This is a genomic window from Burkholderia sp. Ap-955, from assembly GCF_011753045.1.
In the GTDB taxonomy this organism is placed as follows: Bacteria; Pseudomonadota; Gammaproteobacteria; order Burkholderiales; family Burkholderiaceae; genus Burkholderia; species Burkholderia lata_D.
Map to the genome: position 1 here is coordinate 1 of NZ_VWWH01000003.1, position 56,260 is coordinate 56,260.

57 protein-coding genes (1 of these 57 cut by a window edge) are annotated in these 56,260 nt (G+C 68.0%); 41 read left to right on the plus strand and 16 right to left on the minus strand.

Translation table 11 applies throughout. The annotated features are described in order from the left end of the window. The first annotated feature begins 163 nt into the window (after positions 1-163). Entirely contained in the window at positions 164-667 is a 504-nt protein-coding gene (locus tag F3J15_RS02205) for a periplasmic heavy metal sensor (protein WP_089447791.1), read from the plus strand. 147 nt (positions 668-814) lie between these two features. On the opposite strand, the gene F3J15_RS02210 is transcribed toward F3J15_RS02205, so the two are convergent. Continuing rightward, positions 815-1,816: an alpha/beta hydrolase gene (locus F3J15_RS02210; protein WP_240158743.1), complete on the minus strand. Its 1,002-nt coding sequence runs from the start codon at positions 1,814-1,816 to the stop codon at positions 815-817. Here F3J15_RS02210 and F3J15_RS02215 point away from each other — a divergent pair. Further along, positions 1,816-2,124 (plus strand): hypothetical protein, encoded by a 309-nt coding sequence (locus F3J15_RS02215; RefSeq protein ID WP_166887210.1) that lies wholly within the window; start codon positions 1,816-1,818, stop codon positions 2,122-2,124. The two genes, F3J15_RS02210 and F3J15_RS02215, sit on opposite strands and share 1 nt — an antisense overlap. A 256-nt stretch (positions 2,125-2,380) precedes the next feature. On the opposite strand, the gene F3J15_RS02220 is transcribed toward F3J15_RS02215, so the two are convergent. Further along, positions 2,381-2,770, minus strand: a complete 390-nt coding sequence (locus F3J15_RS02220; protein ID WP_235986475.1) for a cupin domain-containing protein — start codon at positions 2,768-2,770, stop codon at positions 2,381-2,383. Positions 2,771-3,415: 645 nt separating this feature from the next. Here F3J15_RS02220 and F3J15_RS02225 point away from each other — a divergent pair. From F3J15_RS02225 to F3J15_RS02240, 4 genes are all read left to right on the plus strand, one after another. Then, positions 3,416-4,810, plus strand: coding sequence for a DUF1800 domain-containing protein (locus F3J15_RS02225; RefSeq protein ID WP_166887213.1), 1,395 nt, complete (start codon positions 3,416-3,418; stop codon positions 4,808-4,810). After that, the gene (locus F3J15_RS02230; protein WP_205190655.1) at positions 4,807-5,970 is read left to right on the plus strand and encodes a DUF1501 domain-containing protein; all 1,164 of its coding nucleotides are present in this window, start codon (positions 4,807-4,809) and stop codon (positions 5,968-5,970) included. Before F3J15_RS02225 ends, F3J15_RS02230 begins: the two co-directional genes overlap by 4 nt. A 59-nt stretch (positions 5,971-6,029) precedes the next feature. Further along, entirely contained in the window at positions 6,030-6,251 is a 222-nt protein-coding gene (locus F3J15_RS02235) for a YXWGXW repeat-containing protein (protein WP_166887219.1), read from the plus strand. A 167-nt stretch (positions 6,252-6,418) separates the two neighbouring features. Next, complete coding sequence (locus tag F3J15_RS02240) at positions 6,419-6,817, plus strand: lysozyme inhibitor LprI family protein (RefSeq protein ID WP_166887222.1); 399 nt, start codon at positions 6,419-6,421, stop codon at positions 6,815-6,817. Positions 6,818-6,864: 47 nt separating this feature from the next. Here the strand turns inward: F3J15_RS02240 and F3J15_RS02245 are convergent, their stop codons facing one another. Then, positions 6,865-8,058, minus strand: coding sequence for a tyrosine-type recombinase/integrase (locus F3J15_RS02245; RefSeq protein ID WP_166887225.1), 1,194 nt, complete (start codon positions 8,056-8,058; stop codon positions 6,865-6,867). A gap of 94 nt (positions 8,059-8,152) precedes the next feature. Further along, a complete protein-coding gene (locus F3J15_RS02250; protein WP_166887228.1) occupies positions 8,153-8,371 on the minus strand; it encodes an SDR family oxidoreductase in 219 nt (72 codons plus the stop codon). On the opposite strand from F3J15_RS02250, the gene F3J15_RS02255 reads away from it, so the two are divergent. After that, positions 8,359-8,739: a DUF4377 domain-containing protein gene (locus tag F3J15_RS02255; RefSeq protein WP_166887231.1), complete on the plus strand. Its 381-nt coding sequence runs from the start codon at positions 8,359-8,361 to the stop codon at positions 8,737-8,739. The genes F3J15_RS02250 and F3J15_RS02255 overlap by 13 nt on opposite strands. A 9-nt stretch (positions 8,740-8,748) precedes the next feature. Here F3J15_RS02255 and F3J15_RS02260 read toward each other — a convergent pair whose 3' ends face one another. Beyond that, positions 8,749-10,137 carry a DHA2 family efflux MFS transporter permease subunit gene (locus F3J15_RS02260; protein WP_166887234.1) on the minus strand — a complete coding sequence of 463 codons (1,389 nt, stop codon included), beginning with the start codon at positions 10,135-10,137 and terminating at the stop codon, positions 8,749-8,751. A gap of 160 nt (positions 10,138-10,297) precedes the next feature. Here F3J15_RS02260 and F3J15_RS02265 point away from each other — a divergent pair, with 160 nt between their 5' ends. Beyond that, positions 10,298-11,158: a LysR family transcriptional regulator gene (locus tag F3J15_RS02265; protein WP_166887237.1), complete on the plus strand. Its 861-nt coding sequence runs from the start codon at positions 10,298-10,300 to the stop codon at positions 11,156-11,158. Between the two features lie 51 nt (positions 11,159-11,209). Here F3J15_RS02265 and F3J15_RS02270 read toward each other — a convergent pair whose 3' ends face one another. Beyond that, entirely contained in the window at positions 11,210-11,560 is a 351-nt protein-coding gene (locus F3J15_RS02270; RefSeq protein WP_011355015.1) for a VOC family protein, read from the minus strand. Positions 11,561-11,819: 259 nt separating this feature from the next. Between F3J15_RS02270 and F3J15_RS02275 the strand changes: the two genes are divergently transcribed. The 7 genes from F3J15_RS02275 (at position 11,820) to F3J15_RS02305 (ending at position 20,099) form a co-directional block, all read left to right on the plus strand. Beyond that, on the plus strand, positions 11,820-12,959 hold the full coding sequence (locus F3J15_RS02275) for an LLM class flavin-dependent oxidoreductase (protein WP_069252948.1): 1,140 nt from the start codon (positions 11,820-11,822) through the stop codon (positions 12,957-12,959). A gap of 163 nt (positions 12,960-13,122) precedes the next feature. Next, the gene (locus F3J15_RS02280) at positions 13,123-14,316 is read left to right on the plus strand and encodes an acyl-CoA dehydrogenase family protein (protein WP_166887240.1); all 1,194 of its coding nucleotides are present in this window, start codon (positions 13,123-13,125) and stop codon (positions 14,314-14,316) included. A 10-nt stretch (positions 14,317-14,326) separates the two neighbouring features. Further along, a complete protein-coding gene (locus F3J15_RS02285) occupies positions 14,327-16,084 on the plus strand; it encodes an FAD-dependent oxidoreductase (protein WP_166887242.1) in 1,758 nt (585 codons plus the stop codon). Continuing rightward, the gene (locus F3J15_RS02290; protein WP_166887244.1) at positions 16,084-16,602 is read left to right on the plus strand and encodes a flavin reductase family protein; all 519 of its coding nucleotides are present in this window, start codon (positions 16,084-16,086) and stop codon (positions 16,600-16,602) included. Before F3J15_RS02285 ends, F3J15_RS02290 begins: the two co-directional genes overlap by 1 nt. A gap of 15 nt (positions 16,603-16,617) precedes the next feature. Then, positions 16,618-17,667 carry a ferredoxin--NADP reductase gene (locus F3J15_RS02295; RefSeq protein ID WP_166887246.1) on the plus strand — a complete coding sequence of 350 codons (1,050 nt, stop codon included), beginning with the start codon at positions 16,618-16,620 and terminating at the stop codon, positions 17,665-17,667. Between the two features lie 45 nt (positions 17,668-17,712). Continuing rightward, entirely contained in the window at positions 17,713-19,293 is a 1,581-nt protein-coding gene (locus F3J15_RS02300) for a FadD3 family acyl-CoA ligase (RefSeq protein ID WP_166887248.1), read from the plus strand. A gap of 32 nt (positions 19,294-19,325) precedes the next feature. Then, complete coding sequence (locus F3J15_RS02305) at positions 19,326-20,099, plus strand: SDR family oxidoreductase (protein ID WP_166887250.1); 774 nt, start codon at positions 19,326-19,328, stop codon at positions 20,097-20,099. Positions 20,100-20,175: 76 nt separating this feature from the next. Here F3J15_RS02305 and F3J15_RS02310 read toward each other — a convergent pair whose 3' ends face one another. Together F3J15_RS02310 and F3J15_RS02315 are read right to left on the minus strand one after the other, a co-directional pair. Continuing rightward, positions 20,176-21,531: an acyltransferase gene (locus tag F3J15_RS02310; RefSeq protein ID WP_166887252.1), complete on the minus strand. Its 1,356-nt coding sequence runs from the start codon at positions 21,529-21,531 to the stop codon at positions 20,176-20,178. Between the two features lie 177 nt (positions 21,532-21,708). After that, complete coding sequence (locus tag F3J15_RS02315) at positions 21,709-22,374, minus strand: methyltransferase domain-containing protein (RefSeq protein WP_166887254.1); 666 nt, start codon at positions 22,372-22,374, stop codon at positions 21,709-21,711. Between the two features lie 732 nt (positions 22,375-23,106). On the opposite strand from F3J15_RS02315, the gene F3J15_RS02320 reads away from it, so the two are divergent. Continuing rightward, entirely contained in the window at positions 23,107-23,790 is a 684-nt protein-coding gene (locus tag F3J15_RS02320) for a hypothetical protein (RefSeq protein ID WP_166887256.1), read from the plus strand. A gap of 12 nt (positions 23,791-23,802) precedes the next feature. Here the strand turns inward: F3J15_RS02320 and F3J15_RS02325 are convergent, their stop codons facing one another. Next, positions 23,803-25,029, minus strand: a complete 1,227-nt coding sequence (locus F3J15_RS02325; RefSeq protein ID WP_166887258.1) for an acyltransferase — start codon at positions 25,027-25,029, stop codon at positions 23,803-23,805. Positions 25,030-25,420: 391 nt separating this feature from the next. Between F3J15_RS02325 and F3J15_RS02330 the strand changes: the two genes are divergently transcribed. From F3J15_RS02330 to infA, 22 genes are all read left to right on the plus strand, one after another. Beyond that, the gene (locus tag F3J15_RS02330) at positions 25,421-25,657 is read left to right on the plus strand and encodes a DNA-binding protein (RefSeq protein WP_039351245.1); all 237 of its coding nucleotides are present in this window, start codon (positions 25,421-25,423) and stop codon (positions 25,655-25,657) included. After that, positions 25,644-26,060: a type II toxin-antitoxin system VapC family toxin gene (locus tag F3J15_RS02335; RefSeq protein WP_345891484.1), complete on the plus strand. Its 417-nt coding sequence runs from the start codon at positions 25,644-25,646 to the stop codon at positions 26,058-26,060. Before F3J15_RS02330 ends, F3J15_RS02335 begins: the two co-directional genes overlap by 14 nt. Before the next feature lie 198 nt (positions 26,061-26,258). Further along, on the plus strand, positions 26,259-27,155 hold the full coding sequence (locus F3J15_RS02340) for a VOC family protein (protein WP_166887263.1): 897 nt from the start codon (positions 26,259-26,261) through the stop codon (positions 27,153-27,155). A gap of 9 nt (positions 27,156-27,164) precedes the next feature. Further along, complete coding sequence (locus F3J15_RS02345) at positions 27,165-28,058, plus strand: CoA transferase subunit A (RefSeq protein WP_166887266.1); 894 nt, start codon at positions 27,165-27,167, stop codon at positions 28,056-28,058. A gap of 10 nt (positions 28,059-28,068) precedes the next feature. After that, positions 28,069-28,866, plus strand: coding sequence for a ketoacid CoA transferase (locus tag F3J15_RS02350; RefSeq protein WP_166887270.1), 798 nt, complete (start codon positions 28,069-28,071; stop codon positions 28,864-28,866). An 8-nt stretch (positions 28,867-28,874) separates the two neighbouring features. Beyond that, on the plus strand, positions 28,875-29,801 hold the full coding sequence (locus F3J15_RS02355) for an enoyl-CoA hydratase (protein WP_011355038.1): 927 nt from the start codon (positions 28,875-28,877) through the stop codon (positions 29,799-29,801). Beyond that, a complete protein-coding gene (locus F3J15_RS02360; RefSeq protein WP_166887273.1) occupies positions 29,798-30,886 on the plus strand; it encodes a nitronate monooxygenase in 1,089 nt (362 codons plus the stop codon). Before F3J15_RS02355 ends, F3J15_RS02360 begins: the two co-directional genes overlap by 4 nt. 24 nt (positions 30,887-30,910) lie before the next feature. Beyond that, positions 30,911-31,720: an enoyl-CoA hydratase family protein gene (locus F3J15_RS02365; protein WP_166887276.1), complete on the plus strand. Its 810-nt coding sequence runs from the start codon at positions 30,911-30,913 to the stop codon at positions 31,718-31,720. Continuing rightward, positions 31,717-32,886: an acyl-CoA dehydrogenase family protein gene (locus F3J15_RS02370; protein WP_166887279.1), complete on the plus strand. Its 1,170-nt coding sequence runs from the start codon at positions 31,717-31,719 to the stop codon at positions 32,884-32,886. The genes F3J15_RS02365 and F3J15_RS02370 overlap by 4 nt, the downstream gene beginning before the upstream one ends. A gap of 35 nt (positions 32,887-32,921) precedes the next feature. Then, a complete protein-coding gene (locus F3J15_RS02375; RefSeq protein ID WP_166887282.1) occupies positions 32,922-33,989 on the plus strand; it encodes an acyl-CoA dehydrogenase family protein in 1,068 nt (355 codons plus the stop codon). Next, positions 33,989-35,140: an acetyl-CoA C-acetyltransferase gene (locus F3J15_RS02380; RefSeq protein ID WP_166887285.1), complete on the plus strand. Its 1,152-nt coding sequence runs from the start codon at positions 33,989-33,991 to the stop codon at positions 35,138-35,140. Before F3J15_RS02375 ends, F3J15_RS02380 begins: the two co-directional genes overlap by 1 nt. 33 nt (positions 35,141-35,173) lie before the next feature. Beyond that, a complete protein-coding gene (locus tag F3J15_RS02385; RefSeq protein ID WP_166887287.1) occupies positions 35,174-36,052 on the plus strand; it encodes an SDR family oxidoreductase in 879 nt (292 codons plus the stop codon). A 3-nt stretch (positions 36,053-36,055) separates the two neighbouring features. Then, positions 36,056-37,294 carry an acyl-CoA dehydrogenase family protein gene (locus F3J15_RS02390; RefSeq protein ID WP_166887290.1) on the plus strand — a complete coding sequence of 413 codons (1,239 nt, stop codon included), beginning with the start codon at positions 36,056-36,058 and terminating at the stop codon, positions 37,292-37,294. Continuing rightward, on the plus strand, positions 37,291-38,493 hold the full coding sequence (locus F3J15_RS02395) for an acyl-CoA dehydrogenase family protein (RefSeq protein ID WP_166887293.1): 1,203 nt from the start codon (positions 37,291-37,293) through the stop codon (positions 38,491-38,493). The genes F3J15_RS02390 and F3J15_RS02395 overlap by 4 nt, the downstream gene beginning before the upstream one ends. Then, positions 38,490-39,290: an SDR family oxidoreductase gene (locus F3J15_RS02400; RefSeq protein WP_166887296.1), complete on the plus strand. Its 801-nt coding sequence runs from the start codon at positions 38,490-38,492 to the stop codon at positions 39,288-39,290. The genes F3J15_RS02395 and F3J15_RS02400 overlap by 4 nt, the downstream gene beginning before the upstream one ends. Next, positions 39,290-39,775, plus strand: coding sequence for a MaoC family dehydratase (locus F3J15_RS02405; protein WP_089485683.1), 486 nt, complete (start codon positions 39,290-39,292; stop codon positions 39,773-39,775). The genes F3J15_RS02400 and F3J15_RS02405 overlap by 1 nt, the downstream gene beginning before the upstream one ends. Positions 39,776-39,786: 11 nt before the next feature. Continuing rightward, positions 39,787-40,992, plus strand: a complete 1,206-nt coding sequence (locus F3J15_RS02410; RefSeq protein WP_166887299.1) for an acetyl-CoA C-acyltransferase — start codon at positions 39,787-39,789, stop codon at positions 40,990-40,992. A gap of 150 nt (positions 40,993-41,142) precedes the next feature. Further along, complete coding sequence (locus F3J15_RS02415) at positions 41,143-42,114, plus strand: sialidase (RefSeq protein ID WP_069251690.1); 972 nt, start codon at positions 41,143-41,145, stop codon at positions 42,112-42,114. Positions 42,115-42,169: 55 nt separating this feature from the next. Next, on the plus strand, positions 42,170-44,629 hold the full coding sequence (locus F3J15_RS02420) for an MMPL family transporter (RefSeq protein ID WP_166887302.1): 2,460 nt from the start codon (positions 42,170-42,172) through the stop codon (positions 44,627-44,629). A 68-nt stretch (positions 44,630-44,697) separates the two neighbouring features. Next, positions 44,698-45,777 (plus strand): Rieske 2Fe-2S domain-containing protein, encoded by a 1,080-nt coding sequence (locus F3J15_RS02425; RefSeq protein ID WP_166887305.1) that lies wholly within the window; start codon positions 44,698-44,700, stop codon positions 45,775-45,777. A gap of 288 nt (positions 45,778-46,065) precedes the next feature. Continuing rightward, entirely contained in the window at positions 46,066-46,269 is a 204-nt protein-coding gene (locus tag F3J15_RS02430; protein ID WP_006483056.1) for a cold-shock protein, read from the plus strand. A gap of 469 nt (positions 46,270-46,738) precedes the next feature. After that, complete coding sequence (gene infA, locus F3J15_RS02435; protein ID WP_006483034.1) at positions 46,739-47,002, plus strand: translation initiation factor IF-1; 264 nt, start codon at positions 46,739-46,741, stop codon at positions 47,000-47,002. 176 nt (positions 47,003-47,178) lie between these two features. Here the strand turns inward: infA and F3J15_RS02440 are convergent, their stop codons facing one another. After that, positions 47,179-47,976 (minus strand): alpha/beta hydrolase, encoded by a 798-nt coding sequence (locus F3J15_RS02440; protein ID WP_166887310.1) that lies wholly within the window; start codon positions 47,974-47,976, stop codon positions 47,179-47,181. A gap of 114 nt (positions 47,977-48,090) precedes the next feature. Then, positions 48,091-48,870 carry an SDR family oxidoreductase gene (locus F3J15_RS02445; RefSeq protein WP_166887313.1) on the minus strand — a complete coding sequence of 260 codons (780 nt, stop codon included), beginning with the start codon at positions 48,868-48,870 and terminating at the stop codon, positions 48,091-48,093. A 166-nt stretch (positions 48,871-49,036) separates the two neighbouring features. On the opposite strand from F3J15_RS02445, the gene F3J15_RS02450 reads away from it, so the two are divergent. From F3J15_RS02450 to F3J15_RS02460, 3 genes are all read left to right on the plus strand, one after another. Beyond that, positions 49,037-49,936, plus strand: a complete 900-nt coding sequence (locus tag F3J15_RS02450) for an AraC family transcriptional regulator (RefSeq protein ID WP_166887316.1) — start codon at positions 49,037-49,039, stop codon at positions 49,934-49,936. 169 nt (positions 49,937-50,105) lie between these two features. Continuing rightward, positions 50,106-51,353 (plus strand): alkaline phosphatase family protein, encoded by a 1,248-nt coding sequence (locus tag F3J15_RS02455; protein WP_166887319.1) that lies wholly within the window; start codon positions 50,106-50,108, stop codon positions 51,351-51,353. Continuing rightward, the gene (locus F3J15_RS02460; protein WP_166887323.1) at positions 51,350-51,598 is read left to right on the plus strand and encodes a hypothetical protein; all 249 of its coding nucleotides are present in this window, start codon (positions 51,350-51,352) and stop codon (positions 51,596-51,598) included. The genes F3J15_RS02455 and F3J15_RS02460 overlap by 4 nt, the downstream gene beginning before the upstream one ends. 223 nt (positions 51,599-51,821) lie before the next feature. On the opposite strand, the gene dmpG is transcribed toward F3J15_RS02460, so the two are convergent. The 5 genes from dmpG to F3J15_RS02485 form a co-directional block, all read right to left on the minus strand. Beyond that, positions 51,822-52,853 carry a 4-hydroxy-2-oxovalerate aldolase gene (gene dmpG / locus F3J15_RS02465; RefSeq protein WP_059240447.1) on the minus strand — a complete coding sequence of 344 codons (1,032 nt, stop codon included), beginning with the start codon at positions 52,851-52,853 and terminating at the stop codon, positions 51,822-51,824. 16 nt (positions 52,854-52,869) lie between these two features. Next, on the minus strand, positions 52,870-53,769 hold the full coding sequence (locus tag F3J15_RS02470) for an acetaldehyde dehydrogenase (acetylating) (protein WP_166887326.1): 900 nt from the start codon (positions 53,767-53,769) through the stop codon (positions 52,870-52,872). A 13-nt stretch (positions 53,770-53,782) separates the two neighbouring features. Further along, positions 53,783-54,565, minus strand: a complete 783-nt coding sequence (gene dmpE, locus F3J15_RS02475) for a 2-oxopent-4-enoate hydratase (protein ID WP_166887329.1) — start codon at positions 54,563-54,565, stop codon at positions 53,783-53,785. Positions 54,566-54,674: 109 nt separating this feature from the next. Beyond that, a complete protein-coding gene (locus F3J15_RS02480; RefSeq protein ID WP_089485695.1) occupies positions 54,675-56,057 on the minus strand; it encodes a DUF1329 domain-containing protein in 1,383 nt (460 codons plus the stop codon). Positions 56,058-56,097: 40 nt separating this feature from the next. Beyond that, positions 56,098-56,260, minus strand: partial view of a DUF1302 family protein gene (locus F3J15_RS02485; RefSeq protein WP_089496850.1) — the 3' end only. Its footprint extends 1,403 nt past the window's final position; only the last 163 of its 1,566 coding nucleotides appear in the window; its start codon lies off the right edge, out of view; it ends in the stop codon at positions 56,098-56,100.

Below are 56,260 nucleotides of genomic sequence, written 5' to 3' on the forward strand. Positions count from 1 at the left end.
CCGTGTGGTGGTCGGGCGCGGCATTCGCGGGCGTGGGCCTGGCCGGCGCGCTCGCGGGTGCGGTGGCCGTGTCGATGCTGATGCTCGGCAGCGTGCCGCCTGCGCATGAGCCGGGCTATCTGACTACGACGTTCGGTGGGCCGAGCGTGGACTGGAGTGATGAATGAGTGAGCGTGGCTGGAAATTCGTCCTCGTCGGTTCGGTCGTGCTGAACGTATTCATGCTCGGCGCGATCGGCGGCGGGGCGTATCAGTGGTTTTCGACGCATCGCGACCTGAGGGCGGCGGGCGCACCTGCTTCGCACACCGCATTGCGTTTCGCCGCGGACGAATTGCCGGACGCGCGCCAGCAGGAATTCGTTGCGGCGCTGAAGGCGGCGCGCAAGGACGGCCGCGATTTCGCGCGGGAAGGGCGCGACGACCGGATCACCGTGCTGGACCTGCTCGCTGCGCCGCAACTCGATCGCACGGCGATCGACGCGGCGCTCGACCGCACGCGTGCGGCCGATACGGCGCTGCGTGCGCAGGTCGAGCGCAGCGTCGTCGATTTCGCGGCGACGCTCACGCCGGACGAGCGCGCGAAGTTCGTCGACGGGTTGCGCCGTAGCGGGAACTGGCGGCTGCCGCCGAAGTGGCAGAAGAAGCAAGGGGACGCGGCGAGCAAGTAAGCCAACGCCGCGCGGGCAACCTGCGGCGGCGTGCCTTTTCAGTGGTGCGCAACGCGTACGCGGAAGGTGGGTCGGCAATGCCTGCAGGCTGAACTTCGGCAACGGATCGCAAGGGGCAACCGCGACTTCGCTGCGCGGCGCGCACGTTCAGCGTGCAAGCATCCACGCGGAGATCGCGTCGACCACGCCGCTCTCCAGACCATTGAAGCCGTGATAGGCAGACGCCTCGCACGGACCGCCCTGGGACCTGCCGCCCGACACGATCATCAGTTCGGCCTTCGGAGACTGCTCCAGCTTCTTCAGCAGCGTATCCGTTTCGGATACCGGACAATGTTTGCAGCCGTCATTCTGGTGGTGAACGACGAGCACCGGAATCGTGAGGCTGGCCAGGTTCATGTCCGTCACCGCGGTACCGCCTTGCTCTTCGCGGAGGATGGTGGACGTCAGCACGAGACCGTCGGGCCCGCCGCCGCCGGCCAGCGCAATCGCAATGGCGGCGGCGGACTGGGTGCCGCGGCTCGTCCCGACCAGCCAGACCGGTACATGGAGTTGCTCCTTCAACCACGCAATCACGGCGCGTGCGTCGTCGGCGTGCTCCTTCGACAGTCGAAAGCCGTCGAGGTAGGGCGCGGATTGCCGGTCGCTCGGCGCATCGATGACCGCGACCGCGATGCCGTCATTCACGAATATCTGCCGGCTGCGGACGAGAAAATTGCCTGCGCCCCATCCGAACCGGCCGGACGATTCCAGTTGCAGCCCGCCATGTCCGCCGGCATAGAGAATGGCCGCGGCCTTCGGCGCGTCCGGCGCGATGAAGAGAAACCGCTGAGTCACGCCGGGGCGCGTCGGAATATCGACGACCTTGGGCGGGTTCTGCGCATGGGCCGCATAGCCGTGCAGTGTCAGCGCGATGGCAAGCAGCCACGCACGGGTCGAGCGCGTGGGCGGACGCATCGAACCGAAGCAAGGAAACCGCGCACGCAAGCTGAAGGGAAGAGGGGGCATCATAGTGGTGGCCGGTGGATTCCGCAGCGGCAGGCCGGAATGCGGCAGCTTCTCCTGGTCAATGAAGTGGCGCCACGTCGACGCGAGGTGTGCCGAGCCATGGTTGCCCGAGCGCTCGTCTTCGTTCCGACGCGCGGCGTTCAATGCGATTCGACGAACTGAATGATTTCTCCGTTGTCGCGCTTGAGATAGCGGTCGTCGCCCTTCACGTGAACGTCGTTGCGCGAGTACGGGATCTTGCGGCCCTTGCTGCAGACCTTGCCAACCTCGGCGTTCCAGTCGCCGTGATCGGCGAACCTCCGGCTCGACGTGAAATCGTAGTCGCTGCCATTGCCGTACCGGACATGCCACTGGGTACCGTCCGCCAGTTCGATGTCGCATGCCTTGCCCGCGGACGTTGCTGGATATCCGATGCAGCAGGCGTGGTGGAACCGTCGGGAAAGGCCGATTGATCGGCGAAAGCGATAGCGGGAGCCGGCAGCGGGATGGCGAGCACCTTGGTCATGATGGGTCTCCGGTGGTACCGATTTTTACTCGCGGGCGAGACGACGAGACTGCCGTGACGCGGGGGCGATACGCTTTCTCGAGTCTGGCGTTGGTTCAGGGAAGCACAAGTGCCCAGCCGGCCCAATGCGGAGGCATGGTGCAGTTCCCGAGATTCCCGTGACGATTGCCCGGGTGTGATTCGGGCCGGCCACGCTCATCCGGTCAGGATGCCGGTTCGATACCGTGGCGTTTCATCACGGACTTCACCTTCTCCGGATCCGGTGGGCCGTCCGCGACCAACACCCCGGCCATCTCGCGGAAATAGTCGGGCCCGATGTTGGCGGGCGTAAACACCACGAGCGCACGAACGGGGACATTGCCCGGATTGGAGAAGTGATGAACGCTGCCGCGGGGCGAGAAGCAATGATCGCCCGCGTTCAGCACGCGTACGCTGTCGTCGACCCGGTAGGTCAGCGAACCCTCCACGATGCGGATCGTTTCGTCGACGTCGACATGGCGATGCGGCGGCGGAACTTTCGAGAACGGCTGGACGATCATTTCCGCCATTGCCATATGGCCGGCGGTGTCCGTGCCATCGACCAGGAACTGCATCGACAGCGAGCCAATGGTGATCAGTTCGTGACGTGTCAAATTCATCGCGAAACTCCGTCGGGTCAGGGCAAATCGTCATTCGGGCCTGCTGTATCGGCACCGGGATGCGGTGTGCATGGGATCATGCTCTACCTCGCCCATGACAAACGCAGGCACGGGTGTGGCGCGTGCCGCAGAAGCCGGGTCACGTTCGTCGACGAGCAACGGCCGGCTGCCGCGATGACGCCGCAGAGCGCAATCGTGGATCAGCGGCATAGCCCTCACGCGTCATTGCATGGCGCACGCAACCCGCGCCCGGGTGCTCTCGGAATTGTGGCAACGCCGAATGGCCATATCAATGCTCCATTTGCCTACCGGCCGTGTTTCCGGACGATCGACGGCCGGAACAACGCAAGCATCCGGTTCTCCTTCGGGGCGTTAAGCACCTCATGAAAACCGGGTTGCTGAGCGTTGATAGGGCCCGACGGTCGAACGTGTCCTTCTCCGCAGTCAACAATTCGACGCATCGCCCGTGAATGGCAGTCTTCTGAAAGCCAGTAGCAAACCGCGCGTTCCCGGACCATCACGGAGAAATATTCATGTTTCCGCCGACGGATTTCCCGCCGACCGACGTTAAACACGGGTACGCATCGCGAGAGCCCCGTCATGGACCACCCGAACGACATCACACCGGCCGCCATCGCGCTGAACCGTTTCGGTCTCGGCGCGCGGGCCGACGAAGCGCCGCCGGCGGACCCGAAGGCAGCGCTCGTCGCGCAATTCGACCGTTATGACGCGCGGCCGGCCGCGTGGGCCGGCGAACCGGACGCTGTCGCGCTTGCCACACGCTTCGCGAACGCGCGCAACGCAATGACGGCCAACGATCCGGCAACGAAGCGCGCGACCGAGCAGTTGATCCGGCGCGACGGCAACGACACGTATCGCAGCGCCGTCGTCGCGCGGCTGAACAGCGCGCTGATCACGCCCGCGCCGTTCGTCGAGCGGCTCGTGCATTTCTGGGCGAACCATTTCGCGGTATCGGTCGACAAGGGGCCGGTGGCGGCCTACGCGGGCGCGTTCGAACGCGACGCGATCCGCCCGCACGTGCTCGGCCGTTTCGAGGACATGCTGGTCGCCGTCGAACAGCATCCCGCGATGCAGCTTTTTCTCGACCAGGCGCGCTCGGTCGGCCCCGACAGCCCGGCCGCGCTGCGTGCCGAAGCGCGCAATCCGTCGGCCAGGCGCGGGCTCAACGAGAATCTCGCGCGCGAAATCATGGAACTGCACGCGCTCGGCGTACGCACGGGATACACGCAGGCCGACGTGACGGAATTCGCGCGCGCGCTGACCGGCTGGAGCATCGCCGGCGGACGCGGCCCGCAGCCCGGCGATGCTGCACCCGGTGCGTTCGTGTTTCGCCCGAAACTGCACGAGCCCGGCGTACGGACCGTGATGGGGCGCAGCTACGACCAACCCGGCGAAGCGCAGGCGCGCGCGATCCTGCACGACCTCGCGCATTCGGAGGCGACCGGCCGGCATATCGCGTTCCAGCTGGCCCGTCATTTCGTCGCCGACAATCCGCCCCCCGCGCTGACCGACCGGCTCGCCCGTGCGTTCGATGCGAGCGGCGGCGATTTGCCGACCGTCTATCGCGCGCTCGTCGATGCGCCCGATGCGTGGTCGCCGGTCAACCGCAAGTTCAAGACGCCGTGGGAGTGGGCCGTGTCGTCGCTGCGCGGGCTCGGCTGGCACGACACGGGCGACCTGAAGGCCGCGCCGATGCTCGCGCAGCTCGGCCAGCCGGTGTGGCGGCCCGGCTCGCCGGCCGGTTACGACGACGTTGCCGCGAGCTGGGCCGCGCCCGACGCGCTCGTGCGCCGGGTCGAGTTCGCGCAGCGGCTGGCCGCGCGCACGGGCGACCGGCTCGACCCGCGCACGCTCGGCAACACGCTGCTCGTCGGATCGTTGAGTGCGCCGACGGCGACCGCGCTGTCGCGCGCCGAAAGCGCGACCACGTCGCTCGCGCTGTTGCTCGTCTCACCCGATTTCCAACGGAGATGACCATGGCACTGTCCCGCCGACAATTCCTGAGCGTGGCCGCCGCCTGCGCAGGCGCGATCCTCGTCGCGCCACGGATCGTGTTCGCGAACGTCGAGACCGATCGGCGCTTCGTGTTCGTGATCCAGCGCGGCGCGGCCGACGGCCTGAACATCGTCGTTCCGTATGCCGAGCCCGCGTATGCGTCGCTGCGCGGCCCGCTGGCGATCGACACGTCGGCCGCGACGCGGCTCGACGGCACGTTCGCGCTGCATCCGTCGCTCGTGCAGACCGCGCAGTTGTACCGCGACGGCCAGGCACTGTTCGTTCATGCGATTGCATCGCCGTATCGCGACCGCTCGCATTTCGACGGCCAGAACGTGCTCGAGACGGGAGGACGCGCGCCGTACCAGGTGAAGGACGGGTGGCTGAACCGGCTCGCCGCGCTGCTGCCGGCCACGCGCGAAAGCGCGATCGCGTTCGCGCCGACCGTGCCGCTCGCGTTGCGCGGCACCGTGCAGGCCGCGTCGTACGCGCCGTCCGGTTTGCCGGCTGCGCCGGACGACCTGCTCGCACGCGTGTCGGCGCTCTACGAAGCCGATGCGCAGCTCGGCCCGTTGTGGCAGTCGGCGATGGACGCGCGCGGCCTCGCCGGCGATGCGCATGCGCGGCAGGATCCGGCGGGCGTCGGCAAGCTCGCCGCGACGTTCCTCGCGCGCGACGACGGCCCGCGCATCGCGATGATCGAGACGGGTGGCTGGGACACGCACAGCGCACAGAACGCACGGCTCGCGAATCAGCTGAAAGCGCTCGACACGATGCTCGCCGCATTGCGCGACGGCCTCGGGCCCGCGTGGCAGCAAACCACGGTGCTGGTCGCAACCGAGTTCGGTCGCACGGCGGCCGCGAACGGCACGGGCGGCACCGATCACGGGCAGGCATCCGTCGCGATGCTGGCGGGCGGCGCGGTCGCGGGCGGCCGCGTGATCGCCGACTGGCCGGGGTTGCGGCCGGGCGACCTGTACGAAGGGCGCGACCTGAAACCGACCGCGTCGCTCGACGCGTTGATCTCGGGCGCCGCCGCCGACAGCCTGCGGCTCGATCCGCGCCGTACCGCGTCCGCGCTGTTTGCGGAAAGCGGTACGACGCGGCCGATGAGCGGGCTGATTCGCGGAACCGCGTGACGCGCGACGTTGCCGCTTCCGCAATGAATCCATTCACGACACAAAAGGGAGAATCCAGGATGAACAAGATCCGATCCGTTTCGCTCGCCATGCTGGTGACGGCCAGTGCGACGCTGGTGTCTGCGTGCGTGGTCGAACCCGTGCGGCCGCCGCAGCCGGCGCCGGTCGTGGAGGTCCCGACGCCGATGCCTGCACCGGGCTATCGCTGGGCGAAAGGGCATTACCGGTGGGCCGGCAATCACTGGGCGTGGGTGCCCGGGCACTGGGTGGCTGTGTACTGATCAGCGTGACGTGCCGGGCCGTGCGGCATGGGTGCCGGGATGCGGGGCCGCGTATTGAAATGCGACGCGCGTTGCCCTAAGCTGCCGGGTCCCGGCGACGGGCATTCCCGTTCGACCGTCACGGCGAGCCGATCCACGGCCGCCGTTTTCACCCTCACGGCACCCACATGAAAGCATGGCTCGTTGCGTTGGCCGTCGCGGCCGGCACGACCGGCGCGCACGCCGCGTCGTTCAACTGCGCAAAGGCATCCACGTTCGTGGAGCGCGAAATCTGCGCCAATCCGACGTTGTCGCGTCTCGACGATGCGCTCAACGCGGATTACCAGCACATGCTCTACGACTTCGGCAACTATCCGGTCGAGGATCCGCCCGAGTACGAGCAGTTCATGGCGACGCAGAGGGCGTGGCTGAAGGCGCGTAACCGCTGCACGACGACGCAGTGCCTGGTCGACAGTTACCGCAAGCGCATCAATGTGCTGTGCGGCCAGATCGACGTGCCGGAGAAAAGCGATCGCGCGAAATGCCGCAGCAATGGCGGCCTGGGCGGGCTCGAACTCGATCACTGAGCGCGGACACGTCGCGCGAGCCGGAATCCGTCAGGCGCGGTGCGCGCCTACCACCCGATCCGGTGTTTCTCCTCCGTCTCGCGATGCCGCCAGTCGTCGTCCGCGTGCAGGTACTGGCTCGTGGTCGTGAGCGACACGTGGCCGAGGTTGTCGCGCACGAGCCGCAGGTCGACGCGGCCGTCGGCCATGTGCGAGCCCGCGCTGTGGCGCAGCCAGTGCGCGGACGCCTGTTCGAGCACGCGCGCCTGCTGCTCGCCGGCTTCGCCGTTCGCACGCAGCCGGTCGGCCGCCTGCCGGAACACCTGCTTCACGATCCGGTGCAGCGCCGCGCGCGTGAGCGGCTTGCGCGCCTGGCCGACCGGCAGCACGAGCGGCGTGGGCTCGCCGTCGGACGGCAACGCGGGCAGGCCGTGCGCGCGCCGGTAGCGTGACAGCTCGGCCATCATCTCGTCGGTGGCCGGCACGAGCCGCTGCCGGCCGCCTTTGCCCGTCACGTCGAGCCACCAGCGGTCGCGCCCGTCCGCGTCGCGACGGCAGAAGAACTGACCCATCGTCGTATCGGCCGCTTCGGTGATGCGCAGCCCGCCGAGATACAGCAGCGTGAACAGCCAGCGCGCGCGATCCGCATGGAAGCCCGCCCGCGCGTCGTCGCGCGGCATCGCGGCGATCGCGTCCTTGACCGACTGCCACAACGGCTGCCCGAGATGGCGCGTGACGCGCGGCGCGGGCCGGCGCTGCCGCTGCCGCGACAACGCGAGCGGATTGCCGGCCAGGTAGCCGGCCTGCACGAGCCACGAGAACATCACGTTCAGGATCACCAGCGCCTGCCGCTGGCTGGCCGCCGACAGCGGCCCGTAGAACGGCCGCCAGCGCGGATCGTCGCGCGGATGCTTGCGCCCGCCGTTCGCACACCACAGCTCGGCGGGTGCGGGTGCGAGCAGGAACTGGCGGTAGACGACCAGATCTTCGTGCGTGAGCGACGACAGCGGCTTGCCGCACGCGATCACGGCCCACAGCAGCAGGCGTTCGGCTTCCTTGCGGTAGTTCTGGAACGTGGTCGGCGTATCGACGAAGCGGGCGAGCCACGCGCGCACCGCATCCAGGTCGTTGGTCGCGGCAATCTGCGGATGAGTGCTGCTCGAGCGATTGGTGCCCGTGCGTCCGTCGAGCGCGGCCGGCACGGTCAGCGCATCGATCGGCAGCGGGCGCAACGCGGTGTCGGACGGAACGGGTGAGGTCATGCGGAGCGGGGTGCGTCGTGCGGATCGTACGTATGTGAAAGGGCGGACGAACGCAGCGCGATCAGGCATATCGGGAAGCGTCGATGGTACACGATCACCACACGGTGAATCCGCCGTCGACGGGGATCGCCTGACCGGTGACGCAACGCGCAGCGCGCGAGCACAGCCACGTCACCGTTTCCGCGATGTCGCGCGGCTCGCCGAGCGTGAAGAGGGGAAGTGATTTCTGTAAGCTATTTGTGAACTTTCCTGCCGTGAGGGCCTCTAATCGGCCCTCCAACGCTTCCAGAGGAACACCCGATGATTCGCCCATCCAGAACGCTGCTCGGCGCGGCCGTCATTGCCGGCAGCACGCTCCTCGCCGGATGCCAGACCGACGCGGTCGCCACGGCGCCGAACGCGGTACGCCCGGCCGACAGCAAGCCGGTGACCAAGACCGTGTATGTCGCGCCGCAATCCGCGCGCTGCACGGGCGTCGCGCCGATGGAGTGCCTGCAGGTGCGCAACGGCCCGAACGAGCCGTGGAGCCTGTGGTACGCCGGTATCGAAGGCTTCGCGTACCAGCCCGGCTACCTGTACACGCTCGAAATCGACGAATACCGCGTCGCGCAGCCGCCGGCCGACGGTTCGTCGATCCGCTGGGTGCTCAAGCGCGTCGTCGAGCGCCGCCAGGTGAACTGACAACCGCGCTCACGCGGACGGGCGCGCGGCCGCGCCGGTCGGCGGCGCGGCCGTATCGATCCGCCGGAACACGACGGACGACAGCAGCGTCACCACGCCCATGCACGTGAACGACAGCATGAACCCGTGCGCCATCGAGCCCCAATAGTCGGCAAACAGGTTGACGAGGCCGCCGCCGATCGACACGCCGAGCCCCATCGCCAGCATCTGCATCATCGTGAACAGGCTGTTGCCGCTGCCGGCGTCGGCATGCGACAGCCCCTTCAACGTCACGCCGTTCATCGCCGCGAACTGCATCGAGTTCGCCGCGCCGAACACGATCAGCAGCGCGCCTTCCAGTAGCGGCGCGGGCCGCGCCGACACCAGCGCGAACCCCGCGATCGCGCACCCGACGATCCCCGTATTCACGACCAGAAACGCCGCATAGCCGAAACGCTTCACGAGCGGCGCGATCCAGCGTTTCGCGATGACGCCCGCGATCGCGGCCGGCAGCATCATCAGCCCCGACTGCAGCGGCGTATAGCCGAGCTGCACCTGCATCAGCAGCGGCAGCATGAACGGCACGGAGCTCGTGCCGATCCGGCACAGCAGGTTGCCGAGCAGGCCCGAGCCGAAGTTCGGCTCGCGGAACAGCCCGAGCCGGAACAGCGGCTGCGCACGGCGCCGCGCGTGCGGCAGGTACGCAAGCGCGCTCGCCAGCCCGACCACGGCGAGCCCGGCCGCCCACGCGGTGCGATGCGCGGGCATCGGCGGGTCGATTGCGAGCGACAGCGCGATCATCGCGACCGACAGCAGCGCACAGCCGACGAAGTCGAACGGCGGCGGCTGTTGCGCCTGGTCGTGCGGCAGGTAACGCTGCACGGCGACGAAGCCGACCACGCCGACCGGCACGTTGACGATGAACACACAGTGCCACGAAATCGCCTGCGTGAGCCAGCCGCCGAGCGTCGGCCCGACGATCGGGCCGAGCTGGCCGGCGATCGACACGAACGCGATCGCCGCGACGTACTGTTCGCCCGGCACGCGGCGCAGCACGGCGAGCCGGCCGATCGGCAGCAGCATCGAGCCGCCGATGCCCTGCAGCGCGCGCGCGGCGACGAGCTGGCCGAGCGTATGCGACGCCGCGCAGCCGATCGATGCCAGCACGAACACGAGAATCGCGAGCGAGAACACGCGGCGCGTGCCGAACCGGTCGGCGAGCCAGCCGGACGCCGGCGTGAGCATCGCCATCGTCAGCGTATAGACGACCACGACGGGTTGCATCGCGAGCGGCGACGCATGCAGGCTTTGTGCGATCGAAGGCAGCGCGGTGTTGACGATCGTCGTGTCGAGCGACTGCATGAAGAATGCAGCGGCGACGATCCAGAGCAGCGCGGCGTGTGTGGGTTCCCGGGACATGGCGAAATCGGTGGTGCAAAGGCCGGCGCGGGTGGCGCCTTCACGCGGTTGCGCGCGGCGCCTGCCGGTCTCCAAGCGCACGATGGTACCGATTCCGATGGTCATCGGGAAGCCGCCTGAAGACATTGACTGTCATCGGTAATACCGATGACAATGCGCCATGCTCAATCCCGTCTGGCTCAACACGTTCGCTACCGTCACGAACTGCCGCAGCTTCACCGAAGCGGGCCGGCAGCTCGGGCTCAACCAGTCGAGCGTCAGCGAACATATCCGTCGTCTCGAAGAGAGCGTCGGCCGGCGGCTGTTCGTGCGCGACACGCATTCGATCGCGATGACGGCCGACGGCGAGGCGCTGCTCGTGCATGCGAACGTGATCCTGCAGGCGCTGAACCGCGCGGAATCGCAATTCCGCAAGCCGAGGCTCAAGGGGCGGGTGCGCCTTGGCGCGCCGGACGACCTCGCGCTCGTCGCGTTGCCGGACGTGCTCGCCGGGTTTCGCGCTGCGCATCCGGACGTCGCGCTGGAGATCACCACCGGGATGACGAGCCGGCTCTACGAAGGGCTGGACGCGGGCGCGCTCGACCTGATGATCGGCAAGCGGCGGCTCGGCGAGCGGCGCGGCACGCCGCTCTTGCGCACGCGGCTCGAATGGGTCGCGCGGCCCGGCACCATCGTCGATCCGGAGCGGCCGCTGCCGCTCGTGCTGGTCGCCGAGCCGAGCGTGACGCGCGCGATCGTCCTGAACGCGCTCGCGGAGAAGGGGATCGGCTGGGAAGTCGTGTGTTCGAGCAGCAGCCAGCCGGGCTGCATCGCGGCCGCGCGCGCGGGGCTCGGCCTGACCGCGACGTCGCACTATCTGTCGACGCGCGGGCTCGCGCCGCTGGTCAACGGCGACGCGCTGCCCGTGCTGCCCGACATCGAATTCATCGCGCTGGCCGCGAAGCGGCTCAGCCAGCCGGCGCGCACGCTGCTCGAATTGCTCGAGGCGAGCGACCTGAGCACGCCGGGCGCGGAGGCCTAGCGGGCACGCCGCGCACGAGGCGCCCGTATCCGGCGCCCGCGCGGCGTGCCGTCATGCGGCCCGTTTCTGCGAAATCACGAGCAATGCGCCGTTCTTGTCCTCCAGCACCGCGCGGTATTCGTGCGGCCCGGCCTGCACGGGCACGCGCACCGACGCGCCGGCCTTTACCACGCGCGCCATTGCCGCATACAGGTCGTCGTCCTCGTCGACGCGCAGCGTGAGCGCCGCGCGCTCGACGATCTGCTCGTCGCCCGCGACCAGCGCGATCGTCAGCGGGCCGCCGTCGAGCGCGCAATAGCGGTCGCCGTCGCGAAACTTCACGTTCAGGCCCAGCCCGTCGACGAACAGCGGCAGCGCCGTGTCGATGTCGTCGACCGGATACAGCAGCATCGATACCTTCATTCCCGCTCTCCCTTGTCGTTGGTCGGTGCGCGCCACGCGCCCACCGTTCGATGCTAGCGCGCCGGTCGCGCGCTCACGCAGTCCGATCGGATGACCGTGAAACCCCTCTGTCGCCGCGGGCGCGCCGGTACTCCGAACAGACGATGCCCGCGCCCGTCCGCGCGCCGACACTCCCATTCGTGGACCGTCGCGCTTCGTCCGTATCGTGCGGGCGGGCTGCACGACTCCGACTCGTCCAACAACCATGGAGACGCACGCAATGAAGTTTTCCCTCATCTACGAAGCCCAGACCACCGACGCATCGCGCGAGGGCGACCACCGGGTATTCAAGGAGACGGTCGAACAGGCGCTGCTCGCCGAGCAGGTCGGCTTCGACACGATCTGGTGCGTGGAGCACACGTCGCTGACCAACTATGCGCACATGAGCGCGCCGGAAACCTTCCTTGCGTACCTGGCCGGCCGCACGACGCGCATCGGCCTCGGCCACGGCGTCGTGTGCCTGCCGCCGGCGATGAACCACCCGATCAAGGTCGCGGAGCGCGTCGCGCTGCTCGACATCCTGTCCGGCGGCCGCGTGCACTTCGGCGTCGGCAAGGGCGGCAGCCAGCAGGAAGCCGGCGCGTTCGGCTACGACCTCAACGAACTGCAGCCGATGATCGACGAATCGATGTACCTCGTGCCGAAGATGTTCGTGCAGGACGAGATCGAGCACGACGGCAAGTACATCAAGATTCCGAAGCGTCCGATCCACCCGAAGCCGTTCCAGGATCCGCATCCGCCGATGTACCTCGCGTGTACCAACACCGACGCGCTGCTGCGCGCCGGCCAGCGCGGGATGGGCGCGCTGGTGCTCGGCTTCGGCGGCCCCGACGAAGTCGCGAAGAAGAATGCCGTGTACCGCGAAGCCTGGGCGAACCGCAAGCCGGAAGACCAGGTCGGCTTCCGCCCGACCCAGCACCTCGCGGCACTGTGCCCGACGGTCGTGATGGCCGACGGCCAGGCCGCCCGCAAGATCGGCATCCGCGGCCAGCGCTACTTCATGGAATCGCTCGCGTACTGGTACACGGGCGGCGAGCGTCCGGACCCGGCGAAGTGGGGCGACGACCTCGTGCAGGCCGATACCGGCGAAATGGTGATCCGCTCGCGCTTCGCGTCGGAGGAGGTCGTCGTGAACTTTGCCGACCCGGCGCTCGCGATGATGAACCCGAACCATGCGTACGGCACGGTAGACGACTGCATCGGCTATGTCGGCCGCCTGCAGGAAGCCGGCGTCGACGAAGTGCTGTTCCTGTGCCAGATGGGCACCGTGCCGCACGACGCGCAGATGGAGACCATCCGCAACATCGGCGAACACGTGATCCCGTTCTTCAACCGCGAGAAGGAGCGCGCCTGCGCGTGATGCACCGGGCCGCGCCCGTCGTCCGGTCGGACGATGCGGTGCGGTCGCGCGAAGCCGACCATCGGTGGTGGCGAGCATCGCCCGCGGCCAGGCCGCGCCGGACAACTTTGAACGAGAGCGGGGCCCGCGCCGCGGCGCATCACCCGCTTCACAGGAGACATTCGTGCATCGCGACAACGATTCGAACGCGCTGGCCGCCACGCTGATCGCCCGGGCCGAGGCACTGGCGCCGACGCTGGCCGGCCGCGCCGCGCAGGCGGACGCGCAGGGCCGCATCCCGGCCGAGACGATCGCCGACATGCAGGCCGCCGGCTTCTTCAAGGTGCTGCAGCCGAAGCGCTACGGCGGCTACGAGCTCGATCCGCAGGCGTTCTTCGACATCCAGATGGCGCTCGCGCGCGGCTGCATGTCGACCGCGTGGGTGTACGGCGTCGTCGGCGTGCACAACTGGCAGCTCGCGCTGTTCGACGCACGCGCGCAGCAGGACGTGTGGGGCGACGACCCGGCGACGCTGATCGCGTCGACCTACATGCCGGTGGGCCGCGTGACGCCGGTCGACGGCGGCTTCCGCCTGTCGGGCCACTGGAAGTTCTCGAGCGGCAGCGAACTGTGCGAATGGGTGTTCCTCGGCGCGCTGGTGCCGCCGGTCGAAGCCGGCCAGCCGCCCGAATACCGCACCTTCCTGCTGCCGAAAGCCGATTACCGGATCCAGCAGGACTGGGACGTGCTCGGCCTGCGCGCGACGGGCAGCCACGACATCGTCGTCGACGACGTGTTCGTGCCCGCGTACCGCACGCACAAGGCGATCGACGGGATGATGGGCACGAGCCCCGGCCTGGCCGTCAACGACGCGCCGCTGTTCAAGCTGCCGTTCGCGCAGATCTTCGTGCGCGCGGTGTGCACGTCGTGCATCGGCGCGCTGCAGGGGGCGCTCGACGATTTCACCGGGTATGCGGCGACGCGCGTGTCGGCCAACAGCGGTGCGAAGACGACCGACGATCCGGGCGCGCAGAACGCGTGTGCGAACGCGGCCGTCGCGATCGACGAGATGCAGGTGCTGCTCAAGCGCAATTTCGCGGAACTGATGGCGTCCGTCACCGGCGGCCCGGCCGTGTCGATCGAGCGCCGCATGCATTTCCGCTACCAGTCCGCACAGGTCGCCGAGCGCTGCGCGCAGGCCGCGAACGCGCTGCTGCGCTACGCGGGCGGCAACGGCATCTATCACCGCAATCCGCTCGTGCGTCGCTTCCTCGACCTGCATGCGGCCCGCGCGCACTACGCGAACAACGTCGACCGCTTCGGCCAGAACCTCGGCGCCGTGATGCTCGGCCGCGAGAACACCGACTTCTTCATCTGACGAGGCCGAGATGAACGACCCGCAAGCACAGCAATACGAGTTCGACGTGGTGGTCGTCGGTTCGGGCGCGGGCGCGCTGCTCGCCGCGTGCCGCGCGGCCGACCGCGGCCTGTCCGTCGTCGTGATCGAGAAGTCGGCGCTGTACGGCGGCACGTCGGCCGTCTCCGGCGGCGGCATCTGGGTGCCGTGCAACCACCATATCGCCGAACTGGGCGCGACCGATTCGCGCGAGGCCGCGCGCGGCTACATCGAAGCGTGCGTAGCCGGTGAATCGACGCCCGAGAAGATCGACACGTATCTCGACCGCGCGCCGGAGATGCTGCGCTACCTGGAATCGAAGACGCCGGTGCGCTACCAGTCGCTGCCGAAATACGCGGACTATTTCCAGAAGGTGCCGGGCGCGATGCCGGGCTACCGCGCGCTCGATCCGATGCCGTTCGACGGCGGGCTGCTCGGCGACGAATTCGACCGGCTGCGGCCGGCGTCGCCCGGCACGCTGATCGGCGGGCGCGTGGCGGTGACGTCGAAGGAGGCGCACACGCTGTTCTCGCGCGGGCCCGGCTTCATGAAGCTCGCGATCGCGCAGTTCGGCCGCTACTGGCTCGATATCGGGATGCGCCGCCGCACGCGGCGCGACCGGCGCCTGACGCTCGGCAACGCGTTGATCGGCGGGCTGCGCCGTGCGCTGCTCGACCGCAACGTACCCGTGTGGCTCGACACGCCGATGCGCGACCTGCTCGACGTCGACGGCCGCGTGACCGGCGTGCGCGCGCAGCGCTTCGGGCAGCTGGTGACGATCGCCGCGCGGCGTGGCGTGATCCTCGGCGCGGGCGGCTTCGAGCGCAACCAGCCGATGCGCGAGCGCTACCTGCCGCAGCCGACGCAGGCGCAGTGGAGCGCGACGCCGCCGGCCAACACCGGTGACGCGATCGCCGAAGGCCACCGGCTCGGCGGCGCGCTCGCGCTGATGGCGCACGTATGGGGCGCGCCGACGGTCGGTGTCGCCGGCGAGGAGAAGCAGCGCGCACTGTTCGTCGAACGCAACCTGCCGGGCTGCGTGATCGTGAACCGCCTCGGCAAGCGCTTCGTCAACGAAGCCGCACCGTATTCCGAATTCGTGCCGGCGATGTACCGCGACCATGCGCGCACTGGCGCAAGCGTGCCGGCCTGGATGGTGTTCGACGCGCGGTTTCGCCGCAAGTATCCGTGCGGGCCGATCATGCCGGCGTCGATGATGCCCGATTCACGGATTCCGGCCGCGTTCCGCGATGTGATCGTGAAGGCCGACACGATCGACGCGCTGGCCGCACGCATCGGCGTCGACGCGGTCGGCCTGCACGACACGCTGCGCGACATGGCGCGCTATGCGGCAACCGGGATCGACGAGGCGTTCGGCAAGGGCGACAACCTGTTCGACACGTACTACGGCGATCCGCGGAACAAGCCGAACCCGTGCCTCGGGCCGGTCGACCAGGCGCCGTTCTACGCGGTGCGGATCGACGCGGGCGACATCGGCACGAAGGGCGGGCTCGTCACCGACGTGCACGCCCGCGTGCTGCGCGCCGACGGCGAGCCGATCGACGGCCTGTACGCGATCGGCAACACCAGCGCATCGATGATGGGCGCGAGCTACCCCGGCGCGGGCTCGACGCTCGGTCCGGCGATGACCTTCGGGTATCTCGCCGCCGACCACCTGGCTGCTCGCGCAGCCGACGCCGGCGGCCGGCCCGCCCGGCCCTCCACGACTGAACTTGACGGAGTCCAATGATGAGCGATTTCACCCCCCATCCGCTGCGCACCGACATGCTGCTCGCGATGCGCCGCCTCGCGCGCTCCGTCACGGTCATCAGCAGTGCGCACGACGGCCGGCGCTACTCGATGTCCGCGACGGCGGTCGATTCGCTGTCGACCGATCCGCCTTCGCTGCTGATCTGCATCAATCGCAGCGCGTCGCTGTATCCGCCGCTCGACGCGGGCGCCGGGTTCTGCGTGAACGTGTTGTCGGCGGCCCACGAAGGCATCGCGATCGACTGCAGCGGCCGCCTGAAGGGCGAGGCGCGCTTCACGACCGGCGACTGGCACACATCGGCGCTCGGCGTGCCGTATCTGCGCGACGCACAGGCGAGCCTCGTGTGCGAGCAGGACGGCCGCTTCGAGTACGGCACGCATACGGTGTTCATCGGGCGCATCCGCGAGGTGCTGATGAGCGGCGACGTCGATCCGCTCGTCTATCTCGACGGCGCCTACACGACGCCCGGCGCGCCGGTGGCCCGTGCGGCCGCGTGACGTGAGGAGCCGGCCATGAGCGATTCGCGCTTCCATCGGCTGACCGTTGCCGACGTGATTGCCGAAAGCGACGACGCGTGCTCGTTCGTGTTCGACGTGCCGGCCGCGTTGCGCGACGCATTCGCGTACCGGCCCGGTCAGTTCCTGACGTTGAACGTGCCGTGCGCGGACGCCACCGTCGCGCGCTGCTATTCGCTGTCGAGTGCGCCCGGCATCGACGCCGCGCCGAAGATCACCGTCAAGCGCGTGCGCGACGGCCGCGCGTCGAACTGGCTGTGCGACCGCGTGAAGGCGGGCGATGCGCTCGACGTGCTGCCGCCGGCCGGCGTGTTCACGCCGCGCACGCTCGACGGCGACCTGCTGCTGTTCGCGGGCGGCAGCGGCATCACGCCGGTGCTGTCGATCCTGAAATCGGCGCTCGTGCACGGACGCGGGATGCTGACGCTGATCTACGCGAACCGCGACGAACGCGCGGTGATTTTCCGCGCCGAGCTGCAGCAGCTCGCGCAGCGCCATCCGGGCCGCGTGCGCGTGATCCACTGGCTCGACAGCGTGCAGGGCATCCCGCAGCAGCGCCATCTCGAGGAACTCGCGCGGCCGTTCAGCCAGCAGGAGACGTTTATCTGCGGGCCCGCGCTGTTCATGGAGAACGCGCTGGCCGCGATGCTCGGCCTCGGGTTGCCGCGTTCGCGGGTCCACGTCGAGCGTTTTGCATCGCTGCCTGATGTACCGGCACCGGCGGATACGACGGCGTCGAGCGTCGCAGCGGCGGCCTCGGCATCCGGCGCCGGCGCGGCGATCGAAACGGTGCTCGACGGCGACGCGTTCGCGTTCGACAGCGCCCCCGGCGAGACGCTGCTCGACGCGATGCTGCGCGCGGGCGTGCCGGCGCCGAATTCCTGCCGGATGGGGCAATGCGGCGCGTGCATGTGCCGGATCGAGCGCGGCGAGGTCGCGCTCGACAGCAACCACGTGCTCGACGACGACGAGATCGCGGCCGGCTGGACGCTCGCCTGTTGCGCACGGCCCGCGAGCGACGCGCTGCGCGTGGTGTTTCCCGACTGAGCCGTCGCGCGCCGGCGGCGCGCACGGCCACCCTGATCTAAGACGATGGACAACGAAATCCTGACCACGCCCGCGCTGATCGCCCGGGCAGCCGCGCGCTACGGCGCGCATCCGGCGATCGAGTCGGAGCATGGCCGGCTGACCTACGCGGAACTCGACGCGGCGCGCGTCGACGCGGCCCGCGCGCTGCTCGCGAGCGGCATCGCGGCGGGCGACCGCATCGCGGTGTGGGCGCCGAACCTGCCGGAATGGATCGTCGCGGCGCTGGCGATCCACACCGTCGGCGCGATTCTCGTGCCGGTCAATACGCGGATGAAGGGAATGGAGGTGGGCGGCATCCTGCACGACGGCGGCGTGCGGCTGCTGTTCTGCTGCGGCACCTTCCTCGGCGAATCCTATCCGGCGATGCTCGCGCCGCACCGGCCCGCGACGCTCGAGCGCGTCGTCGTGTTCGACGGCGAGCCGCCTTCAGGCGCGTGCGACGAGACCTGGAACGCGTTCCTCGCACGCGGTGCCGAGGTGCCGCTGGCCGCGGTGCGCGAACGCGAGGCACAGGTCACGCCCGACACCGTGATGGACCTGATGTTCACGTCCGGCACGACGGGCCGGCCGAAGGGCGTGATGACCGCGCACGGCCAGAACTTGCGCGCCGCGCAGGCGTGGGCGGCGATCGCCGGCGTACGCGCCGACGACCGCTACCTGATCGTCAATCCGTTCTTCCATACGTTCGGCTACAAGGCCGGCTGGCTCGCCGCGCTGTCGAGCGGCGCGACCGTGCTGCCGCATCTCGTGTTCCAGCCGGCCGATGTGCTGCGGCGCGTCGCCGACGACCGCGTCTCGGTGCTGCCCGGGCCGCCGACGCTGTACTACGCGCTGCTCGACGCACCCGATCGCGCGATGCGCGACCTGTCGTCGCTGCGGATCGCGGTGACGGGCGCGGCGGCGATCGCGCCGAGCCTGATCGAGCGGATGCGCGCGGAACTCGGCTTCGAGACGGTGCTGACCGGCTATGGGCTGACCGAATCGTGCGGCTTCGCGACGCTGTGCCGCCAGGGCGACGATGCGCAAACCGTTGCCTGTACGTCGGGGCGCCCGATGCCGGACGTCGAATTGCGTATCGCGGGCCAAGGCGGTGAGCCGCTCGGGCCGGACGAGACCGGCGAAATCTGGGTGCGCGGCTACAACGTGATGCGCGGCTACTTCAACCAGCCGGACGCGACGCGCGAGACGGTCGATGCGGACGGCTGGCTGCATACGGGCGATCTTGGCTGCGTCGATGCGGACGGCAACCTGAAGATCACCGATCGCATCAAGGACATGTTCATCGTCGGCGGCTTCAACTGTTATCCGGCCGAGATCGAGCGGCTGCTCGCCGCGCATCCGGCGATCGCCCAGGTGGCGCTGGTCGGCGTGCCCGATACGCGGCTCGGCGAAGTCGGCCATGCGTATGTCGTGCTGCGGCCGGGCGCGCATGCCGACGCCGACGAACTGAACGACTGGGCGCGTCGCAACATGGCGAACTACAAGGTGCCGCGGTATTTCACGTTCGTCGAGCAACTGCCGACGAGCGCGGCCGGCAAGGTGCTGAAGTACCGCCTGCGGGCGGGGACCGAGGCGGCGGCCTGAGCGCCGCCGCGACACACGAACGGGATGAACGCATGAACGACAACGGGTTTCCGCAGGGCGCGGTGCTGGTGTTCGGCGGCAGCGGCGGGATCGGGCAGGGTGTCGCGCTCGAGTTTGCGCGTGCCGGCGTGCCGGTCGCGGTGGGCTATCGGAGCAAGGCCGACGTGGCCGAGCGCGTGGCGCGCGAGATTCGCGGCGAAGGCGTCGCGGCGACCACGCACTGCGTGGACGTGACCGATCCTGCCCAGGTCGACGCCGTGCTCGCGGCCGCGATCGACGCGCATGGCCGCGTGCATACGGTCGTCTGGGCGGCCGGTCCGTTCGTGAACCAGCGTCATATCGGCGACATGACGCACGACGACTGGCGCCGCGCGATCGACGTCGAGACGGTAGGCTTCTTCGTGACGGCGAAGGCTGCGTTGCCGCACTTCCGTGCGTCGGGCGGCGGATCGTTCGTGACGCTCGGCTCGGCCGGGCACCTGCGCTGGCCGGATCGCGACGGGCTGTCGGTCGCGCCGAAGGCGGCGAACGAGGCGCTGGTCAAGGGCCTGGCACGCGAGGAGGGGCGTTATGACATTCGCGCGAATTCGATCCTGGTCGGCGTGATCGAGGCCGGCATGTTTCCGGTGCTGCTCGAACAGGGGCAGTTCGACCAGGCGTGGATCGACGAGACGCAGAAGATGCTCGCGCTCAAGCGCTGGGGGAAGGCGCACGATGCCGGACGGGCGGCGGTGTTTCTGGCGTCGGACCGGGCTAATTACATTACCGGGCAGCAGTTGAATGTTTCAGGCGGGTATGGGTTGTAGCACGGCCGACCGAACGCGAAGGGCTGGCCGCTCGTTGTGAGCGGCCTTTGCATTTCCGATTCGCCTGGCGGCCCTGCTACCGATGCTCGATGTGTTGCACGTTCGCAAGCACTTCCGGAGAGAGCTTTGCCGGGGTTTCCGGCCGGACTGAGGGAACGCTCACGGCATTGCACCCGCTTCGCTCGTCGCTGTTCCCCATGACCTTGTCGCGAAGCCGGATGTAGGGCTGCTCGACGAACCTGTATGTCAGATGCGCGAATGCGAAATAGAAGCCGGCGAGCGTGACATACAGGATGAGTGTCGTGCGATGACTTTCGATTGACCATCCGTATTTTGCAAACATGCCGAGCACCAGTGTCAGCATGCAGATGTGTCCCAGGTAGAGGGAATACGAAATCCGGCTGGTCCAGTCGATGAAGCGATCGAGCAGACGACTGCCCGACGTGCGAATGGTCATCGCTGCGGGAAGCAACGCGGCGATGACGACGGACAACATCGGGTATGCCATGGTGCGGACGGTGGCGTTGGTGACGAGATAAGGCGCACCGCACGCGAAGTAGAGCGTCAGGGCGACAAATATCGGCAACGCAAATTTCCAGAGCGACGCAAGACGCGCAAACTGTTTCGGTCGTTCGATGCGGATATACGCAACGATTACCCCGATGAACAGGGAATCCAGTCGGCACAATACGATGGATCGAACATGACGATCGACATCCGATAGCGACTGGGCGTTCCAACCAAAAACGATCCTTGCGACAAGCGGGCCAGCGATGAACACGGCGCACGTTGCGAGCATCGCACGTCCGGTCGACTTCAGCATGCCTGCGGCGGCGAGAAATACGCACGGGAGCAACAGGTAGAACCATTCTTCGACGGCCAGGCTCCACGAGTGCTCGAAGAATGGTCCTATCGGCCACGCCAGATTCTGGAGAAAGAGGAAGAATGGCCAGGCGACGTCGAGGGATGCCGGGCCGTGGTAGTCGAAGCGCAGATAGACGAGCAGGAAGAAGGCATAGAGCGGGAGGGTGCGTGCCCAGCGGCGCTTCCAGAAATCAAGAACATCGCCAGGGGCCTTGAGCTTGCCCGCTTTCCGCGACCGGATCAGTACGCTGCCAATCAGGAACCCGCTCAGAACGTAAAAGATCTCTACGCCGATCGTCCCCTGGGCCGAGAAGTACCATCTCATCCATGCAGGCGGCGCCCCGTGCGCCACGGTATGGCTGGCGAGAACGAGGAGAACCGCGAGCGCGCGCAGTATATCCAGCCCGAATACGCGCTGATTATTGGGGGGCGGAGCGGACTTCGTCATCGATAACGTGGGTGGGTTGGACGCCGAAGTGTAAATCAAACCCGGCGGGCTGAAGCGCTGGGTCCCCGGAAGGAACTGCGATGTCATGACGATGCGGGTTCGCACCCGGATCGAACGCATGGCCGCATCCGGAAAACGTTGCCGGATCTGCACGACAGGCGGTAGTAATGTCTGATTGCGGTCGCCATGCCGCGATTCCGGCCGACCGGTTCGGACTGTTGAATTCAGGGGGAATTCGCGAGCGGTGAATCGTTCCGATGGGTGCGACTGAATTGAACAGCCGCACCCGGTCGCCGATCAGAGTTTGCGCATCACGCAACCGATATAGTCAGCGCGATCAGGGGAGAGCGTTTCGATAGTCGCCAGGCCCTCGATTTCGCGGCAGATACTAAACGTTTCGTTTCGATTCGAGATCAGGAAATCGCGCCCGTCGACGTGGAAGTTCCATTGGTGGAAGCCTTCCCAGTTCTCGTTCAGCGCCTCGTTCGCCGCATGCTCGGTCGCAATGAAGCCACCGGGTTTCGTCACGGCGACCATCTGCCGAAACGCTTCGACCGGATTGTAGCTGTGGTCGAGCGTGTTTTTCGCATAGGTCAGGTCGAACGTGTTTGCCGGAAACATCGTGGTCAGGCATTCGCTTTCGCACTGCTGGGTTTTGATGAGGGGAAGCCCTGCAGGGAAATCCAGGCGGCTGTACAGATCGCCCAGCGCATCGACGGCGGTGATGTCCAGCGGCATGCCGTTCATCTTCTTGCCCAGCACCGTCATCGGGCCGGCCCCCACGTCGAGGATCTTCGGATTCGGGATGCCGTTCAGCAGTTCGGCCATCCACGGATGTACTTCGGCGTCGGGGTTGATGCGGAACTGAAAATCTTCCGGCCACGCACCGCCCTTCGTATCCAACCACTTCGACCAGAATTCGATTTCGTTATCGATTCCGCTAGACCACTGCAGTTTTTGCATTGTGCCCGTCCAGAGGGTATGGACGGACGATTCTATCATCCGCGGGCAGGCTGTCATCGGTCGACGAAACTTCGGGCGATGCGGGAATCGGTGGGGTGTACTGATCGGCTGCCGCTTACACGACGGCCCTTTCGCGCGGCACGCGTGAACCGGCATCCGTATTCCCCCTGACTTGCCGGGCGCGCTTGCGTATCGGCCTCGCACGCGCTCTGTGCGAGGTCACACCCTTGCAACGTTTCTTCGATGCATGCGGCCACATTCGATCGACGGTAACGGAGACGGACGTGCGCTAATGGCCGTCCGGCCTTGTTCGGCGTGCATCGCGATATCGATGCGTGCGCACACAATCGCGCGCTGCGGCGTCGCGTGCCGAATATCGATGCGTTCCTGAAACATTTCCCCCGATTTCGCACCGCACGACGGCGAGCGTTTGGCTGCGACGCTTGCTGCGCGTGGATTTGCGAGGCATGGCACGTGCCTTGCGGTGGACCCGGTGCCGCCGGTGCAGACGAATCTCGCCAGAACGATCAGGGCATCGGCGGCATGTAACGACATCGAAACAAACGGGGAATCGGATCGGGCCGCGGCGCCGCGCATGTCGTATCGGTCATGCGCATGGGGCAACGCGTTCCCGATCCGTCGAACAGCAAGCGTGCTTGCAAGGTGTCGTGCCGGGGTTCGCGTCACGCGTGGCGGCGCAGGTCGCATGCGTTGGCGAGGCGCGCCCGGCACATGTCGGGGGAGGCGCCCGTGAAAACGACGGTGAAACAATGGGCAGCGGTCGCGGTGACGTGCGCCGCGAGCATGCAAGTACTCGCGCAGGAGATCTACCTGCAGGGCGGCACGCAGGGCGTCGGCATCGGCGCGGCCGTGAGCTTCAATTCGATGCTGGGCGCGCATGCGGACTTCAATGCGATCGATCTTTCGCATGACTTCACGGTGGCCGGCAATCGCTATCAGGATGACCTGAAGCTGCGCCAGGGCGGCCTGTACGCGGACATCTTTCCATGGCGAGGCAGCGGCTTCCGGGCGACACTCGGCCTGCGCTTCAACGACGATGATCTCCGTGGCGTATCGGTGCCGACCAACGGCACCTATGTGTTCGGCGGCAAGCACTATCCTGCGATGCCGGGGATGTACGCGGTGGCGGAAGCGCGCTATCCGACCGTGATGCCGTACTTCGGGATCGGCTACGGGCATCGGCCGGCGTCGAAGGGGCTGGGGTTCGTTGCCGATCTTGGCGTGGCGTACGGGATACCGAAATGTTCGTACACGCTGTCGCCTGAACTGGCAGCCGCGGCCGGGCCGGCGAAGAGCCAGATCCTGGCGTCGAGCGGCCTGGATTCGCTGCGGCAGGTGATGTCGCGCTATCGGTGGTACCCGGTTTTGCAGATCGGGATTTCGTATCGGTTCTGATCGGTGGGCAGGTCACAGCGTGGCCGTGTGACGCTCGCGCTCGGGTTGTACCGGTCGGTGTGCCGGACGCGCGTTACTGCGTTTCGCGATGAATGGATGCTCGATGTAGCGATAGGTCAGCAGCGCGCAAAGTACCGCGATCAGCGCGCATCCAAGCGAGAGCAGCCAGCGTTGCAGGTCGTCCGCGGAACCGATCTGGAAAACGAACCGGTTGATCGCGTGGATCATCATGTACACGATCACCATGTGGATCATGTAGATGCTGAAGCTGGCCGTGCCGAGCAAGGCGAGCGGACGGGTCTTGAGCACGCCGTAGAACGTGTTCCCGCAGGCGACGCACACGAACACGGGCAGCAGCGGCAGCACGCCCTCGATCGAATAGCGTTCGCCGGGGCTCGGGGCGACGGCAAGGATCAGCAACGCGACGGTGGCGGCCGATTTCGTGTCGAGCCGCGCGCGGATCGCGGGGTGCCGCGACACCTCGAATGCCACGGCACCGAACGCGAACAGCAGCGCCATGCTGCCAGGCTGCCCGAACAGCGTCGCGCAGATCGTGACGATCGCGAGCGCGAACAGCTTGCGCCACGCATGCGTCGCGACGAACCACGCGAGAAACGGAACGACGGCGTAGAACCGCCATTCATATCCGAGCGTCCACCAGACGCCGCTCAGATAGCTGGTGCGTGGGGCGCCGTTGATCGGGAACGCGCCGAACCAGCCGAGCGACACGGTCTTGAGCACGTCGGCCAGCAGCTGCGTCGGCGCATCCACGACGTTGCGGGGAAACCAGACCAGCGTGCAGACGACGATGACGATCGCGTAAGCGAGATAGAGCGGGGCGACGCGCCGCACGCGCCCGACGAAGAAGGTCCGCACGTCGAGCGTGCCCTTGCACGCGCGTTCCCAAAACAGAAACCCGGTGACCATGAAGAACATCGCGACGGGAATCGTCCCGAGATTGCGCAGGAAGCCGGGGCTCGTGCCCCAGCTTCCGGTCGTGAGCAAACCCTGGTTGCACGCGAAGTGATGAAAGACGACGGAAGTGGCGAGGATGCCGCGGAATCCGTCCAGGTTGTGATAGCGCATCGACAGCGACTGGTCGACGGCGAACCGGTAGAACGGCGTTTGCCGTGCGACGAGCCACGCGATGATCGCCACGGCTGCGAGGCATGCCGGGAAGTAGAGTTTGTCGGGTGTCGGGGAAAAGACGGTATCGAGAGAAGGCGTAACGAAGTCCACTGAAAGGCGTCTCGTGTCTTGATCGGGATTTCAGGCACGGATGATCCGCGTCGATGCAAGGTCTTCTGCGCGCTTTGCTCGGCGTCATGTCGCCGGTCTCATGGTTTCGATGGTATCAAACGATGCCGATGGCTGCTGCGCGGATGCGTGAGGGCCGGCTGCCTGTCGGAGACTGGCCATTCGGCTGTCTTTCACATCGCTCCGCCCCGGTTTACCTTGGACGACAGCAGTTCGACGCGTCGGGCCAGCGGCGGGAGGTGGGCGAATTCATGCCGGCCGTTACCGAGGGCCAGCGCAGACATCGTCGTCCGTCCGTCATCAAGATGATAGCAATGCTTGCACTTCATCCTGTTGGCGCTATCATTGATAGCAAATCAGGACGGAGGAATTCATGGCAAATCTACTGGTGCGTAACGTGGATGACAGTATCGTTCAGAGCCTGCGCGAGCAGGCTGCGGCAAATGGCAGGAGTGCCGAGGCCGAACATCGGGCCATCCTGGCCGATGCGCTCGGCCGGCCGAAGCGAAAGACATTCGCGCAAGTGCTGATGAGCATGCCCGATGTCGGCGACGACGCGGATTTTCAACGTGTTCAGGATTCCGGCGAGGCGAGGCGTGTATTTGATTGATACGAATGTCATCAGCGAAATCAGGAAGGGCAAGCGAACCAACCGTGGCGTGCGGGCGTTCTTCACGCAGGCCGCGGCTGACGCGAGCCCGCTTTACCTGTCCGTCGTGACGGTTGCTGAACTTCGCCGCGGCGTCGATCTGATTCGTCATCGCGGCGATCATCCTCAGGCGTCGGCGCTCGAGGCCTGGATGGCGACCATCCTGTCCGGCTATGCGCCGAACATCCTGCCGGTCGACATCGAGATCAGCCAGATGTGGGGGCATTTGCGCGTGCCCGATCCGACGCACGACCTCGACAAGCTGATCGCGGCTACCGCGCTGATCAACGATCTCACGGTGGTCACGCGCAATGTCGCGGATTTCGCCCGCACCGGCGTCAGGCTGCTGAACCCGTTCGACTGACCCTCGTTGCCGCGCTGCGGCAACCGTACCGGCTCACCGTCTCCTTCCGCAAGCACGGCCCGTCCCGCCGGGCTTTCACGCGCGCCTGCGCCACGCCAATTCCTCGCCGCCTCTCGTCCCAACAGACGATGTAACACCACCCCCGACCGGCCAGAATCCTTTCACGAACAACGGATTCTGAACCAGGAGGAGGCCGACATGATCGATGTCCGTGCGCTTGGCTATGTCGTCGTCGAGGCGACGCGCGTCGATGCGTGGCGCCGCTACGCGGAAGACGTGCTGGGCATGCAGGCGCTCGACGCGCCCGACGGCGCGCTGTACCTGAAGATGGACGAGCGCGATTTCCGCTACGTGATCGTTCCCGGCTCGACCGACCGCTATTTCGCGTCGGGCTGGGAGTTGCCCGACGGCGCCGCGTTCGACGCCGCGCTGGCGGCACTGCAGCGTGCGGGCGTCGAGCCGGTGCGCGCGACCCGCGACGAGGCCGCGCTGCGCCGCGTGCAGGCGATGGCATGGTGCACCGACCCGTCCGGCAACCGCCACGAGCTGTACTGGGGCGCACGCTGCGACTTCCGCCGCTTCGTGTCGCCGCTGGGCGTCTCGCATTTCGTCACCGGCGACATGGGGCTCGGCCACGCGGTGCTACCCGCGCCGCAGTTCGACGCGACCGACGCATTCGTGCGCGGCGTGCTCGGCTTCGAGCTGTCCGACATCTATCGCGTGAAGTTCACGCCCGATCCGGCGGAACCCGAGAAACGCATCCACTTCATGCACTGCCGCAACGCGCGCCATCACAGCCTCGCGCTGTTCGAGATGGCCGTGCCGTCGGGCTGCGTGCACGTGATGGCGGAAGTCGACTCGATGGACGAAGTGGGCCGCGCGCTCGACCGCGTGGCCGCGCACGACGTGAAGCTGTCCGCGACGCTCGGCCGGCACTGCAACGACCAGATGATCTCTTTCTACATGAAGACCCCCGGCGGCTTCGATCTCGAATACGGCTTCGGCGGCCTCACGGTCGACTGGTCGAAGCATGCGGTGTTCGAGGCCACGAAGGTGAGCCAGTGGGGCCACGATTTCAGCATCGGATACCGGTAAGCCAGCACGATGACGATGAAACCTCTCGACAAGACGATGTCCGCGCGCGACGTGGTCGCGCAACTCGCCGACGGCATGACGATCGGCATCGGCGGATGGGGGCCGCGGCGCAAGCCGATGGCGCTGGTGCGCGAAATCGCGCGCTCGAACCTGAAGGACCTGACGATCGTCGCGTACGGCGGCGCCGATGTCGGCCTGCTGTGCGCTGCGGACAAGGTGCGCAAGGTGGTGTTCGGCTTCGTGTCGCTCGACGTGATTCCGCTCGAACCGCATTTCCGTCGGGCCCGCGAGCAGGGCCGCGTCGACGTGCTCGAACTCGACGAAGGGATGCTGCAGCTCGGCCTGCGCGCGGCCGCCGCGCGCTTGCCGTTCCTGCCGACCCGCGCCGGGCTCGGCACCGCGCTGCTCGATCACGCGCCGCAACTGCGCACGGTGCAATCGCCGTATGACGACGGCGAGACGCTGCTCGCGATGCCCGCGATCGAACTCGACGTCGCGCTGCTGCACGTGAACGCGGCCGACCGGATGGGCAACACGCGCATCGACGGCCCCGATCCGTTCTTCGATGCGTGGATGGCGCGCGCAGCACAGCGTTGCTACGTGTCGGCGGAAGCGGTCGACGCATCGCTCGCGAGCGAAGACCTCGACGCCGCCAAACGCAACCCGTTCGAGCGCTCGCTCGTCACCGGCGTCGTGCATGCGCCGGGCGGCGCGCACCCGACGTCATGCGGGCCGGCCTACGGCTGGGACCTGCCGCACCTGCGCGCGTACTGCGCCAGCGCGGAAGACGACGCGAAAACGACGGCGTACCTGCGCGACGTGGTCGGCCAGGACGAACGCCAGTACCTCGAAGGCGTCGGCGGCCTGTCGCACGTGACGACGCTGCCGTTGCCGATTCTGTAAAGGAGCGCCTGTGAGCGAATCTCTCGACCATTCCCTCGCGGAACTGATGATCGTCGCGTCCGCGCGACTCTGGCGCGACGACGGCGAAGTGCTGGCGACCGGAATCGGCACGGGCCCGCGGCTCGCGGCCGGCCTCGCGCGGCTCGCGTACAACAACGGGCTGATGCTGACCGACGGCGAAGCGTATCTCGTCGAGGAGCCGGTGCCGCTTGGGCCCCGCCCCGACGGCTATCGCGTGAAGGCGAGCGGCTGGATGACCTACGAGCGTGTGTTCGACTGCCTGTGGCACGGCCGCCGCCATGCGCTCGTGATGCCGACGCAGATCGACCGTTTCGGCCAGGCCAACATCTCGTGGCTCGGCGACGACCATGCGCGCCCGAAAACCCAGCTGCTCGGCGCGCGCGGCTTCCCCGGCAACACGACGAACCACGCGAACTCGTTCTTCGTCAGCGGCCACGGCAAGCGCACGTTCGTCGAGAGCGAAGTCGACATGGTGTGCACGGTCGGCTACAACCCGGCGCGCCGGCTGCCTGGCATGAAGACCTTCGTCGACCTGCGCAGCATCGTCACCGACCTGTGCGTGATGGATTTCGGCGGGCCGGACCATGCGATCCGCGTGCGTTCGCTGCATCCGGGCGTGAGCTTCGACGAGGTGCAGGACGCGACGGGCTTCCCGCTGGTCGCGGCACCCGACCTCGGCACGACGGCCCCGCCGAACGCGGAAGACCTGCGCATCGTCCGTGCGCTCGATCCGCAGAACCTGCGCGCGACGATCGTGCGCAACAATCCGGCGCCGCGCCGGGGATGAGGTCCGACATGGAAGCGACCCAGGTGACCTTCGGCGACGGTGTCGTCGACTATGCCGTCGAGGATGGCATCGCGACGATCACGATGAACCGCCCGGAGTATCACAACGCGCAGAACTCGAAGATGACGTATGCGCTCGACGCGGCGTTCCGGCGCGCGGCGCACGACGACGCGGTGAAGGCGATCGTGCTCGCGGGCGCCGGCAAGCATTTCTCGGCGGGCCACGACATCGGAACGCCGGGCCGCGATATCCACGAGTCGTTCGACCGCGCATCGCTGTGGTACGACCACGTCGACAAGGAAGGCGGCGAATTCCTCTATGCGCGCGAGCAGGAGGTGTACCTCGGCATGTGCCGGCGCTGGCGCGACCTGCCGAAGCCGACGATCGCGATGGTGCAGGGCGCGTGCATCGCGGGCGGCCTGATGCTCGCGTGGGTGTGCGACCTGATCGTCGCGTCCGAGGATGCGTTCTTCGCCGATCCGGTCGTGCGGATGGGGATTCCGGGCGTCGAATACTTCGCGCATGCATACGAGCTGAACCCGCGCATCGCGAAGGAATTCCTGTTCCTCGGCGAGCGGATGCCGGCCGAGCGCGCGTACCAGATGGGGATGGTCAACCGTGTGGTGCCGCGCGAGCGGCTGCGCGATGCGACCTATGCGATCGCCGCGAAGATCGCGACGATGCCGCGCCTCGGGCTCACGCTGACCAAGCAGGCGCTGAACCACGTCGAGGAGCTGCAGGGCAAGCGCGCGGCGATGGATGCGGCGTTCGCGTGGCATCACTTCGCGCATGCGCACAACGAGCTGGTGAGCGGCGACCGCCTCGGCGGCTACGACGCGCGCAGCATGGCCAGCTCGCAGCGCCAGCCGAACGGCGCGGACCGCAGCGACGCGCAGGCGCCGGCACCGGTTGCCGTCAACGGAGCCGCCGCATGAGCACGACGCTGCATACGCCCTTGTGCGACCTGCTCGGCTGCCGTTACCCGATCGTGCAGACCGCGATGGGCTGGGTGGCCGATGCACGGCTCGTCGCGGCCACCGGCAACGCAGGCGGCTTCGGCTTCCTGGCCGGTGCGACGCTCGAACCCGAGCAGGTCGAGGCCGAGATCCTGAAAGTGAAGTCGCTGACGGACCAGCCGTTCGGCATCAACTTCCACATGTTCCAGAAGAACGCGCAGCAGGTCGTCGAACTGGCGATCAAGCACCGGCTGCGCGCGGTGAGCTACGGCCGGGGGCCCGATGCGAAGACGATCCGCCGCTTCAAGGATGCCGGCATCGTCTGCATGCCGACCGTCGGCGCGCCGAAGCATGCGGCGAAAGCCGTCGAACTCGGCGCGGACATCGTGACGGTGCAGGGCGCGGAAGGCGGCGGCCACACGGGCTCGGTGCCGACCACGCTGTTGTTGCCGAAGGTGCTCGACGCGGTGCGCGTGCCGGTGGTCGCGGCCGGCGGCTTCTTCGACGGGCGCGGGCTGGCTGCCGCGCTCGCGTATGGCGCGGCCGGCATCGCGATGGGCACGCGCTTCCTGATGAGCGCCGAATCGCCGGTGCCGCGCGAGACGCTCGAGCGCTACGTCGCGGTCGGCGACCCGGCGCGCATCCGCGTATCGGACGCGCTCGACGGGCTGCCGCAACGAATGATCGACAACCCGTATCTGCTGAAGCTCGAGCGCTTCGGTCCGCTGCGCCGCACGTGGTTCGCACTGAAGACCGCCGAAGCGTGGCGACGCCAGAACGGGCTGAGCACGGGCGACATGCTCGGCCTCGCGCTCAAGGCGCTGTGCTCGCAGGACTACACCGCGAGCCAGACGCTGATGGCCGCGAACGCGCCGTTCCTGATCCAGCGCGCGATCGTCGAGGGCCGCCCGGATGAAGGCGTGCTGCCGAGCGGCCAGGCGGCCGCGATGATCGGCGCGATCGAATCGTGCGACGCGTTGATCGCACGGATCGTCGCGGAAGCCGGCGAGCGGCTCGACGCACTGGCTGCGCTGCGCGGCGCGCCGGCCGCACAGGCTGCGTGAAAACATAACAGGGAGGCTTTGGAGATGACAGCATCCAACCAACCGGCCGGCGCGATGCCGTTCCGGATCGATCGCGCCGACGGCATTGCCGAACTGGTGATCGCCCATCCGCCCGTGAACGCGCTCGACGCGCAGGGCTGGCATGCGCTCTCGCGTGCGCTCGACGCGCTCGGCGAGGACGACGACGTGCGTGTGATCGTCGTGCGCGGAGAAGGGCGCGGCTTCTGCGCGGGCGTCGACATCAAGGAACTGGCCGCGCATCCGGAGCGGATCGTGGCGGTCAATGCAGGCAACTACGAGACGTTCCGTGCGGTGCACCGCAACCCGAAGCCGGTGATCGCGGCCGTGCACGGCTTCGTGCTCGGCGGCGGGATCGGCATCTGCGGCGCGGCGGACATCGTCGTCGCGGCCGATTGCGCGCGCTTCGGCGTGCCCGAGATCGACCGCGGCGCGATGGGCGGCGGCGCGCATCTGCAGCGGCTGTTCGGCGTGCAGAAGGTGCGCGCGATGTACTTCACCGGCGACATGATCGATGCGGCCGAAGCGTACCGGCTCGGCGCGGTCGAGCAGGTCGTGACGCGCGACACGCTGCGCGACGCGGCGCTCACGATCGCCCGCAAGATCGCGGAGAAGAGCCCGGCGATGGTGCGGCTCGCGAAGGAGGCGCTGAACGGCGTCGAGGATGGCGATCTCGAGGGCAAGTACCGCTGGGAGCAGGGCTTCACGCTGCAGGCATACATGACGAACGACTCGACGGAAGCGCGCGCCGCGTTCGTCGAGAAGCGCGATGCGCGTTTCGACGCGCAGGCAACCGCCGAGGAGGCACGCGCATGAACCTGACCTATACGCCGCAGCAGCAGGCGTTCCGCGCGGAGATCCGCGAATGGCTCGCCGCGCACGTCCCGCGCGAGCGGCTGCCGAGCTTCGACACCGAGGAAGGCTTCGCCGCGCACCGCGAATGGGAGCGCACGCTGCACTCGGGCCGCTGGAGCATGGTCACGTGGCCGCGCGAACTCGGCGGGCGCGGCTGCGACCTGATCGAGTGGTTGATCTTCGAGGAAGAGTACTGGCGTGCCGACGCGCCGATGCGCGTGAACCAGAACGGCATCTTCCTGCTCGGCCCGACGCTGATGGATTTCGGCACGGCGGAGCAGAAGGCGCGCTTCCTGCCCGCGATGGCGGCCGGCGAGCACGTGTGGGCGCAGGGCTGGTCGGAGCCGAACGCGGGCTCGGACATGGCCGCGATCCGCACGACGGCCGCCCGCATCGGCGACGAATACGTGCTGAACGGCCAGAAGATCTGGTCGACGCGCGCGGTATGGGCCGACTGGCTGTTTGGCCTCTTCCGCAGCGATCCCGAATCGTCGCGCCACCACGGGCTCACGTTCCTGATGGTGCCGTTGTCCGCGCCGGGCATCACGGTGCGGCCGATCCGCCAGCTGAACGGGCAGACGGGTTTCGCGGAAATCTTCTTCGACGACGTGCGCGTGCCGGTCGAGAACCGGCTCGCGGCCGAAGGCGCGGGCTGGCAGGTCGCGATGGCGACGGCCGGGTTCGAGCGCGGGCTGATGCTGCGTTCGCCGGCACGGTTTCAGCGCACTGCACGGGCGCTGCGCGACCTGTATCTCGCGCACCGTGACAGCGCCGACCGCGATCCGACGCTGCGCGAGCGCGTGGTGCAGGCGTGGATGGATGCGCAGGCCTATGCGCTGTCGACCTACGCGACCGCGAGCCGGCTGCTGAAGGGCGGCCATATCGGCGCGGAGTCGAGCACCAACAAGGTGTTCTGGTCGGAACTCGATTTGCGCATGCACCAGACCGCGCTCGACATCCTCGGCGCGCACGGCGAGGTCGTCCCGCAGACGGCCGCGCAGCACGCGACGCTCGGCCACTGGCTCGACGGCTTCCTGTTCGCGCAGGCCGGCACGATCTACGCGGGCACCAACGAGATCCAGCGCAACATCGTCGCCGAACGGATGCTCGGCATGCCGCGCGCGTAAGCGTGCCGGCGCCACTCTTACAGAACGGACATCGTATGGATTTCGTATTCGATGAAGACCAGGAAGCGCTCGCGGACAGCGTGAAGCGCCTGCTGATGACCGAGATGACGCCCGAGCTGATCCGCGAGCTGTGGGCCACGCCGACCGGGCGTTCGGACGACCTGTGGGCGCTGTTCGCGTCGCAGGGGCTGACCGCCGTGTCGGTGCCCGAGGCGCACGGCGGCCTCGGCCTGACCGAAGCGGAATGGGCGCTGCTCGCGCAGGCCTACGGCTATTTCGGCAGCCCCGAACCGTTGCTCGACACGGCGCTCGTGTCGGCCGGCGTGCTGGCGCGGCTGCCGGCGAGCGACTGGCGCGACGCGCTGCTGCGCGACATCGCCGAAGGGCGTGCGCGCGTCGCGCTCGTGCATCCGGTGAACCCGTATGCGGCCGACGTGCACGTCGCGCAGACGCTGCTGTGCGAGCACCGCGGCGAGCTGCACCGCGTCGATCCCGCGCAGTGCGCGTGGCGCGCGATCGACAGCGTCGACCCGTCGCGGCGGCTGTTCACGCTCGACTGGGAACCGTCGGCGGCCACGTGCATTGCGAGCGCCGACGCGGCCGCGCCGCTGCTGAATCGCGCGCTCGACCACGGCGCGTTCGCGGTCGCCGCGCAACTGCTCGGCCTCACGCAGCGCGTGCTCGACGTCGCGATCGACTACAGCGCGCAGCGCAAGCAGTTCGGCAAGGCGATCGGTTCGTACCAGGCGCTCAAGCACCTGCTCGCCGATGTCGCGATCCGCTACGAGTTCGCACGGCCGGTGGTGGCACGCGCCGCGCAGGCGATCGCCGACGATCACCCGCAGCGCGCGGTATTCGTGTCGCACGCGAAGCTCGCGGCGACGTCGGCTGCGCAGCTCGCCGCACGCCACTCGATGCAGGTGCACGGCGCGATCGGCTACACGTGGGAGCTCGACCTGCAGATCTTCATGAAACGCATCTGGGCGCTTTCCGGCAGCTGGGGCGACAGCGCGTTCCACAAGGCCCGCGTGGCCGACGCGATCCTCGGCGACGCGTTGCCGATCGGCCCCGCGCAGACCTTCGACCTTGAGGAATTGAACTGATGAAACAAGCCTATATCGTCGACGCGTTGCGCACGCCGACCGGCCGCCGCAAGGGCGGGCTCGCGCACGTGCATGCGGCGGACCTCGGCGGCTTCGTGCTGAAGACGCTGGTCGAGCGCAACGCGATTCCCGCCGATGAATACGACGACGTGGTGTTCGGCTGCGTCGACACGATCGGCCCGCTCGCGGGCAACATCGCGCGCACCTGCTGGCTCGCGGCCGGGCTGCCGCTGCAGGTGCCGGGTGTGACGGTCGATCGCCAGTGCGGCTCGTCGCAGCAGGCCGTGCACTTCGCCGCGCAGGCGGTGATGAGCGGCGTGCAGGACGTAGTGGTGGCCGGCGGCGTGCAGACGATGACGCAGATCCCGATCTCGTCCGCGATGACCTGCGCCGCGCCGCTCGGCTTCAACGACCCGTTCTCGGGCAGCACCGGCTGGCGCGCGCGCTTCGGCGATGCGCCGGTGTCGCAGTTCGTCGCCGCACAGCGGATCGCCGATCACTGGAACCTGTCGCGGGACGCGATGGAGCGCTACGCGTTCGAAAGCCACCGCCGCGCGATCGCGGCGATCGAAGCCGGGCATTTCAAGCGGGAAATCGTGCCGCTCGAAGGCGTGATGCACGACGAAACGCCGCGCCCCGACACGTCGCTGGAGAAGATGGCGACGCTCGAACCGCTGACGCCGGGCGGCTCGCTGACGGCTGCCGTCGCGAGCCAGACCTGCGATGCGGCCGCCGCGCTGCTGATCGTGTCGGAGGATGCGTTGAAGCGCTACAACCTCACGCCGCGCGCACGCATCCATCACCTGAGCGTGCTCGGCGACGATCCGCTGTGGATGCTCACCGCGCCGATTCCGGCGACGAAGGCTGCGCTGAAGAAGGCAGGCCTCGACTGGTCGCAGATCGACGTCGTCGAGATGAACGAGGCATTCGCATCGGTCGCGCAGGCATGGCTCGCCGACACGCGGTTCCCGCACGAAAAGACCAACCCGAACGGCGGCGGCATCGCGCTTGGCCATCCGCTCGGCGCGACCGGCGCACGGCTGATGACGACGCTGCTGCACGAACTGGAACGCACGGGCGGCCGCTACGGGCTGCAGACGATGTGCGAAGGCGGCGGTCTCGCGAATGTCACGATCATCGAGCGCCTGTGAGCGCGTCACCTTCACGATCCACGAGGCACAAGCATGGGAATCTGTAACGGACGCACCGTCATCATCACCGGCGCGGGCGGCGGGCTCGGGCGCGAATACGCGCTCGCGTTCGCGGCCGAAGGCGCGTCGGTCGTCGTCAACGACATCCGGCACGATGCCGCGCAGGCCGTCGTCGACGAGATTGCACGTCGCGGCGGGCGAGCGCTCGCGAATGCGGACGACATCACGCGGGTCGACACCGCACAGCGGATTGTCGACGCGGCACGCGAAGCATTCGGCGACGTGCACGTGCTCGTCAACAACGCGGGCATCTGCCGCGACAAGATGTTCACGAGCATGACCGAAACCGACTGGGACGACGTGATGCGCGTGCACCTGCGCGGCCACTTCTGCCTGTCGAGCGTGCTGGCGCGCGTGTGGCGCGACGCGGCGAAGGCCGGCAACCCGGTCGATGCGCGGATCGTCAACACGAGTTCGGGCGCCGGGCTTCAAGGTTCCATCGGCCAGTCGAACTACGGCGCGGCGAAGGCCGGGATCGCCGCACTCACGCTGATGCAGGCGGTCGAGCTGCAGCGCTACGGCGTGCGCGTGAACGCACTGGCACCGGCCGCGCGCACGTCGATGACCGAAGGCGTGTTCGCCGACATGATGAAGAAGCCTGAGGACGGCGGCTTCGACTATTTCGATCCGGCCAACGTCGCGCCGCTGGTCGTGTGGCTCGGCAGCGCGCTGTCGGCCGACGTGACGGGCCAGGTGTTCGAGGTCGCGGGCGGGATGATCGCGGTCGCGGAAGGCTGGCGTACCGGCCCGAGCGTCGATCGCGGCGCGCGCTGGGAAGCGGCCGAGGTCGGCCCGGCGGTGGCACAGCTGCTCGCCGCTGCACGTCCCGCGCAGCGCGTGTACGGGAGCTGACCGATGGATCTGGCGCTCACCGACGAACAGGCGATGATCCGCGACGCGGCGGCCGACGTGCTGGCCGAACGCAGCGCGTCCGCCGACGTGCGCCGCGCGCTCGAGCAGTCGGCCGGCCGCGACGATGCGCTGTGGGCCGCGCTGTCCGGCGAACTCGGCTGGAATGCGCTCGCGCTCCCCGAGGTGGCCGGCGGGCTGGGGCTCGGTGCGGTCGAGCAGACTGTACTGATGGAACAGCTCGGCCGGCGCATTGCGTGCGTGCCGTATTTTTCAACGGCGTGCCTCGCGGCGACCGCGCTCGCGGGCTGTGCCGAGACGCCGCTGGCGAAAGACTGGCTTGCACGGATCGCAGAAGGCGCGTGCAGCGCGACGCTGGCGCTGCCGTTCGAATTGCCGGCCGTTTCGCGGTCGCTGCCGGTCGTCGCGGAAGAAACGGCGGCGGGCTACGCGCTGTCGGGCACGCTCGAACAGGTGATCGACGGTGCGCGCGCCGACCTGCTGCTGGTGCCTGCGCGGATCGCGAACGAAGGGCAGTCGATCGGCCTGTTCGCAATCGAGGTCGCAACGGCATCGGGGCTCAAAGTCACGCCGCTCGACACGCTCGACGCAACACGGCCGATTGCGCGCGTGGTATTCGACGAAGCCCGCATGAGCCGCGACGCGCTGCTCGCATGCGGCACGGCGGCAGCGCAATTGCTGGAACGCACCGCCTGGTTCGCGGCACTCGCGCTCGCCGCCGAACAGCTCGGCGGCGCCCAGCAATGTCTCGACCTGACGCTCGACTACACGAGCCAGCGCGTGCAGTTCGGCCGTGCGATTGCGTCGTTCCAGGCGGTCAAGCACCGCTGCGCGCAGATGATGGTGCTGATCGAGTCGGCGCGCTCGGCTGTGCTCGGGGCTGCACATGCGTGGGATGCCGAAACCGGCAGCACGCAACCGAGCGACGCATTGCGCGCCGACATCGCCACCGCGAAATCCGCTGCGAACGACGCGTATGCGTTCTGCGCACAGGAAGCGATCCAGCTGCACGGCGGCGTCGGCTTCACGTGGGAATACGACCCGCATCTCTATTTCAAGCGCGCACAGGCGTCGGGTGCGCAGTTCGGCAGCACGCCGCAACTGCTCGAATGGATCGCGTCCCACGCGATCGACGGCGGCGCATCGCATCGCGATGAAGCGTTCGCACCCGCCGCCGCGGTGGCATCCCGGCCGTCGGCCGCCCGCGCAGGAGCACTTCAATGAACAGCGAAACGCGCGAACAGCAATTGCGGCACGAAGTGGCCGACTGGGTGCAGTCGCACCTGACCGGCGACTTCGCATGCTTGAAATACCGCGGCGGCCCCGGCGACGAGGAAGCGTGGCCCGAACTGCGCAAGGCGTGGGAACAGGAACTGGCGAAGGGCGGCTGGACCGGGCTCGGCTGGCCGACCGAGGCCGGCGGGCGCGGCTTCTCGGTCGCCGAGCAGGTGATCTTCCACGAGGAATATGCCCGCGCGGGCGGCCCCGGGCGGATGGGGCACATCGGCGAAGGGCTGCTCGGACCGACGCTCGTCGCGTGCGGCACCGACGACCAGCGTGCGCGTTTCCTGCCGGGCATCCTGGCCGGCACGCAGTTCTGGTGCCAGGGCTATTCGGAACCGGGCGCGGGTTCCGATCTCGCCAACGTGCGCACGCGTGCCGAACAGGATGCGGACGGCACGTGGCGTGTATTCGGTCAGAAGGTCTGGACGTCGCTCGCGCACGATTCCGACTGGATCTTCGTGCTGGCGCGCACCGATCCCGCGTCGAAGGGCAACAAGGGGTTGTCGTTCCTGCTGATGCCGCTCGACCAGCCGGGCATGGAGATCCGGCCGATCAAGCAGCTCAACGGCGGCGCGGAATTCAACGAAGTGTTCTTCGACGGCGCGCGCGCTCAAGCCCGCGACCTCGTCGGCGCACCCGGCGACGGCTGGCGGATCGCGATGACGCTGCTCGGCTTCGAGCGCGGGATGTCGACGCTCGGCCAGCAGATGCAGTTCGTCCGCGAACTCGAATGGGTGATCGACGCCGCGCGCGAATCGGGCGCGGACCGCGACCCGGTGCTGCGCCAGCGGATCGGCCGCGCGTGGGCCGGGCTGCGCGTGATGCGCTACAACGCGCTGCGGATGCTGTCCGGCGCGGACGACACCGATGCCGGCGCCGGCACGCCGCTGCGTCGCGAGGCGCTGATCTACAAGTATTTCTGGTCGAACTGGCACCGCGACCTCGGCCAGCTTGCGATGGATGCACTGGGCCCGCGCGCGAACGTGATTGATCCGGCCGACGAAAAGCTCACCCATCTGCAGCGCGTATTCCTGTTCTCCCGTGCGGACACGATCTACGCGGGCACCAACGAAATCCAGCTCAACATCATGGCCGAGCGCGGGCTCGGCATGCCCAGGGAAGCCAGAGGAACAGCATGACCGAACCCCAGATCCAGAAAGCGCCGGCCTACGTGCCGGGCCACCAGCTGCTCGCCGGCAAATCGTTGCTGATCACGGCGGCTGCCGGCGCCGGCATCGGCTTCGCGGCCGCGCGCCGTTGCGCGGAGGAGGGCTGCCGCGCGCTGTTCATCTCCGACATCCACGAAAAGCGCCTCGAACAGGCGGTCGAGACGCTGCGCGCGGAAACGGGGCTGCAACAGGTCTACGGCCGCCTGTGCAACGTCGCGGTGGAAGCCGACGTGCAGGCACTGGTCGCCGAAGCACGGGACAAGCTCGACGGCGTCGACGTGCTGATCAACAACGCCGGGCTCGGCGGGTCGACCCGCATCGTCGATATGGACGATGCCGAATGGTCGCGCGTGATCGACATTAGCCTGACCGGGACGTTCCGGATGACGCGCGCGATGCTGCCGCACATGCAGGCCCGAGGCCGCGGCGCGATCGTCAACAACGCGTCGGTGCTCGGCTGGCGCGCGCAGGCGGAACAGGCGCACTACGCGGCCGCGAAGGCGGGCGTGATGGCGCTCACGCGCTGCGCGGCGCTCGAGGCGTCGCCGTACGGCGTGCGCATCAACGCGGTCGCACCGAGCATCGCAATGCACGATTTTCTGAAGAAGTCGGCCCGGGCCGACCTGCTGAATCAACTGGCGTCGCGCGAAGCCTTCGGGCGCGCCGCCGAAGTCTGGGAGGTCGCGAACGTGATGGTGTTCCTTGCAAGCGATTACGCGTCGTACATGACCGGCGAAGTGCTGTCGGTCAGCAGCCAGCACGCATGATGAGCACGACCCTCGACCCCGTGCGCGCGACGCCCCGCGTGTTCGCGCATCCCGGCGAACTGGCAGCGGCCGTCGGCGACACGCTCGGCGCGAGCGCATGGCTCGCGATCGACCAGATCCGCATCGACGGCTTCGCCGATGCGACGGGCGACCACCAGTGGGTGCACGTCGACCCGGTGCGCGCGAAGGACGGCCCGTTCGGCGCGTGCATCGCGCACGGGTACCTGACGCTGTCGCTCGTCAATTGCTTCCTGCCGCAGATCGTGCGGATCGACGGCGCGCGGCTCGGCGTCAACTACGGCTGCGACAGGATCCGTTTCCCGGCGCCGGTGAAGGTCGGCGCGCGCGTGCGCGGCGTTGGCGAGCTGCTGCGCGTCGAGCCGCTCGAAGGCGGCGTGCAGGCATGGATTCGCGTGACCGTCGAGATCGAGGGCGAAGCGAAGCCCGGTTGTGTGGCCGACACGATCAGCCGTTACTACTTCTAGAGAGCAGAGACATGGAAGACGCAGTCATCGTTTCCGTTGCACGCACGCCGATCGGCAAGGCGTTTCGCGGCATGTTCAACGACACCGAGGCTCCTGCGCTGGGCGGCCACGTCGTGCGCACCGCACTCGAGCGCGCGGGCGTCGCGCCGGCCGACGTCGACGACGTGCTGATCGGCTGCGCCGCGCAGCAGGGCACGCAGGGCTACAACATCGGCCGCCTGTCGGCCGCGGCGGCGGGGCTGCCGGCGTCGGTGCCCGGCATGGCGATCGACCGCATGTGCTCGTCGGGCCTGATGTCGATCGCGAGCGCCGCGCGCAGCATCGCTGCGGGCGACGCACGGATCGTTGTCGCGGGTGGCGTCGAGTCGATCTCGCTCACGCAGAACAAGCACAAGAACGCATATCGCGCGCGCTCGCAAGCCGTGCTCGACCACCAGCCGGCTGCGTACATGGCGATGATGGAAACGGCCGAGATCGTGTCGCGCCGCTACGGGATCTCGCGTGCCGCACAGGATGAATTCGCACTGCAGAGCCACCAGCGCACGGCCGACGCCCAGGCGGCCGGCCGCTTCGACGCGGAAATCGCGCCGCTCGACGTGCGGCGCGCGCTGTTCGACAAGGAAGGCAACCCGGCCGGTTACGAGGACGTGAACGCCGCGCGCGACGAAGGCGTGCGCGCCGACACGACGGCCGAGCGGCTCGCGGGGCTGAAGCCGTCGTGGAGCGGCGGCAAGGTCGTCGAGCAGGGCGCGTTCGTGACGGCCGGCAATGCGTCGCAGCTGTCGGACGGCGCGGCGGCTGTGGTCGTGATGTCGCGCAGCGAGGCGGTGCGCCGCGGGCTGACGCCGCTCGGCGTATTCCGCGGCCTCGCGGTGGCCGGCTGCGAGCCCGACGAGATGGGTATCGGCCCGGTGTTCGCGATTCCGAAGCTGCTGGCGCGCTTCGGGATGACCGTCGGCGACATCGGGCTGTGGGAGCTGAACGAGGCATTCGCGTGCCAGGCGCTGTACTGCCGCGACACGCTCGGCATTCCCGACGACCGATTGAACGTCGACGGTGGCGCGATCGCGCTCGGCCATCCGTTCGGGATGTCGGGTACGCGGATGACGATGCACGCGCTGCTCGAAGGCGCTCGGCGCGGCGTGCGGCACGCGGTCGTGACGATGTGCATCGGCGGCGGGATGGGCGCCGCCGCGCTGTTCGAAGTCGGCGCGTAGCGGCGCGCTGACGGGCCGCGCCGCTCAGGCGGCCCGCCATTCAGGACCATGCGAGGCCGCGGCAACGACCGACGGCCCGGAGACTTGCAGGCGACGGCGGTGGGCGCGATGGCGCGAACCGTCGTCGCACGCAGACACAGGAGACAAGCGATGAAACGAACTTTGCCCGGACTCGCGATGTCGGCGCTGGTGCTCGGCGCCGCGCTGTTCGCGTTTTCGCCGCGCCCGCTGCCGGCGTTCCCGGTCACCGCGATCCACGCGGACCGGCTGCAGATCAACGGGCTCGCCCGGGCCGGCGCGCGCATCGTCGCGGTCGGCGAACGCGGCGTGATCCTGCTGAGCGATGACGCGGGCGCCCACTGGCGGCCGGCCTCGACCACACCCGACCAGGCCTCGACGCTCACGCAGGTGCGCTTCATCACGCCGACGCTCGGCATCGCGGTCGGCCACGACGGCCGGATCGTACGCAGCGACGACGCCGGCCTGCACTGGCGCGACGTGCACATGGACCACGCGCATTCCGATCCGCTGCTGTCCGTGTGGGGCACGGCCGACGGCCCGCTGTTCGCGGCCGGCAGCTTCGGCCAGCTGCTGCGCTCGGACGACGCGGGCCTCAACTGGCAGGCCGTGAAGACCCCGGCCGGCGATCGTCACCTGAACGCGATCGTCGGCGACGGCCACGGCAACCTGCTGGTCGCGGGCGAGAGCGGGACGCTGCTGCGCTCGACCGATAACGGCGCGACGTGGGACAAGCTGCCGTCGCCCTATGCCGGTTCGCTGTTCGGCGCGCTGATGCTCGCGAACGGGGACTGGGTCGCGTACGGGATGCGCGGCAACGTGGTGCGCAGCACCGATCGCGGCGCGACCTGGACGCATGTCGACAGCCACGTGCCGGTGTCGTACTTCGGCGCGGCCCAGCTCGCCGACGGCGAACTCGTGCTGGTGGGCCAGGGCGGCGCGATCGTCGCGTCGCGCGACGGCGGGCTGACCTTCGACGTGCGCAAGCTCGGCGGCGTGCAGAGCCTCGCGGCCGTGCTCGACATGGGCCACGGCGCGCTGCTGCTCGGCGGCGAGGCCGGCGTCGCGCCGCTCGCCGGCGCGGCTGCGTCAACCCCGTCCTGACGCGCGGCGGTCCCGCTGCCTGCTCCCGTTCGTTTCGCATCGACAAGAGAATTCCATGAACGACCTGTCACGCCCCCCTGAAGCTGTCCCCGCGTCGCGCCTCGCCGCGTTCGTCGAGCGCTGCGCCGACACGATCATCCGCCGGCGCAAGCTGCTGATGCTGCTGTGCGTCGCGGTGACGCTCGCGCTCGGGCTGTCCGCGACGCGCCTGAAGCTCGATCCGGGCTTCAACAAGATGATCCCGATGCAGCACCCGTACATGCAGGTGTTCGAGCGCTATGCGGGTGCGTTCCCCGGCGCGAACACGATCCTCGTGAGCCTGCGCTGGAAGGGCGACGGCGACATCTACAACCAGACGTTCATGGACGCGCTGCGCCATGCGACCGACGACGTGTTCTTCATCCCCGGCGTGAACCGCTCGCGCGTGTTCTCGCTGTTCACGCCGAACGTCCACTACACGGAGGTGACCGAGGCCGGCTTTCGCGGCGACGTGGTGGTGCCGGGCCAGTTCTCGAGCGCGAACCCGGACGATCTCGCGAAGGTGCGCCGCAACGTCGCGCGTTCCGGGCAGATCGGCCGCCTCGTCGGCAACGACCTGAAGTCGGCGCTGATCCGCGCGGAGCTGCGCGAGACCGACCCGGCCACCGGCAAGCGGCTCGACTACAGCGCGGTCGCGCGCCAGTTGGAGGAGATCCGCGCGAGGTACGCGAAGCAGGGCATCGACGTGAACATCATCGGCTTCGCGAAGCTGGTGGGCGACGTCGAGAACGGCATCGCGGGCGTGATGGCGTTCTTCGCGCTCGCGTTCCTCGTGACGGCCGCGCTGCTGTTCGCGTACACACGCTCATTGAAGACCACCGTGCTCGCGCTCGTCGTCGCGCTGCTGCCGGTCGTCTGGCTGCTCGGCGCGCTGCCGCTGCTCGGCCTCGGCATCGACCCGATGTCGATCCTCGTGCCGTTCCTGATCTTCTCGATCGGCGTGTCGCACGCGGTGCAGATGACCAACGCGTGGAAGCAGGCGCTGGTGCGCGGCGCATCGTCGGTCGATGCCGCGCGCGATGCGTTCCGCAAGCTGTTCGTGCCGGGCACGGTCGCGCTGCTGACCAACGCGCTCGGCTTCATGGTGATCATGCGGATCAGGATCGACATCGTGCGCGAACTCGGCATCACCGCGTGCCTCGGCGTGCTGCTGATGATCGTGACGAACAAGGTGTTCCTGCCGATCCTGCTGTCGTACACGCGCCTCGAGCGCGGCACGCTGGCGCGTGCGCAGCGCACGGCGGCGGCCGGCGGCAGCCGGATGTGGTCGCGTTTCGCGGTATTCGCACGCCCGGCACCTGCGCTCGGCGTGTTCGCGGTGGCGCTCGCGCTGCTCGCGTACGGCACGCTCGAATCGCGCAAGCTGGAGATCGGCGACATCGGCACCGGCGCGCCGGAACTGCGCGCGAACTCGCGCTACAACCTCGACAACGCGGCGATCACGCACCAGTACAACATCGGCGTGGACGTGCTGTCGGTGATCGTCGAGACGACCGGCTTCGACGATGCGTGCCTGCATTACCCGGTGATGAGCGCGATCGAGAAGTTCGAGATGACCCTGCGCGGCGTGGCCGGCGTGCAGTCGGTGACGAGCGTGTCGTCGCAGGGCAAGGTGTTCATCGCCGCGTTCAACGAGGGCAACCCGCGCTGGGCCGCGCTGCCGCGTTCCAGCGACGGGCTCACGCAGGGTTCCAACGCGTTCGACCCCGACAACGGGATGAACACCGCGAACTGCAAGGCGATCCAGGTACTGATCTACACGAAGAACCACGAAGGCACGACCATCGCGCACATCGTCGACGAGATCAAGCGCTTCGCGGCGGAGAACCCGACGCCGAACGTCGCGTTCCGGCTCGCGGGCGGCAACGTCGGCGTGATGGCCGCGACCAACGAGGCCGTCGGCGACGCGGAGATCGCGATGCTGCTGTCGATTTTCGGCGCGATCGCGCTGCTCTGCGCGGTCACGTTCCGTTCGTGGCGCGCGGTGCTGTGCATCATCGTGCCGCTCACGCTCGTGTCGATCCTGTGCAACGCGGTGATGGCGCGGCTCGGCATCGGGCTGAAGGTCGCGACGCTGCCGGTGATCACGCTCGGCGTGGGCGTGGGCGTCGACTACGGCATCTACCTGTACGAGCGCCTGCAGCACGACATCCGCCAAGGCGCGACGCTGCCGGACGCATTCGCCGACGCGATGCGCCAGCGCGGCACGGCGGCGCTGTTCACGGCCGTCACGATGTTCATCGGCGTCGGCACGTGGGCGTTCTCCGCGCTGAAGTTCCAGGTCGACATGGGCGTGCTGCTCGCGTTCATGTTCCTCGTGAACCTGTTCGGCGCGGTGTTCCTGCTGCCCGCGCTCGCCGCATGGCTCGGCGTCGAGCGGGCCGAGCGCCACGCGCTGCACAGGCAGCCGCCGCCGGCGGCCCCGGCGCCGCTGAAGCCGTCGCCCGCGCTCGAATCCGGCAATCCGATGCGCTGACCGGCGCCCTCCATTTCCCCCGCGCGCGGCCGGCCGCCGCGCGTTCTCCACAAGAGGAGTCAACCCACATGTCCGCACGCCCCTACAAGATCGAAGCCCAGCCGCTCGCGCAGCGCTATGCGCGCGGCTGGCACTGCCTCGGGCTCGCCCGCGATTTCAAGGACGGCAAGCCGCACACGCTGAACGCGTTCGGCCGCAAGCTCGCCGCGTTCGCCGATTCGACCGGCAAGATCAACGTCGTCGACGCGTACTGCCCGCACATGGGCGCCGACCTGAGCCTCGGCACGGTGCAGGGCGACAATCTCGTATGCCCGTTCCACGGCTGGGCGTGGAGCGGCGAAGGGCAGTGCGCATCGATCCCGTACTGCAAGCGGATCCCGCCGAAGGCGCGCATCGGCGCATGGCCGACCTGCGAGGAAAACAACCTGCTGTTCGTATGGAACGACCCGGAAGGCAACGCGCCGCCGCCGGAAGTCGCGATTCCGCGCCTCGACGTGTGCTTCTCCGACGAATGGTCGGACTGGGTCGTCGACAAGATGGTGATCCAGGCGAATTGCCGCGAGCTGGTCGACAACATCTCGGACGTCGCGCACTTCGCCACCGTGCACCGTGCGCCGATCGACTATTTCGCGAACCTGTTCGAGGATCACAAGGCGACCCAGCTGATGGTCGGCCGCAGCGAGAAGCTCGGCGGCGATGCCCTGACCGCGCTGTCGACGTATTTCGGGCCGGCCGTGCACATCACGCGGATGACGGGGCAGAGCGGCGGGCAGCCGATCCATTCGGTGCTGCTGAACTGCCACGTGCCGATCGACATGAACAGCTTCGAGCTGCGTTACGGCGTGATCGTGAAGAAAGTGGCCGGGCTGACCGACGCGCAGAACATGGAGATCGCGAACGCGTACGTGAAGGAAGCGCAGCGCGCGTTCTACGAGGACGTCGACATCTGGCACAGCAAGACGCGGATCGACAACCCGCTGCTGTGCGAAGGCGACGGGCCGCTGTACCAGATGCGCGACTGGTATTCACAGTTTTACCTGGACGTGGCGGACGTGCGGCCGACGAGCGTCGCGCGTAAGGCATTCGAAATGCGGATTCGCGAAGGCGACGCGCCGCCGGCGCTGCATCACGTGTTCGAGGCGCAGTAAAAACCGGCGGGCCGGCCGAAAAAGGGGGCGCATCGAAATGCGTGCCGTCGGCCGGCAACCCCCGCTGCGTAAGGCGCACGCGGCGGGGGGCTTGTGCGCCGCATCAAAAACACTTGACGAAACGGCCACTAGCGCGTAGTGTCCATGACCGAAGTGTTCAAGAAGTTCGATTGCTCATCATTGGCCGCACTCCGTGCGGCGGTCGTTGGTCTCTCCCTCTTTTGATTCTTTATGTGCCCGTCGCGGGCGCATGTTCAATTATTCGTCATTTGTATTAAGGAAGTATTTGTGGATACCGGTACCGTCAAGTGGTTCAACGAAACCAAGGGCTTTGGTTTCATTTCCCCGGACAACGGCGGCGACGATCTGTTCGCCCATTTCTCGGAAATTCGCGGCACGGGCTTCAAGACCCTGGCCGAAGGCCAGAAGGTCAGCTTCGAAGTGAAGCGCGGCCCGAAGGGTCTGCAAGCGTCGAACATCACGCCGCAGTAAGCCGCATCGGCAACGGCCGCCACACGGTGGCCGCTGCCGGATGGATTTGCGCGCAGGGCGCCGCCTTGGCGGCAGCCGGCGCGATTCCGATGCGCACGACCGATGCATCGCGACATTCACGATGCATCGGTCGTGACGCCTCCCTCATCGCATGCGTGACCCGCGTGCGACGCAACGCCTTCGTGAAGCGCCGGTCGCTTCGCGAGCGCATCACCGCTTCAACGCATCAACCTGAGCAGACCGCCGCCATGCCGTAGCAGGCGCGGTCCCGACTTGCGCGGCGCTTCATGCGCCGCCGCCACCGACCGCCTGAACGCCGCAACGCGCCGGGCTCCGATCGCAAGACAGGCCCCTGGCCCGTCTGAACGAACCGATCCCCGGCAGCCTGCCGGCCGCCGTCCCGTTAAGGGGCACGGCGCCGGGCAGATCGCCGCGGCCGCGGTCAATTACCTTGTCTGGAGGAATTGGTTTGGCAAAAGAAGAACTGCTGGAACTGGACGGAATCGTCGACGAAGTGCTGCCGGACAGCAAATACCGTGTCACGCTGGAAAACGGCGTCGTGGTCGGCGCGTACGCGTCGGGCCGCATGCGCAAGAACCACATCCGCATTCTCGCGGGCGACCGCGTGACGCTGGAACTGTCGGTCTATGACCTCACCAAGGGTCGTATCAACTTCCGTCACAAGGACGCGAATTCGCCGCGTCCGCCGCGCAGCGGCCAGCCGCGCCGTTAAGCGGCAACGATCGGCGCGGGCATGCCGCACCGCCTTGCCGATCGAATCCCGTCCGGCCGACGAGGCCGGACAAACCGGGTGAACGACACATCGCGTGCCGTTCACCGGTCGCCGGCGGCATCGTCATGCCGTGGCGGCCAACACCGCCTTCACCGGCCGCCGCGCGTGCGCAACGCTCAGGCGGCCGCGTCCCGCAGGAAATCCTCGACGATCATCGCGAAATACGGCGGACATTCCTGCATCGGGTAATGCCCGCAATTCGGTATCGTCACGAGCCGCGCGTTCGGATGCCACGCCAGGAACGTCGCCTGCATCGCCGCTGCGTCGAGCCCCGGATCCTTGTCGCCGACGATCACCAGGAAGCGGGTATCGAGCCCGCGGATGTCGTCGACGAAATCCGTGCCGGTCAGCATGTCGAGATACGCGAGCCGGCAATCCGGCGCCACGCGCGCGCGGTTCTGCCGCAGTTTCACGTCGGCCCAGCGCGCCGACAATCCCCCCGTCACGAATCGCACGAGCCGGCGAAACGCATCGTCGTTGACGGTCGTGCTCGCGAAGAACGCGCGCGCGTCGTCGTTCAGGCGATTGCCGGCCGCCGACACCGGGCACACGGCGATCGCGCTCCTGATGCGTGACGGCGCATCGGCGGCGAGCCGTTGTGTCGCCATGCCGGTCATCGAATGGCCGATCACGTGAAAGCGCTGCCAGCCGAGACGATCCGCGAGCGCCAGGCAATCGGCCGAGATTTCGTCGACGGTGCAGGCGCCGGTCAGGTGGATCGATTTGCCGTAGCCGCGCAGGTCGACGAACACGTACGTGAACGCCGCTTCGTCGAGATACGGCAGCAGCGCCGCGTAGTTCGTGTGGTCGCCGAGCCAGTCGTGCAGGACCATCACGCATTCGGGGCCGGTGCCGTGCCGCAGGTAGCCGAGGCCGCTGGTCGGGCCGGAGGCGAGGGTGTCGATACGGTTCATTTCAAGGGGTTTCCTTTTGGTTGGCGGAACCAAAACGAAACGCCCTCCCGGCGGACCGAGAGGGCGTCTTGAAAGTGCGCCGATCGTATCGGGCCGATCGGCGAAAGTCAACGCTCAGAGCGCCATCCCGCCCGACACCTCGATGCGCTGCGCATTGACCCAGCGATTGTCGTCCGACAGCAGTGACGCAATCATCGGCCCGATGTCGTCGGGCTGGCCCACGCGGCCGAGCGCCGTCCATTCCGCGACGCGCCGGTTGACCTCGGGGTTGTCGCGCACCATCCCGCCGCTGAAGTCGGTCGCCACCGCGCCCGGCGCGACGACGTTCACCGCGATGCGGCGCGGGCCGAGCTCCTGGGCCAGATAGCGCGTCAGCACCTCGACCGCCCCCTTCATCGACCCGTACGCCGCGCTGCCCGGCACGGCGACGCGCGTGAGGCCCGACGACACGTTCACGATGCGGCCGCCGTCGCGGATCAGCGGCAGCAGCGTCTGCGTAAGGAAGAACACGCCCTTGAAGTGCACGCGATAGAGCGCGTCGAGATCGGCTTCGGTCGTCTCGGCGATTGGCGCGTGATGCGACGTGCCTGCATTGTTGACGAGGAAATCGAAACGGTCGGCGCCCCAGCTGGCCAGGGCTTCGCGGAGTTGGTCGGCAAAGCGGGCGAACGTCGCGCTGTCGCCCGTATCGAGCGGCAGCGCGATCGCCGCTTGTCCGGCGTCGGCGGCCAGCGCGACGACGTGATCGGCCTCGGTGCGATTCGAGTGATAGGTGAAGATCGCGCGCACGCCGCGCTGCGCGAGATGGAGCACCGTATTGCGGCCAAGCCCGCGGCTGCCGCCGGTGACGACGGCGATTTTCGGGGTGGAAGGCGTGGATTGTGCTGCGGTCATGCTGGGCTCCTGATCGAAGTCGGTGACGAACAGCGCCCAGCGTACGGTGGCGGCCGCCGCGGCTGAATGCCGGAACCGGCCGCGTTCTTGCCTGATCCTGCCCGACCGCCCCGGGGAGCGTGGCACCGCGTGTACCATCCGGACATCGGAATACGGAGGGGGCTGCATGTCGGACGAACTGGTCGAACGTGTCGCGCGCCTGACGGATGCGCCGGGCGAAGAGAGCCCGTTCGCGACGGCGATCGACGGGCTGATCCTGCTGCGTTCCAATCGCGAGAAGCTGCCCGCGCCGCTGATCATGAAACCGGCGCTGTGCGTCGTCGTGCAGGGCGCGAAGTGGACGACGTTCGGCGGACGGCGCTACGACTACGGGCCTGGCCGCGCGCTGGTCGTCAGCGTCGAGATGCCGGCGACGAGCCGGATCGTCAAGGCGAGCGAGACCGAACCGTTCCTCGGCCTGGTGCTCGAATTCGATCTCGTGATGATGCGCGAAGTACTCGAACGACTCGACACGCCGCCACCGCACCCGCCTGGCGCGATCGGCCATGGCGTGTGCGTGAGCGATTTCGGCGGGCCGCTCGCCGATTGCGTGCTGCGGATGATGCGGCTGCTCGATACGCCGGCCGCGATTCCGGTCGTCGCGCCGCTCGTTAAGCGGGAGATCTGCTATTGGCTGCTCGCGGGGCCGCACGGCGGCGAAGTGTCGCGCGTCGTGTTCGCCAACGGCCATGCGCAACGCGTCGTCGCGGCGATCCATGCGCTGCGCGACCAGTTTGCCGAGGCGATCCGCGTCGAGGATCTCGCCGCCGTCGCGCAGATGAGCCCGTCGGCGTTTCACCGGCAATTCAAGGCGCTCACGTCGATGACGCCGCTGCAGTACCAGAAGCAGTTGCGTTTGCTGGAAGCGCGGCACCTGATGGTGACGGGCGCGGCGAACGCGGAAACGGCCGCGTATCGCGTCGGCTACGAAAGCGCGTCGCAGTTTAGCCGCGAATACGCGCGGATGTTCGGTGCGCCGCCGCGGCGCGATGTCGTCACGCTGAAAACCGCTTCCGCAGACAGTTGAACGCGCACGCCTCAACACGGTTCGCGTGCGGCTTTACGCGCGGGCCGGCGCGGTCGTACACTCGTCGACAATTCGCGGCCCGCGCCGTGGCTTTCAATCCCTTCAGCAGCTTTCAGCGGGCCAACGACCGTGCCAGCAGGACTTTCGTCGCGCGACGCCAGGAGGCGCCATGAGTGCAGACGCAGCCCCCGCATCCCCTTCGGTTCAGGACCGCATCCAGCACGTGTTCGTGCTGATGCTCGAGAACCGTTCCTTCGATCACCTGTTCGCGCTGTCGGGCTATCCCGACATCGTTGCCGCGTCGCCGGGCAACAGCAACGCGTACGGTGATGCGGTCTATCCGTTCGGCGGCGGCGCGCCCGACCGGATGCCGACCGATCCGTGCCACGAATTCAAGGACGTGCTCGAACAGCTGTGCGGCGCGGGCGTGCCGTTCGTGAAAGGGCAGCCGTATCCGCCGGTCGGCAACACCGGGTTCGTGTCGAACTACGCGACCTCGCATTCCGAAGGCACACCGCCGCAGCCGGCCGATGCCGGCAAGATCATGCAGGGCGTCGATATCGCGACGCAGGCGCCGTCGCTGTCCGCGCTCGCGAACGCGTTCGTGCTGTGCGACGCGTGGCATGCGTCGATGCCGGGGCCGACCTGGCCGAACCGCTTTTTCCTGCACGGCGCGTCGTCGGCCGGGCTCGACCATTCGCCGACCAAGGAGGAAATGGCCGGATGGGATGCGTTCGACGGCTTTCCGTATCCGAAGGGGTCGATCTTTGCCGCGCTCGGCGACGGCAACTGGCGCATCTATCAGGACCAGACGGGCGACCCGCTCGGCCACGTGCCGCAGGTCGCGTCGCTGAAGGGCATCAGCTTCTTCGACATCGACGACCTCGCGCATTTCGAGGCCGATCTCGCGGCCGGCTATACGGCGCGCTACACGTTCATCGAGCCCGGTTACGGCGACATCGTGCACGGCACCTATCAGAACGGCAGCTCGCAGCACCCGATGGATGGTCTGGCCGGCGGCGACCAGCTTGTCGCGCGGGTGTACAACGCGATCCGCAATTCGCCGGTGTGGAACAGCAGCCTGCTCGTGATCTGTTACGACGAGCACGGCGGCTTCTACGATTCGGTCAGGCCGGGCGCCGCGCCGCCGCCGAACGATGGCGCGGCGGCGACGCTGAACGCGAGCGGCTTCGGGTTCGACGTGTACGGCGTGCGGGTGCCGGCGATCGTGATTTCACCGTGGGTCGCGGCCGGGCAGGTCGACCATACGCCGTACGATCATGCGTCGGTCGCCGCGACGCTCGAGCGGCTGTTCGGCCTCGCGCCGCTGACGGACCGCGACCGCCTCGCGAACGACCTGCTGGCGCTGGTTTCCCCGACGTGTCGCACCGACTGCCCACAAAGGATCGGATCATGAGTACGACACCGGCCCCCGACCCGCGCGATGCGCTGCCCGTGCGCGACGGCACGAGCCTGATTGCCTATCTGCACATCCTGAAGAAAGCGCATGCGGCGCTGGTCGGCCATGACAAGGCCCATCAGCGCTTCAGCGAGATCGTGACGCGCGGGCAGGCGCGGCAATACATCGAGGAACTGATGCCGTCGCTGTTGCAGGCGCGTGAAGCGCATCGGCGCAAGCGGCACGGCGGGAAGCATCGCTGACGGAGGGCGGTAAGGGGCGGCCGTTACATTGCCCGAGGCGGGCATTCACCGACGATATCGCCACGCCCGCGAGCCACCCGTCAGCGTGCTGCAACGAGCATTCGGGATGCCGCTGGTGTAACAACCGGATGCGAGCATGAAAAGAAACGGGGCGCATCGCGCCTCGTTCCGCTCGACTGCCGCCGTATCGGGCGATGGCGCCCGATACGGTCGCGGCCGTCGATTACGCCGCCACCTCCCGCGCCCGCACCATCGTCAGCGCCGCGTCCTCGATCATGTCTTCCTGCCCGCCGACGAGCCGCTGCCGGCCCAGCTCGACGAGGATGTCGCGCGCCGGAATCCCGTACTTCGCTTCCGCGCGCTTCGCGAACAGCAGGAACGACGAGTAGACGCCCGCATAGCCGAGCGTCAGCGCATCGCGGTCGAGGCGGATCGGCGCGTCCATGATCGGCACGACGAGATCCTCGGCGACGTCCGAGATCGCGAACACGTCGACACCCGTCTCGATCCCCATCCGGTCGCACACCGCGACGAACACTTCCATCGGCGTGTTGCCCGCGCCGGCGCCGAGGCCGGCCGCGGCCGCATCGATCCGGTTCGCGCCGGCGGCAACCGCCGCGACCGAGTTCGCGACGCCCATCGCGAGGTTGTGGTGGCCGTGGAAGCCGAGTTCGGTCTCCGGCTTCAGCGCGTCGCGCACCTGGCTGATCCGCGCGGTCACGTCGTCGGGCAGCATGTGGCCGGCCGAATCGGTGATGTAGATGCAGTTCGCGCCATACGACTCCATCAGCTTCGCCTGCACGACGAGCTGCTCCGGCGACGACATGTGCGCCATCATCAAAAAGCCGACCGTATCGAGTCCGAGCGTGCGCGCGAGGCCGATGTGCTGCTCCGACACGTCCGCCTCGGTGCAGTGCGTCGCGACGCGGATCGTGCCGACGCCGAGTTCGTGCGCCATGCGCAGATGCTCGACGGTGCCGATACCCGGCAGCAGCAGCGCCGACACCTTCGCCTGCTTCAGCTCCGGAATCACGGCGCTCAAGTACGCCTCATCGGTATGCGCGGGAAAACCGTAGTTGACCGACGCGCCGCCGAGCCCGTCGCCGTGCGTGACCTCGATCAGCGGCACGCCGGCCGCGTCGAGTCCGCGCGCGATGTTGCGCATCTGGTCGAGCGTGATCTGGTGGCGCTTCGGGTGCATCCCGTCGCGCAGCGACATGTCGTGGACGGTGATCTTCTTGCCTGCAAGTGACATCGCGTGGCTCCTCAACTCAAGCGGTGGCGGCCGTCGCGGCCAGCATCTGTTCGGCGAAACGCTCGGCCGTGGCGGCCGCGGCGGCGGTCATGATGTCGAGGTTGCCCGCGTACTTCGGCAGGTAATCGCCGAGCCCTTCGACTTCCATGAAGACGGACACGCGATTGCCGTCGAACACGGGGCCGTTCTTCAGCGTGTAGCCGGGCACGTAGCGCTGCACTTCCGTGACCATCGCATGCACGGACGCGGTGATCGCGTCGACGTCGGGCGGGCCGTCGGTCAGGCAGTGGATCGTGTCGCGCATGATCAGCGGCGGTTCGGCCGGGTTGATCACGATGATCGCCTTGCCCTTGCGTGCGCCGCCGACCTGTTCGATCGCACCGGACGTCGTGCGCGTGAATTCGTCGATGTTCTTGCGCGTGCCGGGGCCGACCGAGCGCGACGACACGGTCGCGACGATCTCGCCGTACGCGACCGGTTGCACGCGCGATACCGCATATACCATCGGGATCGTCGCCTGGCCGCCGCAGGTCACCATGTTCACGTTCGCCTGTGCGCTGTCGAGATGCGCGTCGAGGTTCACCGGCGGCACGCAGTACGGCCCGATCGCGGCGGGCGTCAGGTCGATCATCTTCACGCCGAGCGCGGTGAGCTTGTCGGAGTTGTCGCGGTGCACGTAGGCGGACGTCGCGTCGAACGCGATGCGGATATCGTCGGCGGCCACGTGCGGCAGCAGCCCGTCGACACCCTGGTCGGTGGTCTTGAGGCCGAACTCGCGCGCCCTCGCGAGGCCGTCGGACGCCGGATCGACGCCGACCATCCACACGGGTTCGAGCACCGGCGAGCGGCGCAGCTTATAGAGCAGGTCGGTGCCGATGTTGCCGGGCCCGATCAGTGCGCATTTGATTTTCTTCATCAGGATGGTTCCTTTAGATAAAGCGGACGTCGCAGCTGCCGATGCCGGAGATATGCATCGACAGCGCGTCGCCGGCCGTGACCGGAATCAGTTTGGCAAGCGAGCCGGACAGCACGATCTCGCCGGCGAGCAGCGGCACGTCGTACGCGGCGAGCGTGTTCGCGAGCCATGCGACCGCGTCGGCGGGGTGACCGAGCGCCGCGTCGCCGCGGCCCTGCGCGACGGGCTCGCCGTTTTTGTCGATCGTCATCTCGCACGCGGCGAGATCGAGCGTGCGCGGATCGACGCGCGCGTCGCCGAGCACGTACACGCCGCACGACGCGTTGTCGGCGACGGTGTCCTCGATGCGGATCGCCCAGTCGCGGATGCGCGAATCGACGATCTCGAAGCAGGGCGCGACGGCGGCCGTCGCGGCGATCACGTCGGTGCGGTCGATGCCGGGGCCGCGCAGGTCGCGCGCGAGGATGAACGCGATCTCGCCTTCGGCGCGCGGCGCGATCAGCGAATCGGCGGCGATCGCTTCGCCGGCCGCGTAGTGCATGCCGGACAGCAGGATGCCGAAATCGGGCTGGCGCACGTTCAGCATGTCCTGCACGGCCTGGCTCGTCACGCCGATCTTCTTGCCGACCACGGCCTCACCGTGTTCGATGCGGCGTTCGATGAAGCGCTGCTGGATGCGGTAGGCGTCGTCGAGCGACAGGTGGCGCGGGCGGCTCGACAGCGGCGCGACCGGCGCACGCGCGTGCCACGCGGCGTACAGCTCGTCGCCGAGTGTCGTATGCAGGCGGGAAGACATGAAAGGACCCTCGAGTCTCGAATGGAACAGGCCGCCGTCACGGGCGGTGCCGGGCGCCGGAGTGAGGCTCCGGCGCGTGGGTCGCGGGCGTGCCGCGTCAGCGGGTTGCTTAGTTACCCGAACTGCGGATCGCGTCCGGCGAGAAGTACGCCTCGTTGAACTGCGGGCTGTTGTCGAGCTTCGGCATCGGGCCTTCGTTCGTCAGACGGTCGGCCATGTACGCACCGGAGATCAGGTCGTGAAAGAACACGACGCCCGGGTAGAACACCTTCGCGTCATACGCGTACAGCGTCGTCGCGACGTTGGTGCGCCACAGCTGGCCGCGCGCGTCGTAGTTGTCGGCGAGCAGCGTCATCCACGAATCCTCGTCGATGTACAGCACGCGCTTCGCATACTGGTGACGGTAGTTGCTCTTCAGCGTCGCCTGCAGCACCCACACGCGATGCAGCTCATAGCGGATATACGACGGGTTCTCGTGGCCCTTGGTCAGCAGGTCCGCGTACTTCACCGAGCTGTCCATCGCCTTGTAGTTGTCGTACGGCACGTAGATCTCGCGCTTGCCGACGATCTTCCAGTCGTAGCGGTCACCGGGGCCGTTGTACAGGCGGTCGTCGTCGACGGTGCGGAAGCCGCCCGGGCCTTGCGGCTGGTCATAGCCGTACTCGGGTGCCTGGCGCACGCGCCGCGTGCCGGGGTTGTACATCCACGTGCGCGACGAGTTGTCCGCGCCGGCCTTGTCCCAGTTCGTGAAGCCGACGATCAGCGAGCCGCGGTCGGACAGCGGCAGTTCCGTCGCGTTGCGGTAGTACGTGCGGTTGTTCAGGTCGCTCTTCACGTCGAACTTGCCGGAATTGCGCGGCGAGTAGATGTCGTAGCGCACCTTGCCCCACGCGATGTTGCCGTCGGAGTACACGACCGCCTGGTCGTAGGTCGCCTGCTCGGCGCCGATCGCCGACGAGAAGCGCTGGTTCCACAGCAGCTCGGCAGCCGTTTTCGGGATCGGATAGGGCACCGTCGGCGGCGCATTCGTGAGGCCGTTCGCGTCGGACGTCATCGTCGAATCCGGCGCGTATGCACGGATGTCCTTGTAGACGGAATCCGCATAGCGGAAGTCGCGATGGCTCGGGTAGACGTTGATCTTGAACGTGGCCGGGTAGCGCTTGAACATCGCCTTCTGGCCGTCGGTCAGGTGCTCGGCGTACTGCGCCATGTTTTCCGCGGTGATCGTCGCGACCGGCTTCTCGCTCGCGAACGGATCGGGGTAGCGGCTGCCGCGCTTGTACTGCACGTCCGGCGGCGTGCCGAGCCACTTGCCCGACCACTCGGGCACGCCGCTGTCCTTGCTGGCGGCGCGCACCGCGCCCATCGGCGTCAGCGGGCCGTCGAGCGCCTTCAGGTCGTCCGGCGTGACCTTCGGGAACGACGCCGTCGCGACGACCGCGCATGCGGCCATCACCGACGCGCGCAGGAGGGGGAGATGAATGCGTTTCATGTCGATCCTCATAGTGCTGAATGACGAGCGGCCGGGCCGCTCAGAAGTGGTAGGTCGCCGTGGCCAGCACGTAGTCGCGATCCGCGAGCGGGCGCGTGACCGGGTTCGGCGAGCCGAGGAACTTCGCGTAGACGAGCGACAGCTGCAGGTTGCTCAGGCGCGTGAAGGTCACGCCGGCCGTCACGCGGTGGTCGCCCTGGCCC

Excerpts from the sequence above, each read along its gene's own strand:
- F3J15_RS02440 (WP_166887310.1), bottom strand. The coding sequence starts at position 47,976 with ATGAACCGTATCGACACCCTCGCCTCCGGCCCGACCAGCGGCCTCGGC.
- F3J15_RS02320 (WP_166887256.1), top strand. The coding sequence starts at position 23,107 with ATGTCGGGGGAGGCGCCCGTGAAAACGACGGTGAAACAATGGGCAGCG.
- F3J15_RS02400 (WP_166887296.1), top strand. The coding sequence starts at position 38,490 with ATGACCGAACCCCAGATCCAGAAAGCGCCGGCCTACGTGCCGGGCCAC.
- F3J15_RS02360 (WP_166887273.1), top strand. The coding sequence starts at position 29,798 with ATGAGCACGACGCTGCATACGCCCTTGTGCGACCTGCTCGGCTGCCGT.
- F3J15_RS02340 (WP_166887263.1), top strand. The coding sequence starts at position 26,259 with ATGATCGATGTCCGTGCGCTTGGCTATGTCGTCGTCGAGGCGACGCGC.
- F3J15_RS02290 (WP_166887244.1), top strand. The coding sequence starts at position 16,084 with ATGAGCGATTTCACCCCCCATCCGCTGCGCACCGACATGCTGCTCGCG.
- F3J15_RS02450 (WP_166887316.1), top strand. The coding sequence starts at position 49,037 with ATGTCGGACGAACTGGTCGAACGTGTCGCGCGCCTGACGGATGCGCCG.
- dmpE (WP_166887329.1), bottom strand. The coding sequence starts at position 54,565 with ATGTCTTCCCGCCTGCATACGACACTCGGCGACGAGCTGTACGCCGCG.
- F3J15_RS02240 (WP_166887222.1), top strand. The coding sequence starts at position 6,419 with ATGAAAGCATGGCTCGTTGCGTTGGCCGTCGCGGCCGGCACGACCGGC.
- F3J15_RS02215 (WP_166887210.1), top strand. The coding sequence starts at position 1,816 with ATGCGATTCGACGAACTGAATGATTTCTCCGTTGTCGCGCTTGAGATA.
- F3J15_RS02245 (WP_166887225.1), bottom strand. The coding sequence starts at position 8,058 with ATGACCTCACCCGTTCCGTCCGACACCGCGTTGCGCCCGCTGCCGATC.
- F3J15_RS02250 (WP_166887228.1), bottom strand. The coding sequence starts at position 8,371 with ATGGGCGAATCATCGGGTGTTCCTCTGGAAGCGTTGGAGGGCCGATTA.
- F3J15_RS02460 (WP_166887323.1), top strand. The coding sequence starts at position 51,350 with ATGAGTACGACACCGGCCCCCGACCCGCGCGATGCGCTGCCCGTGCGC.
- dmpG (WP_059240447.1), bottom strand. The coding sequence starts at position 52,853 with ATGTCACTTGCAGGCAAGAAGATCACCGTCCACGACATGTCGCTGCGC.
- F3J15_RS02415 (WP_069251690.1), top strand. The coding sequence starts at position 41,143 with ATGAAACGAACTTTGCCCGGACTCGCGATGTCGGCGCTGGTGCTCGGC.
- F3J15_RS02205 (WP_089447791.1), top strand. The coding sequence starts at position 164 with ATGAGTGAGCGTGGCTGGAAATTCGTCCTCGTCGGTTCGGTCGTGCTG.
- F3J15_RS02455 (WP_166887319.1), top strand. The coding sequence starts at position 50,106 with ATGAGTGCAGACGCAGCCCCCGCATCCCCTTCGGTTCAGGACCGCATC.
- F3J15_RS02300 (WP_166887248.1), top strand. The coding sequence starts at position 17,713 with ATGGACAACGAAATCCTGACCACGCCCGCGCTGATCGCCCGGGCAGCC.
- F3J15_RS02225 (WP_166887213.1), top strand. The coding sequence starts at position 3,416 with ATGGACCACCCGAACGACATCACACCGGCCGCCATCGCGCTGAACCGT.
- F3J15_RS02480 (WP_089485695.1), bottom strand. The coding sequence starts at position 56,057 with ATGAAACGCATTCATCTCCCCCTCCTGCGCGCGTCGGTGATGGCCGCA.
- F3J15_RS02345 (WP_166887266.1), top strand. The coding sequence starts at position 27,165 with ATGACGATGAAACCTCTCGACAAGACGATGTCCGCGCGCGACGTGGTC.
- F3J15_RS02355 (WP_011355038.1), top strand. The coding sequence starts at position 28,875 with ATGGAAGCGACCCAGGTGACCTTCGGCGACGGTGTCGTCGACTATGCC.
- F3J15_RS02370 (WP_166887279.1), top strand. The coding sequence starts at position 31,717 with ATGAACCTGACCTATACGCCGCAGCAGCAGGCGTTCCGCGCGGAGATC.
- F3J15_RS02410 (WP_166887299.1), top strand. The coding sequence starts at position 39,787 with ATGGAAGACGCAGTCATCGTTTCCGTTGCACGCACGCCGATCGGCAAG.
- F3J15_RS02295 (WP_166887246.1), top strand. The coding sequence starts at position 16,618 with ATGAGCGATTCGCGCTTCCATCGGCTGACCGTTGCCGACGTGATTGCC.
- F3J15_RS02220 (WP_235986475.1), bottom strand. The coding sequence starts at position 2,770 with ATGCAGTTCCTGGTCGATGGCACGGACACCGCCGGCCATATGGCAATG.
- F3J15_RS02265 (WP_166887237.1), top strand. The coding sequence starts at position 10,298 with ATGCTCAATCCCGTCTGGCTCAACACGTTCGCTACCGTCACGAACTGC.
- F3J15_RS02405 (WP_089485683.1), top strand. The coding sequence starts at position 39,290 with ATGAGCACGACCCTCGACCCCGTGCGCGCGACGCCCCGCGTGTTCGCG.
- F3J15_RS02420 (WP_166887302.1), top strand. The coding sequence starts at position 42,170 with ATGAACGACCTGTCACGCCCCCCTGAAGCTGTCCCCGCGTCGCGCCTC.
- F3J15_RS02425 (WP_166887305.1), top strand. The coding sequence starts at position 44,698 with ATGTCCGCACGCCCCTACAAGATCGAAGCCCAGCCGCTCGCGCAGCGC.
- F3J15_RS02380 (WP_166887285.1), top strand. The coding sequence starts at position 33,989 with ATGAAACAAGCCTATATCGTCGACGCGTTGCGCACGCCGACCGGCCGC.
- F3J15_RS02385 (WP_166887287.1), top strand. The coding sequence starts at position 35,174 with ATGGGAATCTGTAACGGACGCACCGTCATCATCACCGGCGCGGGCGGC.
- F3J15_RS02315 (WP_166887254.1), bottom strand. The coding sequence starts at position 22,374 with ATGCAAAAACTGCAGTGGTCTAGCGGAATCGATAACGAAATCGAATTC.
- F3J15_RS02285 (WP_166887242.1), top strand. The coding sequence starts at position 14,327 with ATGAACGACCCGCAAGCACAGCAATACGAGTTCGACGTGGTGGTCGTC.
- F3J15_RS02230 (WP_205190655.1), top strand. The coding sequence starts at position 4,807 with ATGACCATGGCACTGTCCCGCCGACAATTCCTGAGCGTGGCCGCCGCC.
- F3J15_RS02375 (WP_166887282.1), top strand. The coding sequence starts at position 32,922 with ATGGATTTCGTATTCGATGAAGACCAGGAAGCGCTCGCGGACAGCGTG.
- F3J15_RS02390 (WP_166887290.1), top strand. The coding sequence starts at position 36,056 with ATGGATCTGGCGCTCACCGACGAACAGGCGATGATCCGCGACGCGGCG.
- F3J15_RS02470 (WP_166887326.1), bottom strand. The coding sequence starts at position 53,769 with ATGAAGAAAATCAAATGCGCACTGATCGGGCCCGGCAACATCGGCACC.
- F3J15_RS02305 (WP_166887250.1), top strand. The coding sequence starts at position 19,326 with ATGAACGACAACGGGTTTCCGCAGGGCGCGGTGCTGGTGTTCGGCGGC.
- F3J15_RS02330 (WP_039351245.1), top strand. The coding sequence starts at position 25,421 with ATGGCAAATCTACTGGTGCGTAACGTGGATGACAGTATCGTTCAGAGC.
- F3J15_RS02365 (WP_166887276.1), top strand. The coding sequence starts at position 30,911 with ATGACAGCATCCAACCAACCGGCCGGCGCGATGCCGTTCCGGATCGAT.
- F3J15_RS02255 (WP_166887231.1), top strand. The coding sequence starts at position 8,359 with ATGATTCGCCCATCCAGAACGCTGCTCGGCGCGGCCGTCATTGCCGGC.
- F3J15_RS02275 (WP_069252948.1), top strand. The coding sequence starts at position 11,820 with ATGAAGTTTTCCCTCATCTACGAAGCCCAGACCACCGACGCATCGCGC.
- F3J15_RS02270 (WP_011355015.1), bottom strand. The coding sequence starts at position 11,560 with ATGAAGGTATCGATGCTGCTGTATCCGGTCGACGACATCGACACGGCG.
- F3J15_RS02395 (WP_166887293.1), top strand. The coding sequence starts at position 37,291 with ATGAACAGCGAAACGCGCGAACAGCAATTGCGGCACGAAGTGGCCGAC.
- F3J15_RS02235 (WP_166887219.1), top strand. The coding sequence starts at position 6,030 with ATGAACAAGATCCGATCCGTTTCGCTCGCCATGCTGGTGACGGCCAGT.
- F3J15_RS02260 (WP_166887234.1), bottom strand. The coding sequence starts at position 10,137 with ATGTCCCGGGAACCCACACACGCCGCGCTGCTCTGGATCGTCGCCGCT.
- F3J15_RS02445 (WP_166887313.1), bottom strand. The coding sequence starts at position 48,870 with ATGACCGCAGCACAATCCACGCCTTCCACCCCGAAAATCGCCGTCGTC.
- F3J15_RS02310 (WP_166887252.1), bottom strand. The coding sequence starts at position 21,531 with ATGCGTTCGATCCGGGTGCGAACCCGCATCGTCATGACATCGCAGTTC.